Below are 57671 nucleotides of genomic sequence, written 5' to 3'. Positions count from 1 at the left end.
CAACGATCCCAAGGAAATCGCCGAAGCCATCGTGGCTGCACAGGGCGAGAAGGAACGTCCGACCCTCATCATCGGCCATACAGTCATGGGCAAGGGCGTCGTTAAGGCTGACGGCTCTAACTTCGAGGGCCAGTGCTCAACCCACGGACAGCCTCTGAGCGCTTCGGGCGCGGACTATGCCGCAACAATGAAGAACCTCGGCGCAGATCCCGAGAATCCTTGGGTGATTTTCGACGACGTGAAGGCGCTCTACGACGCACGCCGTGCAGAGCTTCGCGAAATCGTCAAGGCAAAGCGTGCCGAGCAGGCCGCTTGGGAAGCCGCAAACCCCGAACTCGCCAAGGAACTCCACACATTCCTCAACAACGAGCTTCCTGAAATCGACTGGAAGGCCATCCCCCACAAGCCCAACATCGCATCGCGTCAGGCTTCGGCCGATGTCCTCGGTGTGCTTGCCGAGAAGGTCAACAACATGATTGTTTCTTCAGCCGACCTTGCAAACTCCGACAAGACCGACGCATTCCTCAAGAAGACCCATCCGTTTACCAACGGTGACTTCTCAGGCGCATTCCTCCACGCAGGCGTTTCAGAGCTCACTATGGCAGCCGTGATGAACGGTATCGCCCTCCACGGCGGTGTCATTGGTGCATGCGGCACATTCTTCGTGTTCAGCGACTACATGAAGCCCGCAGTACGTATGGCAGCCCTCATGGAACTCCCCGTGAAGTATATCTGGACTCACGACGCATTCCGTGTCGGCGAGGACGGCCCGACCCATGAACCCGTCGAGCAGGAAGCCCAACTCCGCCTCATGGAAGAGCTCCGCAACTTTAACGGCGAGCCTTCTATGCTCGTGCTTCGTCCAGCCGATGCCGCCGAGACTTCTGTGGCATGGGCGATGGCTATGGAGAACTTCAAGACTCCTTCGGCTCTCGTGCTCTCGCGCCAGAATCTCCCCGACCTTCCCGCCGCTTCAGGCGACCGCTTTGCCGAGGCAAACGCAGGATGCCGCAAGGGTGGCTACACCGTTGTCGAGGCTGAGAATCCCGATGTGATCCTCGTTGCAAACGGCTCGGAAGTGTCGCTTCTCTGCGAGGTTGCCGAAAAGCTCGCTGCCGAAGGCAAGAAAGCCCGCGTGGTTTCAGTTCCCTCGCTCGGCCTCTTCTTCCTTCAGGATGCCGACTACCGCAAATCGGTCATGACTCCCGGCGTTCCCGCTTTCGGTCTCACCGCAGGCCTTCCCTCGACACTCCGCGAAATCGTGGGAGCCGACGGCATGGTGTTCGGTCTCGACCACTTCGGCGCTTCCGCTCCCTACAAGGTGCTTGACGAGAAGTTCGGTTTCACCACCGAGCATGTCAAGGGTCTTGTCGACAAGTTCCTCGGAGCTTAAAAAATCATAGCGATAAGCGTCGGTTGCTTGCATGACAACGGAAATTGTCATAACTTTGCAACCAATCTAACGATAGTTCTTATATTATATCAATGCCTGCGACCCCAAAAGGGACCGCAGGCTTTTTTATTGCTCCGTGAGTCAATCAGCTCAGGCGGTTTCCGCCTCTATCTGACGAGCGGGATATATGCGCCATAGCCTTCGGCCTCCATCCTGTCGAGCGGGATGAAGCGGAGCGACGCGCTGTTGATGCAATATCGCATTCCTCCGCGCTCTTTAGGCCCATCGGGGAACACATGGCCGAGATGCGCGTCGCCGACACGGCTTCTGACTTCCGTGCGGTCCATTCCGTGGCTGAGGTCTCTCGTCTCGACTATCACATCGTCGCTTATAGGACGCGAGAAGCTCGGCCATCCGCAGCCGGAGTCAAACTTGTCGGTCGACACGAAGAGTGGCTCGCCGGTGGTGACATCGACGTAGATTCCTTTCTCATGATTGTCGAAATACTCGTTGCGGAATGGCGGCTCTGTGGCGCTTTCCTGAGTGACGGCATACTGCACGGCTGTCAGCCGCGAGCGCAGCTGAGTGTTGTCGGGGCGGCTGTAGGCCGAAGGGTCGACATCGGCCTGCCGCGGTTTCGACGCGCGCCGTGCCACTTCAAACAATCGCGGGTCTATGTGGCAATACCCTCCCGGATTCTTGTCGAGATAGTCCTGATGATATTCTTCGGCCGGATAGAAGTTCTGAAGTTTCTTCACCTCGACGGCTATCGGGAGGCGGTGGAGCTGCGCCTCCTTTGCGATTTCGGCGAGCGCCGTGTGCTGCTGCCTGTCATTGGTGTAGTAGATGCCCGTGCGATACTGTGTCCCCCGGTCGTTGCCCTGACGGTTGACCGACGTGGGGTCGATGGTCATGAAATAGAGCTGTATCAGCGCAGGGAGGCTGACGCGCGAGCTGTCATACTCCACCTTTACGCCTTCGGCCGCCATCGTGCGTCCGGAGCATACTTCCTTGTAGGTAGGGTCGGGGACAATGCTGTTGGCATAGCCCACCTCCGTGCCGACCACTCCGTCGATTTGCTTGAAGAAGTGTTCCGTGCCCCAGAAGCATCCGCCTGCGAAATAGATTGTCTTTACGTTGTCTGTCGTATTATTTCCGTTGTCCATAGTCTGTAGGTGTTTGTCTGTTATGCCTGCGCACGATGCTGTCACGACCGTTGCTGCAAGCGCGGCTGATATTATTTTCATGTTGGTAAAACGCATGCATACGCCGTCGGGTTTTCCGGAGATATGATTGGGGCTGTTAAAAAATTAACAATAAATTTTTTACACACTCTTAACCGTCAGCCTTCCGTGTAGGTTATTTTAACTAAACGACGCAGGATGAAATAACTGAAAAATGTTATTTCATCCTGCGTTGTTTAGATATTTTTTTATCCTCCGGTTTATTCCGGCAGGAGTTTAGCGTGCCATGATTTTGCGGACGGTTGTTCCGGCTTTGACGATATAGATGCCGGGGGTCGGGACTGACAGATGTCCGTTTCCGTTGCCACGTGCGATAAGCTGGCCGGTGACGCTGTAGATTTCAGCCACGGCTGCACCCTCTACGTAGACATCGAGACCGTTGACGCTGATGGTTGCGGCGTTGCTGTCGGCTGTAATGTCGGTGATGCCTGAGCTTGCGACTTCCATTCTGATTTCATCGGGCGAGCCTGCGGGGACTACGAGATATGCCTTGTTGCGAGGCAGGTTGACTTCAGTGCTTTTCACGAAGCCGATCGAGCCGTCGGAGAGTCTACCGAGCACTCGCATAGTCTCGGGATCATTTGGAGTGAGATTCTTGTGAAGAAGGCTGGTGTTGTTGAAGTAGACACCTTTGAGCTTGTTTGAGCTGACGGGGGCAGCCTCGCCACCGAGACTGAGCTTGTTGCCGGCAGTGAAGGGCGACGAGCACTTGACGATGACCGGTGTTCCCTTGGCCACTGTGCCTTCGATAGGATAGATATATGCGACTCCGTCGGCATATGATGTCACGTAATATACGGTCATTCCCTCTGAATGGCATGAGAAGGGGAAGTCGGCATAGAGCGAGGCATAGAAGTCGTTGCCGTCATTGAACTCGGGAAGGATGCCGAAATAGTTGTCTTCGTCTGTGGTGACGGGGTGGAAATACCAGCGGAAATAATCGCCGTTGCCCATCGAGGTGACATATCCGCGCTCGGAGTCCGACTCGGTGGCGTCGCCGATGTAGCGTGTCATGCCGCTGTTGCGTCCGAAGACCATGTAAGTGCCGAGCTTGGCATTGGCAAGGCGGATGCTGACGGGGTAGTCGATGATTGTTTTCACTCCGGTCCCCTGTGTCTGGAGGTCAAAATCCTGATTTTTGCCGTTGAGGTCCTTTACATAGATGATTGTCGATGGGTCTGAGATGGTATTTTCATAGTTCTTATAGAGCTGGAGTGCTCCGAGTTCGGCTGTCGTTGCCTGAAAGTTGAGTTCGCCTTTGTCGTCAAGTACGTAGATGTAACGTCCGGTCTTGTAGTTCTGGACGCGGTAGTATCCGTCACCTTCAATCTTAGCCGAGGCGGAGAGAGCTATAGCTGTGGCGACGAATGTTGTGATGAGTTTCTTCATTTCTAAATCGGAGATGGGTAAATTAAAAAAATGTCAAAGAATATTTTTTTTCGAGTTGCAAAATTACGACAAAAAATACTAAACCGAAAGAAATCTATGTTAAAAATCGGGGCTGTGCCATTTTCGGCACAGCCCCGATACAGAGGGTTTTATGTGTGTCTGAATCGTGGATTATTCAACGATGCAGATTGCAACACGGTTCTGGGCGGGAGTTGAGTAGGGCTGGTCCTCTACTTCACCCATGCTCTTGACTGTGATGCGGTCAGAAGCGATGCCATGTTCCTTGATAAGAGCGTTGGCAACTGCTTCGGCGCGCTGAGCCGAGAGACGGAGGTTGAGCTTCATTGAGCCTGTGCCCTTGTCGGCATAACCGGTAACGGTTACCTTGGTCGAGGGGTTGGCCTTCATGTAGCGGGCAACTTCAGCCACCTTATACATTTCGTCCTTTGTAATCTTGATGGTAGAGATCTTGAAGAATACGTCGCGGGTGAGGGGTGCGGGCACTTCCTTGATCACTTCCTTGACTACGATCTTCTCTACGGGAACTTCCACGATCTTTTCGATGATCTTGGGTTCGGCTGTAGCTGCGCAGCACTTTTTGCGTTTCTGCTTGTTGAAGGTTGTTCCGAAAGCATACTTCACGCCTACGAGGCCGTTGAAATACCAGTCGGCGTTGCCTGCCTTCTTTGAGTTGTAGCCGTCGGGGAGGACGTTGGCCTGAAGTTCGAGGCCGAGTTTGATGTTGCTGGTGAGGTTGTAGTCAGCATATACGCCGAACTGACCTACGAAGCGAGCCTTTGTGCCGGTCCAGATGTTGCGGAGCACATTGGGGCGGGCAGCAGCGTCGAGATCGCCATAGACGCTTGCCTTGAGGGCGTTGTTTACGTCGTTGGCTTCGCCGTTGCGGGCTGCGATGTTAGCGCCGATACCGGCGAAGATGCCGGCATTGACGGGACGCTCGGGGTTGAAACCGCCGATGAGGTTAACGAGGTCAACAGTGGCGTTGACGGTGGGAGCTACGTAGTTCCACTTCCAGTCAGAACGCTTGCCGTCAACTTCGATTGAACCCTTAGAGGTCCAGCCGTTGAAGATGAGGCGTGCGCCGAGTACGGGGTTGAAGCGGTAGCCTACACCAACCTGTGCGTTGAACGATGCGAGTTTGCCGAAGCTGGTTTCTCCCAAGGTCTCCTGCATACCAACCTGTCCTTGGACATACCAGTGGGGCTGGAAGACATATTCTGTCTCCTCCTGCGCCTCCTGTGCGTTAGCCGTGAAGGCTGCACAGAGGGCGAGTGAGGCTGTTAGAAATAACTTATTAATTTTCATGTTTTTAGTTTTCTAAAGATTTGAGCCTTGACGATTCGATTAGCGGATTACCTGTACGTAGCACTTAACAGTTGAAGTGTGACCGGTGAAGTCCATTGCCTGATAAGCGATTTCGTAGGTGAAGACACCACCCTTGGCGCCGCGAACGTCGAGAGCCACGCGGTTTACGCGACCGTCGAGAACCTTAGCCATGCTTGCGTTAGCAGCATTCTTGAGGTCAGTTCTTTCATTGCCGTTCTTGTCAGTAACCTTGACAACGCCGACAATCTTCTTGAATGCGGGGCAGACAGTCTCGAAGTTGTAGGTAGTGGCCCAAAGCTCGATAGCTTCGCCGTTACCCTTGAACTGTGAGGGCTGCTTAGAGTCGGTGCTGAGGAAACCGAGGTTGCCGTCGGCCTTGCGGAGGAACATTACGCTCTGGAGATAGTGGTTGGGATCGTCGAGCATCTTGTTGATGCGGTTAGCAACAGAGTTGTACTTGTCGATGAGCTTGTTGACCTTGTTGATGTAGTCGTTGTTGATGTCGTCAACGAGGTTGTCGAGCTTATCCTGAATGCTGCCCATCATGTCGTTAACCTGATTTTCGATGCTTGCGATAAGACCGTCAGGACCGTTGAATGCTGCGTCGACAGCTGCTTCGATCTGCTGCTGGAGCTTTTCGTTGAGGCTGGGTTCGCCAACCTTGCCTTCGAACCATTCGTTAACAGAAGCCTGAAGTTTGTCGACAATCTGCTGAAGGTCTTTAGTGATATTTACCTTTTCAGTAGTATATTCAGTAGCTTCACCGGTAATAGGATCGAACTTAGAAGGAACTTTGACTTCGATGATAGTTTCACCAACTTCGTCAAATTCAATCTTGCCGAGGTCGAGTTCTACGTCAAGTGATACATTGCCGATTTCGAAGGGCTTGAGGTTGAGGTCAACGAGTGACTTGTCGATTTCAATAGGCGAAATAGTGGGGAGGTGACGGAACGATTCGCCCTTGAGGGTAGCGAACGAGAGGGGCTTGAAGGCAGTTGCAGCAAGACCGTAGTTAGAATAAACCTTCTGCTCAACCTTGGTGTAGCCTTGTTCGTTCTTGCCGGTAACAGCTTCGTAAGTGTAGCGGAGTGCGTTAGCGTCGCATACGTTCTGGAGCTGGCTGTAGATAGCCTTGAGAAGGTGAGCCATGTCGGCTGCAGTGTGGTTCTTGACAGCGTCTTTGAGTGACTGTGCGAGACCTGATTCGATGTTGACCTTGATAGCGTCGAGGTCGTCGAGGGCTACGGTAGCTTCAGCGCGGTAGAGACCATTGCCGTTGCCTGCTGCACGAGAGTTTGAGTTAACACCGAACTTGATGAGAGTTTCGTCGTCCTTAGTGATGTCAACGAGGTTTACTTTTGAAACTTCTTCACGGCTGTTGACGAGTGCGAAACCGGCCTTGTCGAGATGGTTGACAGTTCCGGGGTTTACAGTAAACCAGAGGTTACCGAGAGTAGCCTGACCGTTGTTGACAGTATAGGCGAGAACTGTTGAATTCAGGTCATACTTGTCAGATGTGATTGAAGACCAGTCGATGTTTGAGTCAGAGTAGCATTCTGCACCCATATCCTTGGCAGTCGAAACAGGGAATGATTCAGCCTGAGTAGCGAGGTGACCGAAGTTGGCCATGAGCACCATTGAGTTGATGCCGAAGGGTGTGTTGAATGTACCGTAGAGGTGGTTTGATGCAGACTGGAGGATGAGGCTTGTTACCAAGTCGTTGAGACGGTTGAAGATAGCGTCAACATCGTTCTGAAGTTCAGCGATGGCAGCAGAGTTGTTCTTGATGTTCTGCATAACCTCTGCGTAGTTCCACCATCCGTCGGCAGGAGCTTCAGCACCATTCCAGATTGTATTGTACATCTCTTGGATGCCTGCGAGGTCAGCATAGACTTCATTAAGAGCCTTGAGAGCGTTCTCGTTAAGAGTTCCTTCGTTCTGGAGTCTTACAAGAGTTTCAAGGGCAGTCTTATTATTGAAGATAAATTCACCTTGCTTTACGTAAGTCTGGAATTCTTCAACTGTAAGACCGATATTTTCAAACCATTTTGCAAGACCGTCGACAGTAGAGATGAGGCCGGGATTAGTTCCGTCGCCGTTGAGAATCTTTTCAAGATTGGCGATTTCAGTCGAAAGGTTTGCTATAGTTCCGTTTTCACCTACTAATGCTTTGAGCTGGTTAGCGATAGCGATAAGATCGGTAAGAGTTGCAACATCTTCAGGCTTGAACTGGTCGTTTCCTCCGGGTTCTTTACCTTCAAGAGCTGCAACACGATTGGCAAGCTGTGTTAGAGCATCCTGAGTTGCATACTGATTGGTGAGCTCAGTAATCCAACCCTTAATCTCAGATTCTGTGTAATGAGGCTTGCCATTGATAAGTGCTTCAAGACGCTGGATTTCGCTCTGGCAGTTTGAACTGCAGTTGGTAAGTTTGTCCTTCAGGGCATCGAGAGCAGCCTGAAGGCTAACCTGCTCACCGCGAAGGTTGGTATACAGATCTTCGTCTGTATCCTTACATGAAGTAAACGTGCTGAATCCTCCGGCAGTAAGCGCCAAAAGAAGCAGACCTGGGATGAATTTTTTCTTCATTACAGTTTGTTTAATTTAAATATGTATTAGTCGTTATAAATTATTGAATCCGTGTGTATGTCTTTCCCGGCAATTATGTGCTTGTGGGGTAGCACTTTTACCGTTGGTAGTATTATATAATAACCTTAGAAATATATAATATCCTGCTGCAACGTCAGTGATCTATTCTATTGGTGGTTTAAGTTGAAAGTGAAAATTCGGTTGTCGTCATAGCTTGAGTTAGAGTAAATGTTGAATTCCACGTTGATAATCTTATCAGGTGGCAAAGGTAGTAAAAATATGCGAAACGCAACAAGTTTTAACGGAAAAAATGTTTCGCTGTTTAAATTTTCGGAAATTTGGAAGAATTTTGTAACTTTGCACGACGAATTTGTCAACAAATGCAATCAAAGCATACATAAATATTAAGAAATAAAACCATCACATATCAGCATGACACACAGCACAAAGGGAGTTGTCCGCAGGATTACTGCCGTAATTACCGGATTGTTTTTAGTGAGCGCGATTCATGCGCAGGTGAGCGACCGTGAGGCCCAGATGTCGTTCGGAGCGAAGGAGCGCAATGTGTTCCGCCATCTTGATGTCGGAGTCTCCGTCGGTTCGACCGGTCTTGGACTTGACCTTTCGACCCATGTGACAGACTATGTCCGCGTCAGGGCCGGTGTCGACTTCACGCCCCATATCGCATTCCCGATGTCGTTCAGCCTTCAGAGCTATTCCGACGGCGCCGGGGTGACAGCCAATAATTTCGAGAAGCTTCAGAACTATATGCACCGTCTGACAGGCATCGATGTCGATGACCGCGTGGAGCTCGACGGCAAGCCGACCATGACCAATTTCAAGATGCTCTTCGACATCTATCCTTGGAAGACAAAGGGCTGGAGAGCTACGGTGGGTTTCTATGCCGGATCGCGCAAGGTGGCCAAGGCGCTCAACACTATGGGCGAGATGCCGTCGCTCGTGGCTGTCAATATCTACAATAACTTCTATGACTTCATCATGAGCGACGATGCAATCGACAAACCTATTTTCGGCGACACGTATCTCGACCCGTTCCTTGTCGACGATCTCCGCGCCGACCTCGAGACCGAGGGTCACATGGGTATCCATGTCGGCGACTTCAAGGACGGAAAGCCCTATATGATGCAGCCCGACACCGACGGCATGGTCAAGGTTTCGGCTTTTGTCAACGCATTCAAGCCCTACGTGGGGCTGGGCTACACCGGCGACCTCGGCAAGTCGAAGCGGTTTACGCTCGATGTGGACTGCGGCATGATGATCTGGGGCGGTTCGCCTTCGCTCATCACCCACGACGGCACTAATCTGACAAAGGATGTGGTCAATATCAAGGGTAAGCCGGGCGACTATGTCGACCTGATGACAACTTTCAAGGTCTATCCGGTTGTCAGCGTAAGATTCGCGTATAAGTTGTTTTAAATATTTTTAACACTAAAACACTACGCCTACGTTGCAATAACTCAATTATAGTTTTATCTTTGCGGTGTGAAACTACCATGATAGTTTTGCACCGCAGATTTTTTAACGATATAACAGAATAATCATAACATTAAAATCCATCAATTTATGAAACCAGGAAGAAAACCACAGATGCTCACAGAAAAGGAATTGGTCATCATGCAGATGCTTTGGGAGCGCGGTCCTCTCTTTGTGCGTGAAATGGTCAACATCCACGAAGAGCCCAAACCCCACTTCAACACCCTTTCGACCATCGTCAGAATTCTCGAAGAGAAGGGTCATGTGAGCCACGAAGTTTTTGGCCCGACCTACCGCTACTATGCCATCGCCAAGAAGGAGGATTTCATGAAGCGTTCGTTGGCCCGTCTGGTGAAGGATTATTTCAACAACTCCTACAAGAACGCCGTGTCGGCTCTGGTCGAGGAAGAGAAGATGTCGGACGATGAACTCCGCGAAGTCATGGAACTCATCGAAAGCAAGAACGCAAAGAAATAATAGCGAAAACGCAATATCAGGGATATTAATCAAGATTCCAACCTGAGATTAAGGCGTCCGGCGACCATCCCTCCGCCGGACGTCCTTCTATCCGGCCACCTTAAATCGACGCGTCCACCCGGAGCGCTCTCTACGTAGCCAGTGCTTAACTATTTTAAACCTAATCTCTCATGGGCACAGTACTATCATATTCTCTCTACAGCTCAATCCTCCTTTCGCTGCTCTATCTCACCTACAAATGGGTGATGGCCGGCGAAAACCAACACCGTTACAACCGTGTGGCCCTATGGCTAATCTATATAGTGGCGCTCACTGCGCTGCCGGCGATTGAGTGGGCGCGCGGACTCATGGCCGATGCACCGGCGCCTGTGCCTATGGCCGAAATCGACTTTGAAGATATTATGGTCAGTGTCGTTGACCAAGGAGAATTTGTCGCTCCGTCGCAGCCGTTGTGGACCACGGTGTTGCTGTGGGTCTATATCACGGGTGTCGCCGCGACGCTTTTCCAGACCGTATGGGTCGGGCTCAGACTCAGGCGCATAATATCGCGCGCCGAAGAAGTCGGACGCTATGACGGAAAGATTGTGGTCGTGACCGACGAGAAGGGGATTGCACCGTTCAGCTGGTGCAGATATGTGGTGATGAGCCGCAAGGACTGGGAGGAGGACGGCAGCATGATTCTCGTCCACGAGCTCCAGCATCTGCGCCTTCGCCACTGGATCGACCTTCTGGTGGCACAGGCCGTCGGGGTGTTCCAATGGTATAATCCTGCTGCGTGGCTCATGCGCGAGGAGCTTAAGACTGTCCATGAATATCAGGCCGACGGTGCTGTGCTCGAATCGGGTGTCGGGGCTCGCCAATATCAGATGCTGCTGATTAAAAAGGCTGTGGGCCATCGTTTCACCTCTCTTGCCAACAGCCTGAACCACAGTAAGCTGAAAAAACGTGTCACGATGATGTATAACACCGACAAATCCCCGTCGCGCCGTCTGCGCGGTCTGGCGCTCATCCCTGCGCTTGCGGTGGCTGTCGGTATGGCCAATCTCGATGTTGTCGCCTCGGTCATCGACGACACGGCTCTTGCGTCGTTGGGCGTGGAGAGTGGTGGTGACGACATCGCGCCGGAGTCGGCATCGGTAACTTTGGCGGAAAATGAGCCGGCAATGCTTCCGGCCGAAAATGTCGCGGAGGCGGATGTCCGTGAAATTCAGCCGGAGTCGGCCACGGATGTCGCCGGGGCTGTGGCTTCGGATGCAATGGCCGCCGGAGATGTGGCGCAGCCGGTGAATGAGACTGCTCCACGGAGCGAGGCCACGGAGGCCGCCCCCTATGAGGGTGAGACCGCCGCGCCTGCCGTCGCTCCCGAAGCACGCGCGACAGCTCCTGCCGCCACTGAGCGCCAAGAGGCCAAGGAGCAGCCCGACGATGCGAAAGTTTACACCGTGGTTGAGAGAAAACCGCAGTTCCCCGGCGGTGAGAAAGCGCTTCTCGAATATGTGGCCGCCAATATCAGATATCCGCATGATGCTTATAAGAATGAAGTGCAGGGTCGGGTAGTGGTCCGATTCGTTGTCAGAAAGGATGGTTCGATAGGTGATGTGACGGTTCTCCGCCGATTGGACCAGTCGCTCGACAATGAGGCTATACGTGTCATCAAGAGTCTCCCGGCTTTCACACCGGGCATGATGAATGGTGAGGCTGTCAATGTCTGGTATGCACTTCCCGTGACATTCAAGATTAAGAAAGATGAGGAACTGCCGGCACAGACCTCACAGACTGCCGAGGTTAAACTGCCTAAGTATTTCCTGAAAGATTTGGTTGGCAACGTGTCGGTGCATAAGGGCAATGAAAGCTGGGTTCTTTCTTCAGAACAGTTAACGGAGATTTCTCCGGCATCCATCGACTCGATAAATGTCAGAAAAGATGGAATCAGGCCGGAGGTGAGTATCTATCTGAAAAGCGTCTGACGGCCTGTCGGCCGATGAGGTCGGAAAAGTGATTGCCTGACACATTCTAAAACATTTTAGGATATTTAGAGTGGCGTACAAATGTATGACCCTCTTAAAAACGGCAGCCGGAAAACTCTTTTCCGGCTGCCGTTTTAGGCTATTACAAAATGAATGGTTAACTTTGTATGTGAAATATAAAACAACAGACGCAGTAAGAATAAGTTAATATGGCATTTTTTAGTTTTCTTTCTAGAAAGAATGAGCCGGTGAAATTTCCGTTCACAACCGACATACATTGTCATATCCTTCCGGGTGTCGACGACGGTTCGCCCGACGTGGAGACATCGGTTGAACTTGTGAAGCATATGCGTAACTGGGGGCTTGAACGCATCATCGCCACTCCCCACATCACGGAGGCGACTTTTCCGAACACTCCCGATGTGCTCGACCCTGCATTGCATGAGCTGGATGAGGCTCTGAAGAAGGCGGGCGTAGACGTGGAGCTGTCGCGTGCGTCGGAAAACCGTATCGACGACTTTTTCCGCGCGGAGCTTGCCGCAGGCCAGATCACCACTTTTCCGAACAGGTATATTCTCGTGGAAAATTCGTTCATTCAGGAGCCGTGGCAGCTTGACCAGTTTCTGTTTGACCTGAAAATTCAGGGCTACAACCCGATAATGGCTCATCCCGAACGGTTTCACTATTATTTCGAGGAAAACCCCGAACGTTACGACCAGCTCCACAGGGCAGGCGTGTTGTTTCAGGTCAATGTGTTGTCGCTCGCAGGCGGATATACCAAAAAGGAAAAGCGGGTGGCCGAGAAACTGATTGAAAAGGGCTATGTGGATTTTTTAGGCACTGACCTCCACAATTTCAGGCATGCCGATGTGATTGATGCCTATCTTTCGACCAAGGATGCGCGCCGCCATTTCGAGGCGCTCGAAAACCGTCTGCTCAACGACAAGGCTTTCATTTAAATATCATCATTTAAATATCATCCTCAATCTCAATTATCTGCCGTTGCTGTCAAGGAAAGCTTTCAGTTTCGGCAGCATTGCGGTCGCGGTGTCACGTCCCATCCCGTAGACAAGCCGCATTTTGGCGGGGTTCATCTCGATGCGTCCGATTGGCAGAGGGGCTGACGGGGCGATGATGAAGGTGTTGCCAGTCAGGGCTTGTGAGTGGATGTAGTCGAGCTGCGCGTTATACATCTCGTGTCTTTTTGCCATCGCCTCGACAATTTTTGGATAGCGGCGCATGAAAAGCCGGAACACCCATTTGCGCGCCGGACTTTTGCGGTAGTCAAGCGGCTGTGTTAGGACCACGACGTTGCGCCCGAAGCCCTGTGACTGGAAATAGGCCAGAGGAATTGAGTCGCTGATGCCTCCGTCGAGCAGCAGATGTCCGTCGGCCACGCATACTGGCCGGGTGACAACCGGCATGGAGGCCGATGCGCGCAGCCATTCGAGAGAGTCGTAGTCGACACGGTCCATGCGGTAGTAGACGGGGCTGCCGGTGGTCACGTCGGTGCAGACCAGATGAAATTCCATCGGGTTGCTCTCGAAAGTCGGAATGTCGAAAATGTCGAGTTCGAGCGGGAGTGTGTGGTAGGCGAATTCAGCGCCGACAAGGTCGCCTGTGGCGAGAAGCGAGCGCAGTCCCATGTAGCGCGGGTCTTTGCAGAACCTCAGATTGTAGCGGAGCACGCGTCCCGGCTGACGCGACTTGAAGTTGCAGCCGAAACTCGATCCGGCAGAGACCCCGACGAGACCGTCGAAGTCAATCCCGTTTTCCATCATCACATCTATGACACCGGCGGTGAAAAGTCCGCGCATTGCCCCTCCTTCGAGCACCAGTCCTTTACGCATACGATAATAATTTGGAATTCTGCGTAAAGTTACAGAATTCCTGACAATCGTCATTGCATCTCGGTGAGATATTTCCAGAATCTGACAGGCATGTCCTGACGTTGCTTGCGCGGGTTGGTGCGTTCGGTGATGGCTGTATATCTGACATAGTTGCGCCACAGTTGCTGATAGAGCCGTTCGTCGGGGTCCATCAGTTCGTCAGACAGGCGGCCGGTCGATAGGTGATAGCTGTCAGACCGGAGTGTGATGCGTTTTGTCTCTTTCCCGTCGTAGTGATAGCCGTAGTCACGGATGCGGTCGTAGATGATGAACGGCTGGTCGGAAAAACGGTCGGCGAAATGTTTTATGGCAAACGGCAGCACATCGAACAGGGGCTCTACCATTGAAAAATAAGTTCCGTCGACCGCTTTCTGGAACCTGACGAACTGGAGCAGCCGGTGGGCTTCGCCTCTGACGCGCCGCCCTTCCTTGACGACGGCAAGGACTGCCGGGTCGGAAAAATCATTCTCGATAGACGGTGTAGTGGTGACAGCACGGCTGATGAAACGCAGTGCCAGAAGCGGAAATCCGGCATTGTCGGTGAGGAAGGCCGTCATGAGTGCGGTGCGTGCGCCTGACGAAATTGACGCGGAGAGTTTTTTCCAGACGCGGGTGCTCTTTTCAAGGTCGGTGTCGACTTCGTGGAGTGTGTCGTAGAACAATGGCATGTCGCCGTCGGGCGGAAGGAGTGCGTCGGGGCGCTCCTTGCGCGCAAACGAGTCGAAAACCGCCGTGAGCAGTCCGTCGAAACTTCCGTCAAAACGATAGATGACCATTGTGGTGTGGATTGTTAGGAAATTTTATGAGAAATCTAACGACAGTTGCAGCGGGCTTTCACCTTTGAGCTTGCGCGGCGCAGTCAGAATCCTGCGCACATATTCCGGCGACGTGTCGGCAATCGTTCCTGCGGTCAGTTCTCCGCAGGTGATGAAATATTTCGCACGCTTCATGACGACACCTATTTTTGACAGGTGTGACGAATTGAGATGACGGTAGCGGCGTGCGTTGACGATGAGTGTGGCGGATTTCACACCGATTCCGGGCACGCGCAATATCATTTCGTAAGGTGCGCGGTTGATATCTACCGGGAATGCTTCGGGGTGGCGCAGCGCCCATCCGAGTTTGGGATCGACCTCAAGGTCGAGGTTGGGGTTGGTGTCGTCGGCAATCTCTTCGGCCTTGAATTGGTAGAAGCGCATCAGCCAGTCGGCCTGATAGAGTCGGTTTTCGCGCACGAGCGGTGGCTGTTTGAGTGCCGGCAGCCGGGAATCGTAGGTGTTGACGGAGACGTAGCCTGAATAGTAGACGCGCCGCATTGTCGGCATTGAGTAGAGCGACGATGAGGCCATGAGGATATCGCGGTCGGTGTCGGGGGTAGCGCCGACAATCATCTGTGTGCTCTGTCCGGCCGGAACGAAGCGCGGGACGTGGCGCATTGTTTTCCTGTCTTCCTGACATTGCAGCACACCCTGCCTGATATATCCCATCGGCTCGAAAATGCTCTGATGGTTCTTTTCAGGTGCAAGGTATCTGAGCGATTCCTCGCGTGGGATTTCGATATTGACGCTCATTCGGTCGGCATAGCGTCCGGCTTCGTTGACGAGTTCCTGAGATGCGCCGGGAATGCTTTTAAGATGTATGTAGCCGTTGAACCGATGGATGGTGCGGAGGTCTTTGGCTATGCGTGCGATGCGTTCCATCGTATAGTCGGCGTTGCGCACCACACCCGAACTCAGGAACAGCCCTTCGATGTAGTTGCGGCGGTAGAACTCCATCGTTATGTCGACAACTTCGGAGACCGAGAGCGTGGCTCGCGGGATGTCGTTTGACCGTCGGTTCACGCAATAAGCGCAGTCATACTTACAGTAGTTTGTAAGCATGATTTTCAATAGCGCTATGCAACGTCCGTCGGCTGCGAAGCTATGACAGATGCCCACACCGCCGACTGTGTTTCCCACGCCTTTGCCGTCGTTGCGCCGCACAGTCCCGCTCGACGAGCACGACACGTCATATTTGGCTGCTGCCGCCAGTATTTTCAGTTTTTCGAGTGTGGCTTCTGTCATAATGATGCAAAAGTAGGAAACCTGAGTGCTTAAATTTTGCTCATTGGAGTTAAATAAGGTTAACCGTGGCTGAATTGAAAAAAATAATCAGGCGGTTAAAATTTCCGATTGGATTTTTAACCGCCTGAAAGTTTTTGGCATTATCTTGTATCAAGTATTATTTATCCTTGGGGACGGGCAACTTTCCCGAAGGTTTCTGAGAGATGCCGTCGCGCTGGAGAAGTGCGTCGATTGAGGCGTCTTTGCCACGGAAACGGCGATAGAGTTCGTCGGGTTTTTCTGTGCCGCCGCGTGAAAGGATGTTCTGACGGAATGATTCGGCAGTAGCGCGGTCGAAGATTCCGTTTTCCTTGAAATGAGCGAAGGCGTCCGCATCGAGAACTTCGGCCCACTTATAGCTGTAGTATCCGGCGGCATATCCGCCTGCAAAGATGTGGGAGAATGTGCTGCCGGTCATGCTGCCTTCAATCGGGTCGAACATTGCCACGGATGCACCTGCTTTCTGCTCGAATTTTTCCGGGTCGTCGACCGGAGCGGTGATGCTGTGCCATGCCATGTCGAGGAGTCCGAAATTGAGCTGGCGGAGACATGCGTAGGCCGCGCCGAACTGCGATGAGCTTATGATCTGGCCGACGAGTTCCGAGGGAATGGCCTCGCCTGTCTCGTAGTGGCGTGCGAATCCGTCAAGGAATTCTTTTTCGGTGAGATAGTTTTCATTGAATTGCGAAGGAAGCTCGACGAAGTCGCGGAGCACGTTTGTGCCCGACAACGATGCGTATTTTGTGTTTGCAAGAAGTCCGTGGAGACCGTGGCCGAATTCGTGGAGGAATGTCTCGACCTCATAGGGTGTCAGGAGCGAGGGTTTAGAGCCGGTTGGTTTGGTGAAATTCATCACAATAGACACGTGTGGGCGTATCACTTTTCCGTCGGGAGTGATTTCCTCGCTCTTGAACTCTGTCATCCATGCACCGGGACGCTTGCTCTCGCGGGGGAAGAAGTCGGTGTAGATGACTCCGAGAAACGAACCGTCGTTGTCGATGACATCAAATGCTGTCACGTCGGGGTGATAGACAGGAATATCGGGATTCTTCTTGAATGTCACGCCATAGAGACGTGTCGCGAGGCCGAACACTCCGTCGATGACATTGTTGAGCTCGAAATACGGACGGAGCTTTTCCTCGTCGTAGGCATACTTGGCGTTCTTGAGCTTGTTGGCATAATAGCTGTAGTCCCACGGCTTAAGTTCTATGGTCTTACCCTCGATTGACGAAGCATAGTCGGCAAGCTCCTTGAATTCGGCTTTCTGTGCCGGGAGATATGCGTCGCGCAGGGAGTTGAGCAGCTCGTAGACTTTGTCGGGGGTCTTCGCCATAGTCTTTTCGAGAGCATAGTGCGCATATGTCGGATAGCCGAGAAGATTGGCGATTTTCATTCGTGTCTCGGCGATTTCCTTCATTATCGGGAGATTGTTGTATTCGCCCTTGATGTTTCGGCCTGTGTAGAGGCGATACATCTTTTCGCGGAGGTCACGACGGTCGCTGTATTTCATAAAAGCCATGTAGACCGGCTGGGCGAGAGTGAAGAGATATTCTCCTTCGCGGCCCTTTTCGCGTGCGGCCAGAGCTGCAGCCTCGACAGAACTTTCGGGAAGACCGGCGAGGTCGTTTGCTCCGAGCCAGATTTCATAGGTGTTCATTTCCTTTAGCACGTTCTGGCCGAAAAGTGTGGTCAGCTCGCTCAGACGGCTCGAAAGTTTTGAATATGTCTCGCGGTCCTTTCCTTCGAGGAGTGCGCCGTTGCGCACAAACGAGTCGTAGGTGCGTTTGAGCAGCATGCTGTCCTCTTTGGCGAGATTATAGTCGCCACGGCTGTCATAGACGGCCTTTACTCTTTTCCACAGACCTTCATTGAGCGAGATTGAAGTGGAGTAGTCCGACAGACGGGGTGTGATTTTCATCGACAGCTCCATCATGTTGTCGTCGCTGAGAGCCGAGAGCAGCGGGTCGAACACCATAAGCACACGGTTGAGGTCGGTGTCGGCGTGTTCGAGCGCCACGATTGTGTTTTCAAATGTCGGGGCTTCAGGATTGTTGACGATAGCGTCGACGGCTTCAAGGCCGAGGCGGATACCGCGGTCGATGGCCGGTTCGTAGTCGGCGAATGTTATTTTGTCGAAGGGGGCCGCTCCGTGGGGGGCGGTGTTGAATTCTTGGAAAAACGGATTTTGAGCTTGTATCATAATGCTTGCGGCGGCAAATGCCGATAATAGGATTTTACGCATGTAAAAATTTTGAAGATATGACAGTGAATGGTTAATTAATGTACGGTTTTCTTCAGACCTTGTGACCGAGAGCCGACGAGCGTTTGATTGCCTCGTCGAGAATCAGGCCGAGTGTCAGCGGGTCGATAGCCGACATGGATTTGTAGGTCTCCATGTCTGATTTGAAAGTCCTGACGAAATTTCCAGTGTCGAAATTATCAGCGGCTATTGCCTCGGCGTAGAGTCTCACTCCATTGTCGAGGTTTCCGCTGAGGATTTCGATGTGTCCTGCGTGCATGTAGTCCGATGCCGAAGGTGTGCGCGAGAGCAGCGCGTCGGAATATCGACGGGCCTTATCAAGATTGTTTTCCAACAGTGCGCATCTGACAAGCGGACGCGACGAGCGGTCTGATTCGCCCTGCAGGAACTCAACTTTGTAGAGCAGCTGCATAGCTTCGGATGTCTGTCCGTTTTCGAGATGGCACAGAGCCAGATTGAGCGCCACGTTTGCGTCGTCGGGATTTGCTGCCGCAAGGCGTGAGTAGTATTCGACGGCCTTTCCCCAGTTGCGGGAGTTGCGGTGGCAGATGGCGAGTCGCTTGATGGTCCAGAGACTTTCGGCGTTGAGCAGCTCGCTCTGTTCATAATATCTGACGGCTGTGTCTATCGCCCCGAGCATCTGCATGCAGTAGCCCATTTTCTGATAGAGCTGTGCCGATGGCGGGATTTTGTCTGACAGACGTTCGAACACATCGAAAGCGTCGGCGAAATGCTTGTGTTTGAAATAGAATTCTCCGACGAGGAGCAGAGTGTCGGCATCGTCGAATATGTCGGACAGCAGCGGGACTGTCACAAGGTTGAGCGTAGTGGCGAAGGGATCGTTGAATTCGCCCTTGCGTCTGAACAGGCGGAAGAAACGGTAGATGTCCTGCACGTATTTTCCTGCAAGGCGTTCGCGCCCTTTCTGCGACGAGTCGATGTCGCCGAAACTCATCGCCGCCATCTGTGCCGAATGGGCTTTGAGCTGCGATGACATCATCTGTTTCTGGGCTTCCGGCACTTGTGCGAGCGAGAGGATGATTGAATATTTGTCGCTGTTGCAGAACATCGGAGCGCTTTCCATTATGTCGGCAAGCATACGGACTGACGCGTCGTTGCTCCCGGCGATGGATGAGTGTGATGTGTGGAAGGGGAGAAACCAGTTGGAGATGTCGTTGAAAAACGGGAAGGTCTTGAGCTTGCTGAAGGTGACCATCATCACGTCGCCTCCGTCTTCCTGTATTTCCTGAAGCTCTTTAAGCTTGTCGGTTATTCCTGATTTATCGAGCAGTTCGGCCCATTCAGGATTCTCTTCAATTGATTCCGGATCGAGCGGTTTGCGTCCGAGTTTCTCAAGCTCCGGCTGGAGCTTCATCATCTCAGGAATCACTTCGTCGGTCAGTTTACGGCCGATTCGCTCCGTGTCGCGTGCGCGGATGAATTGCAGGAGTGCCATCCTCACGTCAGCACCCCAGCGGCTGTCCTCGCGTAGTGAGTCGAAGCGGCGGGAGAGAGATGGCGAAAACGGTCTGTCGCGCTGAACCGACATGACGATAAGCATCGAACACAGCGCGCGCACTGATATTTCCGCGTTGTCCGAGAGATAGGCATCCATGAGCAGACGCATGCGTTTCTCGTCGGGATATTCGAGCTGACCTAACATCAGGGCTGACACACACAGTTGCTTGAAGTGTCCGGCGAGCGATATGTCGCTCAGGAGATTGCCTATGGCTGCGGCATCGTCGACCGTGAGCGGATATGTAATCCAGATGAGGTTGAATATTCTTTTTTCGAGATCTTCGGCACGCATGGAAAATTCTTTCCCGGCCTTTTCGACATCTTCAGTGAGCATCGCCATCTGCAAGCGCCGGTTGACACGGCGGTATTCGTCGAGCAATGTGGCAATGCTTATGTCGGGGCGCATGTTCTGATAGCGCAGGGTGTTGAAATATAGGGTAGGGGCATCGTCGAGGCGCGAACGGCGGTGAAGTTCGTCGGCAAGCGCCCGGATGTCAGCTATTATCCCGGCATATAGCTCGGGGCGTGCCGGGTCGGGCATGCCCTGCAGTGCGTAGTGGGTCATCAGCTCGTAGCTTTCGCGAAGACGCGATGTGGCCGAGCGCAGTTCCGGGACAGCCCCTAATGTGGCCGATGCGTTGTCAATCAGGTCAAGCGCGTCATTGACACGCCTTTGGCCGATGAGACGTTCAAGATCCTTGGATATATCAATTTGGTGGTTCATAGATAACTTATATATGCAAAATTACTCAAAAATCCGCAAAAACCGTGCCAAAGTGAGGATTTTTGCGTATTTTTGCAGTTCTTAAACATGCTCTTTATAGATTTATCCACTCATGCCACATAACATAGCAATCCTCGGCTCGACGGGGTCGATAGGAACGCAGACTCTTGATGTGATTTCGCGCTTCCCTGAGCGCTTCAAGGCTACCGTGCTTGCCGCCGGTTCTAATGTAGAGCAGCTTATCGAACAGGCTGTCAAATTCCGTCCCTCTCTGGCTATAATCGCCGACGAATCAAAATATGCCCGTCTGCGCGAGGCTCTTTCTCCTCTTGGCATCGAGACAGCAGCCGGCAGCGCAGCTATGGCTGACGCGATGGAGCGTCCTGATTTCGATACGGTGGTCACTGCGACTGTCGGCTACAGCGGTTTGCTTCCGACTGTCCGTGCGATTCGTGCGGGTAAGCAGATTGCACTCGCCAACAAGGAGACTCTCGTGGTGGCCGGCGAGCTGATCACAAGCCTTCTCCGTGAATCGCCTGTCAGGGTGATTCCGGTCGATTCCGAACATTCGGCCATCTACCAGTGTCTGGTGGGTGAAGATCCGGCGACTGTCGAAAAACTTATCATCACTGCCTCCGGAGGTCCGTTCAGGTCGTTCTCACGCGAACAGATTGAAGGTGTCACCCCTTCGCAGGCTCTGCGTCATCCGCGCTGGAACATGGGAGCTAAAATCACCATTGATTCGGCTACTATGCTCAACAAGGCTTTCGAAATCATCGAGGCCCGCTGGCTTTTTGATGTGAAGCCCGACAGGATTGAGGCCGTTGTCCATCCTCAGTCAATCGTCCACTCAATGGTCGAGTTTATCGACGGAGCAGTGAAAGCACAGCTCGGAATCCCCGACATGCGTCTGCCCATACGCTATGCGCTTGGCGATGCTACGCGTCTCCCGTCGTCGGAGCGTCCGCTCTCGCTCACTGACTACGCGCAACTCACTTTCGAGAAGCCCGACCCTGAAAAATTCCCCTGTCTGACCCTCGCTCCCTATGCGCTCAATCGCGGAGGCAACGCCGCATGTATCATCAACGCGGCCAACGAAGTGGCCGTGCGCGCTTTCCTCGATGAAAAAATATCGTTCCCGGAAATATACGGCACTATCACGCGCACTCTCGATGCGATTCCATTCATTCAGTCGCCGACGCTTGATGACTATGTGGAGACCCACAGGGCTGCCATCACTTTTGCCGAGGAACTCACAGGCTGCAAGATTCCTCTGCGCTGACCGTGACAGACGCGGGACACGCACAAAGTTAAAACATACATCTGATTTAAATTTTAATGGAAACATTTCTCATAAAAGCGTTACAGCTTATTGTCGCTCTGGCCTTTCTTGTAATCATACATGAATTCGGTCATTTCATATTCTCACGCATATTCGGAATAAAGGTCGAGAAGTTCTACATGTTCTTCGACCCTTATTTCTCACTCTTCAAATGGAAACCGAAGCCAAAACCCGGTGCTGACCCGAATAAAAGTTCGTGGCGCGACACCGAATATGGCATAGGCTGGCTTCCGCTCGGCGGATATTGCAAGATTGCCGGTATGATTGACGAGTCGATGGATACCGAGCAGATGAAACAAGAACCAAAACCGTGGGAGTTCCGCACGAAACCGGCCTGGCAGCGTCTGCTCGTCATGCTCGGCGGCGTGATGTTCAACTTCATTCTTGCGATTCTTATCTATGCCGGCATAGCGATGCTCTGGGGTTCGCAATACATCCCGTTTGATGCTGCAACCGAGGGCTTCGACTTCACACCGGCAGCCCAGAAGGTGGGTTTCCGTAACGGCGACATCCCTTACATGGCCGATGGAGAGCTGCTTGACGCTTCGAAGGGTGACTATCCTTATAAGATGGCCGATGCGAAGGTGGTCACTGTCATCCGCAACCACAAGGACACGGTCAACATCGCCATTCCCGATGATTTCCTGTTCCGTCTGAACGACGACAAAGGTTTCCTTGCCTACCGTCTGCCTGTCTACATCGATCGTATCGTGCCCGGCGAGGCTGCGGCCAAGGCAGGATTGAAAGAGGGCGACCATATCATTGCGGTCGACACCATCCCGACTCCGTCATATTCAGAGCTGACTGCGGCACTCCGCAGCTATGCCGACAAAAAAGTCCCTGTCACGGTTGAGCGCGACGGAAAGACTCTGAAGATTGAAATGACGCCCAATTCCCATGGCAAACTCGGTTTCCAGCTCCGTCCGCTGACCGCTGTCTACGAGCCTGTCACCATCAGCTACAACTTCTTTGAGTCATTCCCCAAGGGGTGGGAAATCGGTACGAGCACACTTTCGAATTATGTAAGTTCGATGCGTCATGTCTTCTCGCAGGAAGGTGCTGAGAGCATTGGTGGATTCGGTGCGATCGGCAACATGTTCCCTGAACGATGGAACTGGCTAAGCTTCTGGGAAATCACCGCTTTCCTCTCGGTCGCTCTCGCGTTCATGAATATTATTCCCATTCCGGGACTCGACGGTGGACACGTGATGTTCCTCCTTTGGGAAATCATCACCGGCAAGCAAGCTCCCGAAAAAGTCCTCATTGCCGCGCAGTATGTCGGCATGGCGTTCCTGCTCCTGCTCCTGCTTTATGCCAACGGCAACGACATCTTCCGGGCATTCTTTAAATAACACAGCAAATTACTGTATTGATATATGTCATCACAACTTAAAACCATCACACTCAAACGTGGAAAAGAGGAGTCGCTCCTGCGTTTCCACCCGTGGGTATTTTCCGGTGCGATTTCACACCTCCCCGAAGGACTTGAAGAGGGCGAGACTGTGCGTGTCGAAGCAGCCGACGGCCGTTCACTCGGTGTAGGTCACTATGAGATAGGTTCGATAGCCGTCCGTATGCTCGATTCTTCAGAGCGGATGATTGATTCGTCGTTCTATGCCGAACGTTTGTCGCAGGCATGGGAACTGCGCAGGAAACTCGGTCTCATACGCCCCGACAATTCGACTTTCCGCCTTGTTCATGGCGAAGGTGATTTCCTTCCGGGATGCGTTGTGGATATTTATGGAAATACAGCTGTGCTTCAGGCTCATAGCCCGGGCATGCACTTCGCACGCGACATTATCGCCCGTGAGCTTACCCGTTTGCCCGACGCCGGCATCAGGAATGTGTATTACAAGTCTGAGACCACACTGCCTTTCAAAGCGCGCCTTGATCCTGTCAATGATTATATAATAGGTGGCTTTGATACGAATATCGCGGTTGAAAACGGTCTTAAGTTCAACATCGACTGGCTTAAGGGGCAGAAGACCGGATTTTTCGTGGATCAGCGCGACAACCGTTCGCTCCTTCAGAAATACAGCGAGGGGGCAAAGGTGCTCAACATGTTCTGCTACACTGGCGGATTTTCTGTCTATGCCATGCGTGGAGGTGCTGAACTCGTCCATTCGGTCGATTCATCAGCTAAGGCAATCACACTTACGGATGCCAATATAGAGTTGAACTTCCCGGGCGACGAACGTCATAAGTCATATGCCGAGGATGCTTTCAAGTTCCTTGGCCGTATGGAAAAGGGGGCATATGACCTGATTGTCCTCGACCCCCCGGCGTTTGCCAAACACCGCAGCGCAATACGCAATGCGATGATCGGCTATCGCCGTCTGAATGCTGCTGCTTTCGAGAAGATTGCGCCCGGTGGAATTCTTTTCACATTCTCCTGCTCGCAGGCCATCAGCAAGGAGCAGTTCCGTCTTGCCGTCTTCACCGCAGCTGCCATGTCGGGTCGCAGGGTGCGCATTCTCCATCAGCTCACCCAGCCGGCCGACCATCCCGTCAACATCTATCATCCGGAAGGCGAATATCTCAAAGGCCTCGTCCTCTACGTAGAATAAATACAAGTGTGTAGTAACTTCCTCCTTAACACTTAATATTTAATACTTCATCCTTAATACTTAATACACGTGTCACTAACCAAATTCATTTTTCCCGCTATGGCAGCATTAGCCATAACGTCGTGTGCGTCAAAAGCAACCGACCAAGTCAAGGCTGACGATTTTGACTATACAGTCGATCGTTTTGCCGACATTGAAGTGCTTCGTTATAAAGTGCCTGATTTTGAGAATCTGACTCCTCAGCAGCGCATACTCATCTACTATCTGACCGAAGCAGCCCTCACTGGCCGTGATATGCTCTGGGATCAGAACGGCAAATACAATCTTGCGATACGCGACCTTATCGAGAATGTCTACAAGTCTTATGACGGCGACCGTGACAGCAAGGATTTCAAGGCGCTTGAAACTTATCTCAAACAGATTGAGTTTGCCAACGGTATCCACCACCACTACTCGATGGACAAGTTTACACCTGCGTTCTCTCGCGAGTTCCTTGCTGAGAATGTTGCAAAGCTTCCCGCCGACAAGCAACCTGAAAACATCGACACGCTCTATGAGGTGATTTTCAATCCTAACGTAATGGCTAAGCGTGTGAATCAGGCCGAAGGTCAGGACCTGATCGCTACATCTGCCAACAATCTCTATGACGGCGTGACTCAGGCCGAGGTCGAGAAGTTTTATAATGCTCTCAAGGACACAACTGACGCCACTCCCGTGTCATGGGGTCTGAACACCCGTGTCATCAAGGAAAACGGCAAAGTTGTCGAGCAGACCTACAAGGTAGGCGGTCTGTATTCCGAAGCCATCACCCGCATTGTCGATCTTCTCGGAAAGGCAGCGCAATATGCCGAGAATGACACGCAGCGTGGTGTCATCAACAAGCTTATCGAATTCTACACCACAGGTAACCTCAAGGCATTCGACGATTATTCGATTGCTTGGGTTGAGGACACCGCATCGAGAGTCGATTTCATCAACGGCTTCATCGAGAGCTACGGTGACCCCCTTGGCATGACCGGTGCTTTTGAATCGATTGTCAACTTTAAGAATGAAGAGGCTTCTCACCGCACAGAGCTTATCTCGGGTAATGCCGAATGGTTCGAGCAGAACTCGCCTGTCGATCCGCGTTTCCGCAAAGACAAGGTGAAAGGTGTGACCGCCAAGGTCATCACGGCTGCAATCCTTGCCGGCGACGCATATCCTGCCACTCCTATCGGCATCAATCTTCCCAATGCCAACTGGATTCGTGCTGCCCACGGTTCGAAATCGGTTACACTTGAAAACATCACTCAGGCCTACGACGAGGCTTCTCACGGCAACGGTTTCAACGAAGAGTTTGTCATCGATAAGGAGACCTCTGATCTCATGGACAAGTATCTCTTCATCACCGACAATCTTCACACCGACCTTCACGAATGTCTTGGTCATGCCTCCGGCCGTCTGCTCCCCGGTGTAGACCCCGATGCGCTCAAGGCCCACGGTTCGACTCTCGAAGAAGCTCGTGCCGACCTCTTTGCCCTCTACTATCTCGCCGATCCTAAGCTCCTCGAACTTGGTCTGCTTGACAATCCTGATGCCTACAAGGCTGAATACTATAAGTTCATCCTCAACGGTCTCATGACTCAGCTCATGCGCATCGAGCCGGGTAAGGATGTCGAGGAAGCCCACATGCGTAACCGCCAGCTTATTTCTGCATGGGTTTATGAAAAGGGTAAAGCAGACAATGTAATTGAAATGGTGAAGCGCGACGGCAAGACCTACATCAAGATTAATGATTACGCCAAACTCCGCGATCTTTTCGGACAGCTCCTTGCCGAAGTGCAGCGAATCAAGAGCGAAGGCGACTATCAGGCCGGACGCGATCTTGTCGAGACTTATGCTGTAAAGGTTGATCCCCAGCTCCACAAAGAGGTGCTTGACCGCTATGCTACTCTCAACATCGCCCCCTACAAGGGATTTGTCAACCCTGTCTACACTCCTGTGACCGACAAGGATGGAAATATAACTGATGTAAATATTACCTACGAGGAGGACTATCTGCCTCAGGTGCTCCGCTACTCTGAGCAGTATCGCACTCTTCCTGCCAACAGCAAGTGATGCTGACGACATGCGTCTTTTAAAGGACGCGTGACACAATGATAAAAACCAAACGGTCCGCATGTCTCGGTAGACATGCGGACCGTTGCTTTTTTAGTCGCTCAGGGATGAAAATGGAGCGGAATTTTCGTTGATAAAGTTCTTATGAACGGCTCGGAATGCGCTTCACCTGACGGTGTCTGATTTTCCAGACCACGGCATCGTGGGGAGGAATCATTGTTCTGAACGGCTTTGTCGCACGTAGCTCCTTGATGTCCTGCTGGCGTGTGATGAGTTCGGTGGCGAACACCTCTCCTTCGGGGATGTTGAGCATGTCGAACGCATGGCGAGGAATATTGATTGCGAGGTCACAAGAATCAGCCGCGAAATTCACCGCGATGATGAGCGTTTCGCCGTCATATGAACGGATAAACGCATACTGGCGGTGGGGATTGAGCGTCGGATTTTGATAGTTGACATACATGAGGTCGAAGAAACGGCCGTTGGAGATTGCACGTTCACGGTTGCAGAGTCCGAGGATAGTGCAGTATTTGGCTCTCAGCCAGCGTTCGCGGGGAGTGAGCTGCGATCCGTCAGGATTGCCGTGGTTGTACCATCGGCGCAGGGTTGCCACACTCCAGTAGTCAAATATTGTCGTGCGTCCGTCATAACCGCTGAATCCTTCCGTGTCGGTCGCCTGTTCGCCGAGTTCCTGTCCTGCATATATCATCATCGGACCGGTTGATATCATCGAGCTGATGACGAGCGACGGGATAACTTTTGCTGGATCTCTGGCATAGAATTTCGAACCGAAGCGCTGTTCGTCGTGATTCTCAAGGAAGTTAAGCATGTGTGCGGAGATTCCCTCGACTGTCTGCCAGCAGTTGGTGATTGTCGCAGCCGAGAAGTTTGAACACTGTATGCCGCGCAGTGTGTCGTAGAGGTTCACTTTGTCATAGAGATAGTCGAAGCCTCCCTTTTCAATGAAGTCGCGGTAGATTTTGACGTCATAGAGCTCGGCTATGAATTTGATTCTCGGATAGCGGTCCTTGACATTTGGGATAACCCACTGCCAGAATTCGAGAGGAATCATGTGGGCCATGTCACATCTGAATGCATCCACGCCTTTCGATGCCCAGAACCGAAGTATGTTGAGCATCTTCATCCATGTGTCAGGAATCGGCTGATAGTGAGTGCTCCAGTTGCCCGGATCGCGTCCGTAGTTGAGTTTCGCTGTCTCATACCAGTTGTTGACTGACGGAAATGCCGAGAAACAGTCATCGCCCGTAGCTTTTGCCGGAAATTCGATGTAGGCTTTCTTGCCTGTGCCGAGGTCGATTGACGGGGCAAAAAGCTGGCGGGTCATATAGTAATAGTTGTTATTGGGGCTGAAAAACATTTCAGTGTTGTCATCTTCCCCGAAATCCTTTACACCGGCGGGTTTGGCGTCGCTGTTGTAGCAGCGTGCTGTGTGGTTGGGCACGAAATCGATTATAACCTCGAGACCAGCGTCATGGGTGCGGGCGACGAGTGCCTCGAATTCGCCCATACGGTCTTCGACATTTTCCGCAAGGTCAGGGTCGATGTCATAATAGTCTTTTATTGCATAAGGCGAACCGGCCTGACCTTTGACCACATAAGGGTTATCGGGTTTGATGCCATACCGGCTATAGTCGGTTTTGGTAGCATGTTCGATTATTCCGGTATACCATACGTGGGTCACCCCAAGTTCCTTGATTCCGGATAGAATGGCATCGGTGATATGGTTCATTTTGCCCGAACCGTTCTGTGAATAAGTGCCGTTGGGCACACAATGAGTGTTTGTATTTGTGAAGAGACGTGGTAAAAGCTGATAGATGACTGGTTTCTGATCCATTATATTTCTTTACTGTATATTGCTGCTGTGTGTTGATAATCAAATGTTCCTATTTCTTTCTGACAGGGCCTCGATAAGTGAAGCCTGCATCAAGCAACGCTGATAGAGTGTTGTCGTAACCCGAGCGGAACACACGCCGGATTTCTTTGAGGTTGAACACCTTATAGGATGCGACATCGTCAATGCTGATGGCAAGGTCGCAGAGTTCCATCTGCGATTGCGAGTTGTTTTTTACGAGAAGGTCATATGTCCGGTGGGCAATGTCCATGATTGATTTGGGCTTGCCTCTGCGGGGGACGGGACTGCAGTTGATGCCGATGACATATTTGCAGCTGTCTCTGAGCGCCCACGCCGGAAGGTTGGCGAGCACACCGCCGTCGACATAGGTCACTCCGTTGATTCTCACTGGCTTGAACACGATGGGTATGCTGCACGATGCTGCTACGCAGTCAACGATACTGCCTTCCGAGAATGCCACAGGCTTGTTGTTGTCGAGGTCGGTCGCGCAGATGAGTGCCGGAATCGGAAGATCCTCGATGCGTTCATATTTAATCTGCTTCTTAAGGAATTTCTTGAAGCCGTCCATTGAGAAAAATCCGTCGCGTGGCACTCCAAGTTCCGCAAGGTTTCCGAAAGACATATTGCTGAATGCGGTCACAATTTCTTCCGGGGCGATTCCCGAGGCATACATTGCTGTCACGACTGAGCCTGCGCTGACACCGGCGATTATGTCGGGTTTGATGCCTACTTCCTCAAGTGCGAGCAATGCCCCTGCATGTGCGAACCCACGTGCTCCCCCTCCGCTGAGGACGAGACCTACCTTGTAAGGTTTTCGTGAAAATTTAAGCATGTCAAGCATAGCCGGTACACAAATTTGATTAGCCGTAAATTAGCGGATGCAAATTTACGCAATTTCCACGAACCCCGAGCCACATCACGGTTAAAATGCTTGCAATTTTCTTGCCCCTATGTTAAAAACAGCGTGGAAATGACACATTTGACCGCTATGGCACGATATAGTCCGTCACCATATAGTCGACTCCGCAGTTTTTGAGTCTCGTATATTCCTCAGGTGTGTTGACTGTCCACACGTTGACTTTTACGCCTGCGTCATGGTAGCGTTTCACACAGTCGGCATCGACGAGGTCGGCGCGTATCTGCACGTCGAGTTTGCGTGAGCACGACCATTCGAAACGCTCCTGCCACTTTGCATCGGCCTGAAACTGGAGTCTGATTTCCGGATGGTTGGCTCTCAGATAGTCGATATAGTCCGGTTCGGAGGTGAGTATGACGCATTTGTCGGCAACACCTTTCTCTGTGATAAGCCTTGCGAGAGGTGAAAGATGTCCGCAATCTTTCGTGTCCTTTGAAAATGTTTTCAGATGGAGCAATGGTGCGACTCCGTTTTCTTTGCAGATGTCGAGAAATTCACCGACAGTGCATATTCCCGACCCTTCATAGGTGGCGCTGTCGCGTGTCTGTGTGTAGCGTTCGGTGCGAAGTTCGGCTATTGTCGAGTTCGCAATTTTCATTTTTCCTCCCAGACGGTCGGTCTTGCCGTCGTGTGATGTGACAAACACCGAGTCGGCTGTTGCGCGCACATGTGCTTCCATCATCCTGAAGCCACGCCGTGCGCCTTCTCTGTAGGCTTCGGCTGTGTTCTCTATGGCATATCCGCAACCGCGTCGGCCGATGAGTGTCGGTTCGGAGGCTTGTATAAAAATGGCGCTGCCAATGACAGCCGGTAGTAACAGTTTGAATCGTTTCATGGTCGTGAGGTATCTGATTTTTAGTTATGAACAGGTTGAGTTATGAACAGGTTGTTTTAAACTTTGATGAGTTCGAGCAAAATGGAGTTTGATGTCAGCCATTGGCTTTCAGGGATTACATATCGGTTGTCGGGAGTGAGAATCAGCCGTCCGTCTTCCACCATTGGCGAGGATTCTTTTTGGAACGATTCGGCCATTTTCAAGCCGAACTTTCCGCTGATTTCATCGAGGCTGATTCCGCGCGCTGTCCGCAGACGGGTGATGAGCATGTCGTTGAACAGATTTTCAACCGTTTCATCTTCCGTCTCGTTTACGCCTGAGCCGTTTCCGTCGATATATTTTTTGAGATTGCATGGATTTGCCGACCGCTTTGTGCCGTCCCAAGAATGCGCACCCGGCCCGAGCCCTATGTATGGCGAACCGTCCCAGTATGACGAGTTGTGGATTGCTTCCTTTCCCGGCAGGGCGAAATTTGAGATTTCATAGTGGCGGTAACCCTCCTTTGCTGTGGCTTCGCATAGAAGTGCATACATTGTTTCGACGACTTCGTCGGGCGTTTCCGTGATTTTGCCTTGGTCAAGCATGACCGAAAGGCGCGTGCCGGGTTCATATGACAGCAGATAGGCCGAGATGTGTTCGGGCCTGAGACCGGTTAGCGTTGAAAGCGACCGTTCCCACGACTTCATGTCCTGTCCGGGCAATCCATAGATGAGGTCGCAGCTGATATTGGCGATTCCTTCAGCGCGCAGGGTCTCGACTGCTTCGATGGCACGGGAGGCGGTGTGCCGTCGGCCTACAGTATGCAGTTCCGAGTCGTCAAACGACTGGATTCCCATGCTGACACGTCGCAAAGGTGTCTCATTGACGATAAACCTCACCCAATCCGCACTCACGTCCTCCGGGTTAGCCTCGACTGTTGCCTCACGGAGTAGCCGTGGGTCAAGGTCGAGTGCGTCGATTATTCGCTTGAACAGCTGAGGTGGTAGCGACGACGGTGTCCCTCCACCGAAATATAGAGTGTCGACAGCCTCTTCAAGAGTTTCGGAGCGGACATGCCATTCATTTATGAGCGCGTCGGTGTAAGCTTCCATCCATTCCTTTCGGGGTGTTGAGTAGAAGTCGCAATAGGCGCATTTCGAGTGGCAGAAGGGGACGTGTATGTAGAGTTTCATCGTCTGTGTCGCGGAAATCTCAGATGGCTTCTGATAATTTTATTTATAAATAAGGTATATCGCTCAGTGTTTCCGGCAGATTGGCTTGAATCCGCAGAACTTGCATGCGGAATCATCCACGGCCTGTGTGAACGGGACATTCGGGTCGAACATTTCTGTGAGAGTGGCGTTGAAGCGTCCGATGAACTCCTCGTTGATTGTGCGGTAGTCCGTGAAATCGTCTTTCTGATATTTCAGAGCTTGCAGGCCGGTGGTCGACATGGTTTTGAACGAGTAGATTTGCGGCATTATAGGTCCGTCAAAGCCGATTTTTCCGGCATATGCGTTGCAGTAGAACATCAGCTGCAGGATAGCCTTGCGCCTGTGGTCGGTCTCGGGATTGAAAAGGTCGTCGATGTCGTTGAAATCTGTCTTGTCAGAGCCTGTCTTGTAGTCGACGATTCTCAGCAGTCCGAGCCCTTCGCCGTAACGTCCGCCGGGATATATGCGGTCGATTCGGTCGATATATTGGAGTATGTTGATTGTCAGCTCGTCTGAAATCTTCATTGTCGCCTCGACCTTGTGCTCGCCGTCGATGAAGTCAAATGGTGCGATTTCCTTCTCGCGACGGAACATGAGGATGAGGAAGTGTTTCATCACCTTCCCGAGCACGAGACTTTCGCCGACGAGCGGAGTGCGGTCTCCTTTGGGCAGACGGTTGTAATTTTCGTTGATAAGCTCTGTGATAATCGTGTCGAGCCTCACCTCGTCTTTGATGAAACTGTCGAGAATCTCTGACGTGACCTTGACTTCATCGCGGTCGCCGCGCAGCTCTTTGTAGAGCCGTTCGGCCACTTCGTGCAGAATGTTGCCGTATGTCCCTGAGTCCATATAGTCCATCACATCTTCGTCAAGGTCGAGATGGCAGATGCGTTTGAGATAGAAGGCGAGCGGACAGTTGATATAGTCGTTTATGGCTGTTGCCGAGAGAGTGCGTTTGCCGCCTTCGGGTGTGAATTCACGCATTTTTTTCATTATCCCCTCATTCTTTTCGACCGAGATTGTCTCCTCGTCGAGCGGATGAGTGGTGAACGATGCAAGGTCGTGGTCGATTTTGCATTCAGGGAAGAGGTAGAGCAATTGGGCTATGTAGCGGGAGATTTCGCTGTTCTTTCCGCTCAGTGTTCGGGCATCGTAAAAGAGTCTGACCTGCGACGCACGCGAGATGAGACGATAGAACGAGTAGGCGAATATGGATTCCTGAAGTTCTGTGGTGGCCATGCCGTAGCTCTTCCTCAGTGTGTCGGGAATGAACGAGCGGGTGTATTGCTTGTGGGGGAACACATGTTCGTTCATCGAGAGCATGATGAGCTTATCGAAATCGAGCGCTCGGGTTTCGAGCACACCCATCACCTGAAGTCCTGCAAGGGGTTCGCCGGTGAAACGTACGCTGACCGACGAGATGGTCCGCTGGAGCAGTTCGATGAAGGTCTTGTCGCGCATGGTGATGTTCCATCGTGAACATGCCGCACGGAGGTTTTCAAGCTCTACGAGATAAGTGTCGAGGAAATAGTTTTCGATTTTCAGCTCCTTGTGGCCGAGTGTGTATGCGCGAAGTCCTTCGATAAGTTGGAAAAAATAAGAGTGGACCTCATTGACTCCGTTTGTGTCGCGCACGGGGCTGAACACGAATGCGAGCGCCGGGGCGGTCTCGGTGATTTTCGACACCGGGACCATGTAGAGCCTTCGGTCGAGCATCAGTCTGAGCAGTGCGTTGCATCCGTCAGGGTCGATTGCCTGCAGGAGAGGGTGGGTGAGCACTGACCGCAGGTCCTCGTAGAAGAAACTCCATTCTTCGCGTGAGCGCGAAGCCCGCAGGTGAAGTGCGACAATGGCCGACATGAGCGATGAGATTGAGGTGCTTTTCAGCGGAAAGCCCATTGTGACGTTGAGGGCGGTGATGGCTGTCGGGACAGCGTGGATCATCGGGATGAAAAGCGATTCGTCGGGCAGCACCACTGCCGTGTCGATGGCATTGCCGGGATTTGCGACCGTTCCGTCGTCAATCCATTGTTTCAGCTGGATTCCGGCGGCTTTTGTCTGTCCGAATGCCGTTGGCACACCTGTGATGTGGATGTAGGGGAATGTCGGCGTTTCGGGATATAGCTCCGCAAGGTTGTAGAGCGATGGGAAACACTCCACATTGCGGCGCATGAAAAAGGCTGCGCGGTTGCCTTCGTCGCTGAAGGCCGGCGATGCCATGTCCCAGTAGAAATCGGCGATGCCTTTGGCCTGAAGTTTCTCGAATATCTTGATTTCAGAGAGTGTGAGCACGTTGAACCCGACGAAGATATATCTTTCAAACGGCAGGCGTGAGTCTCCTCCCCGGCTCAGATAGTTGACGGCATTGCGGGCAAACATTCCCCGGGTGGCCATGCCGTTGTCGAGCAGACGTTTTTTGAAACGTTCGAAGAGTGTGTCAAGCACCTCCCACAGTTTCAGAAACTTGCTTTCGAGCGAGGTCGGCTGGTGGTGGATGTGGGTCCAGAATTCGTCGGGGCTGGTGTGGACGAATCTTTCGCCCCAGTAACGGTTGATGATTTCAACCTGTTCCTCGGTCAGATAGTTGGAACTGACTTCGCGGAAGCGTTTCAGGTTGACGAATAGTTTATGCGGGTCGACAAGATAGAGGTCGACGTCGTTGAAATCGTTGAGCAGCATCTCGCCCCAGAAAATGAACTGGTCGAAGTCGACCACATCGTCGCTCAGTTCACGGTATTCATTATATAATATGAACAGCTGGTCGAGGCGTGGAGCTTCGGTCAGAGCCGAGAAGCGGTTTGTCACTTCCGCGATAGTGCCGATTTCCGGCATGATGAACGGACGGCCTTTTGCTTCGAGTGACAGGTAGTGGCGGAAGAACACACCGCTGCGTTTGTTGGGGAAGACGAAGCAATAGTCTGCGAGCCGTGGAAGTTCGTTGTTGATATATACCGAGGCTACCTGCTGGAGAAATGGTGTCATAGTGTGTGTCGCTGGAGAGGTATCAGAAATTCTTGATGAGGATGATCATCTTTATTGCGAAGTCAAAATTGACAATCTTTCCGTTGGCGTTGCCCGCAATGTCGGTGATTGCGCGGTCCATTTCAGAGATGATTTTTTCGGCGTTGTTCTCTGTGATGAAGCGGGCGAAATTTTTGCTGAAGCCTGCTTCCTCGCGGTTGAGGTAGAGGAGGTCGGGCACATGGAAGTTATACACGAAGTTCTCACGTATGAGCCGCTGGGCATAGTCGTAGAATTTGATTTCCTGCTCCCGGCCGAGCGCGGCAAGGTCGGAGCTCCATTCTTTAAGGGCTTTGACATCGCGCTGATAGGCCAGACGCATCAGTCTGACGAAATAGTCGAAGAACATGCGGCTGACACTTGTCGCATCCATCGCGCGGAGGGCACTGTTGATATCGCCTGCGGCTATGTGGGCCATGGCGAGAGCGTCCTGCGGGTCGATGGCAAGACGCGATGTCAGATAGGATGCGATTGTCTCGTCGCTCAGACGTTTCATTTCGATCGGACGGCATCGTGAATATATGGTCGGCAGGATTGCCTTGACGTTGTCGGAAACGAGCAGGAAGATTGTGTCGGAGAATGGTTCTTCAATCAGTTTCAACAGCTTGTTGGCCGTCTGTTCGTTCATCTTTTCGGGTAGCCAGATGATGACGGTCTTGTATTTCGACACTGTCGTCGTGACCGAAAGCCGTTGTTCGAGCGCTTCGCTTTCGCTGACATAGATGACCGGCTGGGCGTTTTTCTTTTCGAAATATCCTGTCCAGCGCTCGAAATCCATAAACGGGTTTGCTCCGACAAACTCCTTGAATTCGGTCATGTAGTCGTCGGAAACAGGTGCTTTCAGTTTGTCGGTCTTGACGACAGGAAACACGTATAGGCTGTCGACATGGTTGAACGATTCGTGCTGACGGCACGCAGGGCATTCTCCACACGGCTCTCCTTCGGGCAGCGGTGACTGGCAGTGGAGATATTGAGAGAAAGTGCGTGCTATCAGAAATTTACCTATACCTGCCGGTCCGTGGAGCAGCAGGGCGTGGGGGATGCGATGGTCGGCGACCATGTCGCGCAACTGTCGCTTTACATTCTCGTGGTCTGGAATCTGGCTGAACTTCATGGTTAGGCAAAGTTAGGCAATTACTGCGATAAATGGAAATCTTTGCCTGAGATATGGACATATATTGCTACTGATTCAGCCTGTCCGTGTCATAGCGACAGATGGAGTATGGGGAACGGCCGGCCGGCATCGTCGGTCGCATCCCGGCTGACGGTTCTGAATCCTTTGGATTCGTAAAATCCGAGTGCTGCGGGATTCTGTTCGTTGACATCGACGAGCTTAGCGCCTTTCCCGATGGCGAAATCAAGCAGTGCTGTCCCGTAGCCTTTGCCCTGACAGACGGAGTCGATAAAGAGCATCTCGATTTTGTCTCCGGCCACACCGATGAAGCCGGCCGGGATTCCGTTGACATCCGTAATGTGGATGTCAACGGCCGGAAAATATTCTGAGGCAAGTTTTGATTTTATTTCACTGATGTCATCCTCGCTTAGAAAGGCATGTGTCGCGCGCACCGACCGTTCCCACAGGTCAACGAGTGCGGAATAATCAGCCTCACGGCATTCACGGATGATATATGCGGTCTCAGTGTGGTTGATGTCCGGTGTGTCGGTATGAGAATTTGTCATAGAAACTTTATTAAAGTGCAAAGATGGCAATTATTTGTGATAAACGCTCAACCTTTGATGGAATTCATGTCGCGGAAGAGCTTTATGTATTTTCATATTAAGTTCGTTTTGCAATGTTAGGTGCTATTTTACTCGGAAAAGTTTCTATTGCCGGATATGAACTTTTTGCGTCGGCTTAGGGTATAATAGATGTATTCTAAAATTTTTTACAATGGATTTCAAACTTCATTTCGATCATTACAATATCAATGTAGCTGACCGTGACCGTTCGATGGAATTCTATCAGAAGGCATTGGGGCTTAAGGAGGTCGGACATATCGACGGCCCGGACGGAGCTTTTACAATCACCTATATGGGCGACGGCACTACCGGCTTTCGCCTTGAGCTGACTTGTATGCGCGACCATCCGCAGGCCTATGACCTTGGAGAGAACGAAACACATCTTGCGCTCCGTCTTGATGCCGGGCAGGACTATGAAAGTCTCCATGAGTTTCACAAGCAGATGGGTGTGGTGTGTTATGAGAATCCTGCTATGGGGATATATTTCATTGAAGACCCCGACGGTTACTGGATTGAGCTCCTGCGTCCTGCAAAGTCTTGACGTATAAGCTGAAGGGATATTTGGAATGAAATTTCAGTCATGACCAATCCCTTTTCATAATAAGATTGTTAAATCTACGTGCAGACATCTACTCCTACATCCCCGGTCTCCCGCCGCAGCCGATTTGAAATTGTCGGGCGCGTGCTCAAGGTCATCCTGCCGTTGGCTGTTTCGGCAGGGCTTATCTTATGGCTGTTTCATAAGGTAAACATCCATCAGATCGAGTCGATAATAAAACAGGGTGTCGATTATCGCTATATCATAGCAATGATGGCACTGACAGTTTTGTCACACATCATACGTGGCATCCGCTGGGGAATCCAGTTGCGTGCGGCCGGCATACCTCGTATCCCGGTTGTCGCAGAGAGTGTGTCGATTTTCGGGGCATATGCGTTGAATCTCGTGTTTCCGTTTCTTGGTGAGGCATGGCGTTGTGTCTACATCAGCCGTCGTGAGGGGTGTAAACTGTCGACAGTTGTCGGCACGGACCTTGGCGACAGGGCGTCGGACGGCATAATGATATTTCTTATAATCATTCTGACCCTTTTTGTGGCACATCCTGCTATGGACAGGTTTCTTGACCGTTATCCGATCGGCGAAGATATACATAGAGTGATGACCGATGGTGTCATGTGGGTTGTGGTTATCGCTGTGATAGCTCTTTTGGTCGTATGTGACCGAATTTTCCGTAACACCTCGTTTGTCAAGGGTATCAATGCAAGTATTGTAAGGATATGGGACGGTTTCAAGGTGTTGTTCCACATGAAAGGTACAGGGCTCTATCTCATTCTGACCCTCGGGATATGGATTTGTTATTTCTTCGAGGCCTATGTGTGTTTCTTTGCCTTCCCGTTTACGCGTGAGCTTGTCACTCATTCGGCCTACCCTCTGGGACTTGTGCCGGGACTGGTAGTGTTTGTCTTCGGGTCGTGTAGCATGGCCGTTCCCTCAAACGGCGGTCTCGGGCCGTGGAACATCGCTGTAATGTTCGCATTGAGTCTGTTTGGAATCAGCGACAGCGACGGTGCGGCATATTCGATTGTCTGCTGGAGTTTTCAGGCTATAATCCTCGTGGCTACCGGCATATTCAGTGCTTTTTACATCATGGCGAGCCGCAGGAACGTGAAACGTCAGCTTGCCCGGAGTCGGAATCATCAGTAGGCGAATATCTTATAATATGCGATACATGCGTCTTGTGGTAGAGTAATGGTCTCGGTTTGTCTGGAAATTGAATTGATTATTAAGATAAAAGCGAATCGCTTTTTCATTGTTAAGTGCGTCAACGGTTATAAATTGGCATCCGGCCTGACTGTAGTTTGAAAATGTATCGGCTACAAGGTCTATTATCGCAGAGCCTATACCACATCTTTGGTGATAAGTTGATATTCCGAGATGTCCGATATTGATGGCCGGATATGATGATTGACGTTTGAAAAAGTCAACGATATCATTACTGTATCAAACCTCATATCGTCAATAAAATCTTCTTTTTCCACTTGTCCGGCAATCATAAGAGCGTCATTCATTAAAGTGAAAACAGCTACAATTTCCCCTGAATTAAGGAATGCACAGTATGCAGAAAGATAATGGTGGTCAACGCATTCCTTTACCTCGTGATGAAAAAAATTGTCCAAATTTTCAACACCGCATGAAAATACAGCCATATTCGCATAGTCTGCATCTGTCATGAGTCTGATTTGGAAATCAATATCCAAGCAAGGGGTTCTTTCCTCCACAATTAGAAATGATTCGTTTGGCGTTTGCTTTTGTTCGAGCCTGACGTGCTTCAATCCGATGTTTTTCTTCCGCACTGAAGTCTCCCCGGAGATGCTTCTCCAGAGTGTCACGGAAGCGAGCGATATCGGCTCTGTCCATAGGTGGATTGGGTATTGAATGTATCATGACTTCAAATGTTTATGTCACAAATTTAAGGCTTTATCTCATAATTAGCAAACTTTCAGAGTGAAAAATTCCTGATTATCGGTTACATTCATTATGATTTGAATTATGCTCGAAATTAACGTCAGCTTGCCCGGAGTCGGAATAATTTGTAATTTTGCAAGGAAAGCAAAATCATAAAAGGAACGATGATAATAATGATAACCGGGGGGCAGCGTTCAGGCAAGAGTTTGTTTGCCGAACGTCTTGCCATGTCTCTTTCGGGCAATCCTTTCTATATAGCCACAGCTCAGGTCTTTGATGAGGATTTTCGTCATCGCGTCGATGTCCACAAGCAGCGTCGCGGTCAGCAGTGGACCACCTTTGAAGAGCCGCTTCATGTCGATGGCATCAGGCTGACTCCTGAGAATGTGGTGGTGTTTGACTGTGTTACTCTCTGGGCGACCAATTGGTTTTTTGAATGTGGAGAGGATGGCACGAGAGCGCTTGATGAGATGAAAAAGGCATTTGATGTGCTTGTCTCGTCGGGTGCGATCCTTATAATGGTTACAAATGAAATCGGGCTCGGCGGAGTTGCTGAAAACGCCATGCAGCGACGGTTTACAGATTTGCAAGGTTCAATCAATCAGCACATCGCCTCGATTGCCGACGAAGTCCATTTCATCGTCTCCGGCATAGACCTTAAAATAAAATAACAGTAATCTACCAATCATAATGACATTTTCAATACCACCGGTCGACACAGCTATCGAGGCCAGTGTCATAGACAAGATTGACAATCTTACAAAGCCGAAAGGATCGCTCGGACGCCTTGAAGAGCTCGCTGCACGTATATGTATGATTCAGCAGACCCTCACACCCGAACTCCGTCAACCTCACAATGTGCTTTTTGCCGCGGATCATGGTGTGATAGCCGAAGGTGTAAGCGTCTCACCGAAAGAAGTCACATGGCAGCAGCTCGGACATTTCTCAAAGGGTGGGGCAGGCATCAACTTCCTTTGTGACCAGCACGGTTTCCGCCTTGTGCTCGTTGATGCCGGTGTCGATTATGACATTCCCGCCGGTCACGGCATCATTGACAAAAAAGTCCGTAAATCGACACGCAATTTCCGTCATGAGGCGGCTATGACTGCCGACGAATTTGAGCTTTGCCTTAAGCGTGGCGCTGAGGTAATCGACGAAATCCATGTCACAACTGATTGCAATATCGTAAGTTTCGGTGAGATGGGTAGTGGCAACACATCGTCGTCGTCAATGTGGATGCATCTTTTCACCGGCATACCGTTGGAGCAGTGTATCGGTGCTGGCGCAGGACTTGACTCCGCCGGCATACGCCATAAATATGAAGTGCTGTCCGAATCGCTCGCCCGTTATGACGGCGACGGCTCTGTGGAGTCACGTATGGCTTGGTTCGGAGGATATGAGATGGTGATGGCTGTCGGCGCTATGCTCCGTGCTGCCGAACTCGGCATGGTGATAATAGTCGACGGCTTTATCATGACGAGTTGCATCCTCGCCGCTTCACGTCTTTGTCCCACAGTGCTCGAATATGCCGTCTTCGGCCATCAGGGCGACGAGAGCGGTCACAAACTGATGCTCGAACATCTCGGTGTGCGTGCGCTGCTTCATCTTGACCTGCGTCTCGGCGAAGGATCCGGCGCTGTGTGTGCCTATCCTATCATAGAGTCAGCTGTCAGAATGATCAATCACATGGATTCGTTCAAGGATGTGAATGTGACAAAATATTTCTAATAAACCCTCCTGATATGAAAAAATTTGCGGCGGCGCTCATCCTTTTCACCCGTCTTCCGATCTGGAAATGGGTGAATCCATCGCAGGCCGACTATTCCGATGCGGTGGTCTACTGGCCGCTGACCGGCTGGATTACAGGTGGGCTTACAGCCCTTGCCATGTATTGCTTTTCGTTTGCGATGCCGTGGCCGACGGCTGTCATCCTTGCGCTTGTCGGGCGCTTGTTTCTGACCGGCGCTCTCCATGAGGACGGTCTGGCTGATTTTTGCGATGCGTTCGGATGTGGAGGTGACAAGGACCGAATTCTTTCGATAATGAAAGATTCTCATATCGGGACCTACGGTGTCATCGGACTGATATGCTATATAGCCCTGTGGGTGAGCCTTTTTGCTTCATTTGATCCAGTGGTGGCCGTGTGTACCGTATTTGCCGCCGACCCGTTTGCAAAACTCTGTGCCGGTCAGATTACCAATATTCTGCCCTATGCACGGCCGGAGGGAGCGAAAAACAAGATTTCATATTCGCGTATGCGCTGGTATCAGCTCGTTTTTCAGATGATATGCGGTGTGTTGCCGATGTTTTTCATGCTGATGCTGAATCCTTGGCTGGCATTGTCGACAGTATGTCCGATAGCTATGTGCATGATGCTGTCGCTGCTGATGGCAAAAAAAATCGGCGGTTATACGGGAGACTGCTGCGGTGCGACATGTCTGCTGTGTGAGCTGTCGATGATTCTTGGCATTGCTGTAATCTTACATTGCGGACTATGAAGCTGACCTTGATACGCCATACATCGGTGGCGGTAGCGAAGGGTGTGTGCTACGGACAGTCTGACGTCCCTGTCGCCGATAGCTTTGAAACTGAGGCTGATGAGGTCTGTGAGCGATTGAATGGACTAAAGTTCGATGCTGTCTATTCAAGTCCGCTTTCGCGTTGTGTGAAACTGGCTCGCAGATGTGGATATGTAAATCCTCGGCTTGACCGTCGTCTCATGGAAATGAATTTCGGCGAATGGGAGATGAAGCGTTATGACGAGATTACAGATCCGCGTATTGAATTGTGGTATGCCGATTTTCTTAACGTCCGACCCACCGGAGGCGAATCGTCGATGGAGCAGCGTGAGCGATTCCTTGATTTCATCAGCGACCTGCGTGCTTCGGGCTACGGTTCTGTGGCTATCTTCACACACGGAGGCATCATGATTCACGCCCTTGCCACGCTATGCGGTCTGACCGATGAGGAAGCTTTTGCCCGTCAGCCCGGCTATGGTGAAATCATCGAGATTGAATTGGATTAGACATCCCTCCGCGCCGATATTACCATTATATATTATCAAGGTAAAGCAAATTGGTCGTGTGACTGACTAAAGCAATAGCAGCCGTGTGCCGCCTGCAAGAATCACGGCCATCGTTTCGGCCACGCGGTTGACGCGCAGTGCTGTGTGCATGTCGGCTGAGGTTAGTTCCCGTTCGTTTTCTCCGATGAACGGCTTGTCGACCGTCTCGCCGAAATAGTCGTGAGGGCCTCCGAAGCGGCAGTCGAGTATTCCGGCGAGGGCTGCTTCCGGATAACCGCTGTTGGGGCTTGCATGCCGGCTTCCGAAGCGTCTGACGAAACCGAACAGACTCGGCTGTCCGGCCGCGATTACCATCAGCAGTGCTGTCAGGCGTGCGGGAATAAAGTTGGCCACGTCGTCGATTCGTGCAGCCACACATCCGAAATCCTTATAGCGCGCGTTGCGGTAGCCGATCATAGAGTCGAGCGTATTGACCATCTTATATGCCACCATTCCGGGCACACCGAGCAGGGCATACCAGAACAATGGAGCAATCACACCGTCGCTCAGGTTCTCGGACAGGGTTTCGAGTGCGGCCGTCCTGATTTCAGTAGCGGAAAGCTGTCCAGTGTCGCGGCCGACAATACGCGCCACCTGTCTGCGTCCGGCATCGAGCGAACGGTCAAGAGCCTTGAAGACCATCTTCACTTCGCGTATGAGTGTCGTCCCTGCAAGGCAGTAGAATATCATCATGGTTTCGACGGCTGTTTTTAGCCATATACATGGCGAGAGGAGATGGAGAAGTCCTCGTGTCGCAAGATATACGGACAGGATCAGTACGATGGCCACGCATGCACCTTTAGCCGTCCTGTGCCGACCTTTGTTGAGACGGTGTTCAAAAAACGAGATTGATTTTCCGAATCCGACTATCAGGTGTGGCAGACGTGCGGGATCTCCGAAAATCAGATCGAGACACCATGCGAGGAGCAGGGGAAGCAGGGTTATGATTGCGACATCCATTCTCTTAAAGCTGTTATAAGTAAATCGTTTTCTTCGGGGCGTTGTGAGGCGATGCGGAAATAGCTTTCGTCGAGGCCTTCGAAATTAGAGGCATCGCGGATGAGGATTCCATAGCTGTCGATAAGAAAATCTTTCAGCTGCGAGGCCGTTTTTCCGTGAGGAAGTTTTGCAAGGAAGAAATTACAGTCAGTGTCGGTCGATGTGATTTCCAGTTCTTCCAAGGCTTTTCTGATTCTGTGTGCCTCTGAGTGGAGGCTGCGGGCATCAATCACATAGTCGTCACTGTGGTCGAGTAGAAATCCGGCTGCTTCTATCGCAAGCTGGTTGACCGACCAAGGCATCCGCATTTTCCCGATTTCCGACATCAGATTTTTGCAGCCGACTGCATAGCCTATCCTGAGGCCCGGCACTGCAAATCGCTTGGTGAGCGAGCTTAGAAGCACGAGATTATTGATTCCGGCAGCTTCGGCCGAAGTCAGAAGAGGCTGCAAGGTGTAGTCGCTGTAGGCTTGGTCAACGATAAAAACGGTTGCCGGATTTGCGGCCACCGTGTCAAGTAGCGACTCTCTGTCAATAGTCACACCCGTAGGGTTGTTGGGATTGCATAGCCACACGCAGGTGGTGTCGGCAGGAATTTCGGCGAGCGAGCTGATAAATGTGACCGAATGTCCATAAATCGCGCACGCATCCTGATATTCGCGGAATGTCGGGCTGACGATGGCCGACTTTCCGCCTTGAAACAGATGGGCTGTGAGATAGATGGCCTCGGTCGCTCCATTAGTCACCATGACATTGTCTTTATCAATCCCGAGCTTTCCGGCTATACGTGCTTCGATTGATTCAGGTCGTGGTTCGGGATATGATTTGATGCAGGCAGCTTTTTTCGCCAGAAAGTCAATCAGGGCCGAATGGTCGACATCCGAGCAGATGTTTGTGCTGAAATTATGGCGTATGCGTGTGCCATAACGAAATGAGTCGTCTCCGTGTCCGTCAATCATGGCGCATCATGATTTTATAGAGTGTGTCGATATCAATATGTCTCCGCAGATGTTCGGCAAGCAGGTCATATTGTTTTTCTTTGAAGGCTGCGTAGTCGAAATTTTCGCTTCGTTCCTCTTTCAGATATGGCGAAATCAGATAGCTGACCACAGTCGCATTGTCGAGCAGACCGTGGATGTAGCTGCCGAAACAACGGTTGTCGGCAAAGCAGCCGTCGGCAGTCCCGTCATCGCAGATAGTGTTCAGGGGTGTGGCTGTCTTGTCGGCCTCGGTCCGTCCCATGTGGATTTCGTAGCCGTTGCAGAGATTTTCGTCTCCGAGGAAACGGAAACTGACCTGACGTGTCACCTTCGTCCCGGTAAGCACGGTTTTCACCGGCAGCAAACCGAGTCCGGGAAGGCTGTTGAGCTTGCCTTCGACTCCGTCCGGGTCACAGACCTCGATGCCCATCATCTGATAGCCTCCGCAGATTCCGATGACTGTCTTGCCGTTGTCTCTTGCTCTGACGATTGCTTGGGCAAGCCCGCTGCGACGCAGTTCATAGAGGTCTGAGAGAGTCGATTTGCTTCCGGGCAGGATGATGATGTCGGCCGACGATAGGTCGGCGGGATTGTTTGTATAGAAGAGATTCACGTCGGGATTGCGTTCGAGAACATTGAAATCCGTGAAATTCGAAATGTGTCTGAGCAATACGACTGCGACATTTACCTTGTCGGGGGCGCTTTTTGTGGCCTTCAGACCCAGAGCCACCGAGTCCTCCTCTTCAATATGTATGTCACCGGCATAGGGGACGACACCGAGGACAGGGACTCCGCATATTTCCTCCATCATCCGCTTTCCGCTTTCAAACAATCTCAGGTCGCCACGGAATTTGTTGATGATTATGCCCTTGATGCGTCGCCGGTCCTCTTCGGGCTGTAGCATGATCGAGCCATAGGCGCTTGCAAACACGCCTCCGCGGTCGATGTCGGCCACGAGTATCACGCCGGCGTCGGCATGTCCGGCCATTGACATGTTGACCAGATCGCTGTCTCTGAGATTTATTTCCGAAATGCTTCCCGCACCTTCCATCACTATCGGGTTGAAACGGTGCGACAGACGGTCGAACGCTTCGTGGACAACCTTGCGCAGCTCTTCGCGTCCCTCCTTGCGGAAATAGGAATATGAGTCGCGGTTGCCTGCGGGACGTCCGTTTATGACAATCTGTGAAGTGTGCTCGCCTGATGGCTTAAGCAGAATCGGATTCATATCGGTGCTGCATGCTATCCCTGCAGCCTCGGCCTGAACGGCTTGGGCGCGTCCGATTTCAAGCCCGTCGGGTGTGGCATAGGAGTTGAGAGCCATATTCTGAGCCTTGAAGGGCGCAGGATTATAGCCATCCTGCCTGAAAATACGGCAGAGTCCGGTTGCTATCAGACTTTTGCCGACATCACTGCCTGTCCCGGCAAGCATTATGGGTGACAATTGTTCCATTGGGCGGTATCAGAAATGTTTTTGCGAATTCGGCCGACAAAGTTAGGGATAATAAGCCATAGGGCAAAATAAAAGCAGGTTTCAGGGGGCGAGGTTTTGTATTATCGCACCTTTTTTGGGGTGTGGCGGACATAAATTTGTGAAAACAAATTTAAATCATTTCAGAAAAATATGAAGAAGACAGGAAATACCGTAAACCGGCATAAAGAAACAGCTTCCACCCGTCTGGAAGCTGTCATGAGAGTGTCAAAAAAGTTTTACTCAGGCATCCAAGTCCGTATTGCGGATGCTATAAACGCGGTCGGAGCGTCTGCTGAAGAGCATGCCGAGGCTGTCGGAGCTGTCGACATCTATCTTGGCATGGGGATAGAGCCTTCGCTGAATTCGTTGACCGTGAGACTGATATTCGCTATGTTGAAGCCTGAAATAGACCGTGCGATAGAGCGCTCTTTCAAGGCGCGTGAACGAGCAAGGAAACGAAAGGAAAAATCAGCAGGTGGAAGGAGTGAGGATGCCGAGGGAGAGTCAGAGCATGAGAATGTGGAGGTTCGGAAAGAGGATATCGAGAAGATAATGACAACGGCTCTACGGGAGGTGACAGGCGATGAGGATGTGGCCTTCAGGATGAACCGCCGTCAGCGACGTATGTTTGAGAAGTTGCGCAGGCGTGAGAACAAAAAGTCGTGACACAAGGCGATTTGGCTGGCTGTGAACATATTGAAGGTGATAACCGTTAAACTGAAAAGTATTGTTGGCTTGATGCCTCTGTCGCAGAGTGGAATTTAATAAAATATTAATGGCCTTGATTTGCGTATGACTCATTAATATAATACTTTTGTGGCTTCTTAAAAAATCACTTTTTGACTATGAATCCTAATGCTGACCAACGCCGTGGACTGACACGGCAGCAAGTCGAGGAGAGCCGTCGTCTTCATGGTGCGAATGTGCTCACGCCTCCTAAGGAAGAGTCGCTGTGGCGGCTGTTTTTAGACAAATTCAAAGATCCGCTTATCATTGTGCTTCTTATGGCCGGTGTGTTGTCGGTTCTTATTTCGTGTTATGAATATTTCGCGCTCAATCAGGCCGGTACAGTCTTTTTTGAACCTGTCGGTATATTCATGGCAATATTTCTTGCCACAGGGCTGTCGTTTTATTTCGAGAAGAAGGCTGAGGACGAGTTCAAGATTCTCAATCAGGTCAACGACGATGAGCTTGTGCAGGTGGTCCGCGACGGCAATCCGACAGAAATATCCAAAAAGGATGTGGTTGTCGGCGATATACTTATCCTCAACACCGGTCAGGAGATTCCGGCCGATGCTGTCCTGCTCGAATCCACGCAGCTCAACGTCGATGAGTCGACTCTGACCGGCGAACCGATGGCTGCGAAAACCACCGATCCCGACCATTTTGACCCGGAGGCGACTTTCCCCTCGAATCATGTGATGCGTGGCACACGCGTGATGGAGGGGCATGGTGTGGCCGAGGTCTTTGCCGTTGGCGATTCGACGGAGAACGGAAAGGTCTATGAGGCCGCTCATATCGACGACGGGACAAAGACTCCGCTGACCGAACAGCTCGAACGTCTTGGCGCTCTTGTCACAAAGGGTAGCTATGTCATCGGCGGTGCGGTGATTCTCGGACGAATCGTCATGTATATGCTCTCGAACCCTGATTTCGAATGGCTGTCGTTTATCGCATATTTCCTCCAAAGCATCATGATTGCTGTCACACTTGTCGTCGTGTCAGTCCCCGAAGGATTGCCGATGGCTGTGACTCTTAGCCTTGCCTACAGCATGAGGCGCATGCTGCGCACCAACAATCTTGTCCGCAAGATGCATGCCTGCGAGACAATGGGCGCGACAACCGTAATCTGTACAGACAAGACCGGCACGCTGACGCAAAATCAGATGCGTGTGGCCGAGACTGATTTCTACAGTCTTCCCGGTCAGAAACTCGGCGACGATGCTATGAGCCGTCTGATCGAGACTGCCATCGCTGTCAACTCGACCGCGCAGCTCGATTTGAGTGATGCGGAGCATCCCTCGGTGCTTGGCAATCCGACCGAAGGCGCTTTGCTGCTCTGGTTGCGACAGAACGGAGTGGATTACCGTCCGTTGCGCGAGGAGGCAAAGGTGGTGCGTGAACTTCCTTTCACGACCGAACGCAAGTATATGGCCACGGTGATTGCTACACCCGACGGAGGCGAGCGCCTGTTTGTAAAGGGTGCGCCCGAAATCGTGCTTGCAATGTCTGACAGTGTCAGCGGAGGGGTTGAGCGTGCCAAAATCAACGAGCAGCTTCTCGGTTATCAGGAGAAGGCGATGCGCACGCTTGCGTTTGCGACCTGTATGCTCCCTGCCGGGGTCGACGGAATAGGTGAGGATGGTGTCGATGCCGACGGACTGGAATTTATCGGTGTCGTGGCCATCGCCGATCCGGTGAGAGCCGAAGTCCCCGGTTCGATACGCGAATGTATCAATGCAGGAATAGGCATAAAGATTGTTACCGGCGACACTCCGGCTACCGCACGCGAAATAGGCCGTCAGATTGGCTTGTGGCAGGAGGGCGACGGTGAGCGCAACATAATCACAGGTCCTGAATTCGGAGCACTTACCGACAGTGAGCTTGCAGACCGAGTGGGAGACCTGAAAATCATTGCAAGGGCGCGCCCGATGGACAAGAAGCGGCTCGTAGAGTCGTTGCAGAAGCAGGGACAGGTCGTGGCCGTGACCGGTGACGGCACTAATGATGCGCCTGCGCTGAAGGCAGCCAACGTCGGCCTTTCGATGGGCGACGGAACGTCGGTTGCAAAGGAGGCCAGCGACATCACCATTGTCGACAATTCGTTTGCTTCGATAGGCCGTGCCGTCATGTGGGGACGCTCTCTTTTCCAGAACCTCCAGCGTTTTATCCTTTTCCAGCTGACGGTCAATGTCGTTGCCTGTCTGGTGGTGCTTGTCGGTGCTTTTATGGGCACTGAATCTCCGCTGACAGTGACCCAGATGCTCTGGGTCAACCTGATAATGGATACTTTTGCGTCGATGGCTCTGTCGTCGCTGCCGCCGTCGCGTTCGGTGATGGATGCCGGACCGCGTGACCGCCGGAGTTTTATCATCACCGGTTCAATGTGGCGCTTCATTGGCGGTGTGGGCCTCCTCTTTGCTGCTATTGTGCTTGGAATGGTCTATGTGTTTGAGCATGCGGAGGTCAATTCTCTTGCCGACCTGCTCCATGTCAGCATCGGTGCGCCTCAGGGGCTGAGTCCTTATGAGCTGTCCATAGTATTCACCACCTTTGTGATGCTCCAGTTCTGGAATCTGTTCAGCGCACGTGCTTATGCCACCCACAAGAGCGCTTTCCATCTGAAGGCTTGTGGTGAGTTCCTGCTGATAGCTTTGGTCATATTTATCGGACAGGTTGTGATTGTCACCATCGGCGGAGAGTTTTTCAACGTTGTCCCGCTCAAGATTGAGGACTGGGCGATTATAATCCTCGGGACATCGCTGGTGCTCTGGATTGGCGAGCTTATGCGTATTGTTTCACGCATCGGACGTTAATTTCAGTAATTTATATCATATCGCAGGGGCTGCTTCATCGAGGCAGTCCCTTGTTTATTTTCGGATGTTTTTATGTCGTGTGTAAACCGATTTGACATCATGTTTGTTTATCTGTGACAGAGTGTGATTTAAAACACCAACGTAAATGTTATGTTACCCCAAGTCTAATTACAAAACCATTATCTGACTATGAGAAGTATAACCACATTTGATTTGCAGTACACCCATCGTTTTTATGGCTTCAAAGGCGAGGCCCAGTATCTCCACGGTCATACCGGTACGCTTACAATCGAGGTCGAAGACTCGATTAACAAGGGTGTCAACATGGTGTTCCCGTGTAATGAAATAAAAAAGACAGCGTGGGATGTGCTGAAAAATTTTGACCATGCACTTGTGCTTCGTGAAGATGATCCGTTGCTGCCTGCGATCATAGGAGTCTATGAGCAACAGGGAATCCTTCACGGCCACCCACAGAATACACTTAAAGGCGAGGCTTTCAATACGGAGCTTGCAAAAGCGTATCCGGATGCCCGTCTTGTCGTCACCAAGGAGACAATGACTGTGGAAGGAATGATAAAAATTGTCTATGACTTGCTTAAAGACAAGCTCAATATAGCGAAGATTACATTTACAAGCGGTGAAAATGCTGCTTCGGAAGAGTATACCGACCGAAAGGTGATTGAACGTTGCCCGCTTTGCGGTATCGCCCTTAATGAAGAAGGCGTATGCGTCAAATGCGGTTATAGGAAGTAAAGGTAATTTGGATTTATAAGAGGCAATCCCGGAGTGTCGTTGAAGAATGACAACTCCGGGATTGTTGTATCGTGTGAGATGTATAGCCGGCGCGGATATTCAGTCGTATGGTCTGCCACTGCCTAATCAGGGGTTTTGAGGAGGATTGAGCGCAGGTCGTTGCGTGAGATTACACGGATTTCAGTTGATGTATAGTCGATGAGCCCGCGCATTTTCATGCTGTCGAGTGTGCTGATGAACGACGATCGCTGTACGCCGAAAAGGGTATAGAGGTCGCGTTGCTTGCATGTGAGAACAATGTCATGGGCATCGCGCTGCGTGAGGGCTATGATCCAGAAGGCTATTCGTTCTTCGAGCGAACCGGATGTGAGCGAGAGGACTCCGTCGATGGCTTTCTGGGCGTTTGTCGAGATGTAGTTGAGGTAGTTGAACAGGCAGACTTCGTCAGTGCGAATGATGTTGATGAAATCGTTTTTCTCTATCTGCATTATCGAGACCGTGTCGATGGCTGTGACAGTTGCCGGATATAGGGTGTTGCGTCCGAAGAGGTAGTCGGGCGATATGACCGACGGGGCTTGGAGGGTCTGCGTCACGCCGAAACGGTCGGTTGAGTTTCGCACGGAGAGCCGCACGCATCCGCCGATTACAAACATCATGCGCGTGCACGGGTCGCCGGCCTCCAAGATTGTCTCTCCGGGAAGATATTTGGAGAAAGCGAGGCGTGTGTTGCCCACAATCTCTGAGATGCGGTTGTAGCTCACGCCGTTGAATAGGGGAAGCCCCATGAGGTTTTCATACATGCTGTTGGCTGCCATGACTCATTTTCAGAATTAATGATTGACTGACGGTGCTATATGCGCTGTCTATTTTATACTAACGTAATTGGGAAGTTTTTAGTTTTTTTACGAATGCTCCAATTGTTATTAAACACCCTCTTAATTTGTTTAAGCAACTATGTATGTCTGAGGCTCAGTCGGATTGGCGTGTCTCGCGTCGGGTCTTGAAATATAGCTGCGCTGAATTGATGGTGTTCTGCCATGCCACATAGGCCGCAGGTGCGACTGATGAGACGGGATGGAGGTAGGTTAAGGCCATCCATATTGCGAGCACGGTGTTTTTTTGTCCGAGTCCCTGCGCTCCTGCTATCTTGTCGCCGCATCGCCGTCCGATTTTGCGTCCGATCCAGAACTGGAGACAGCACACGATGCCTGAGAGGATGGCGAGGAGTATCATTTCGGGGACGGCTTCGGAGGGTTCGTCCATGACGAAGCTTACTGCGCGTCCGACGACGATGAAGAGCGACACAGCCCAGATATAGAACGAGATCGCCTGTCGCTCGGCGACGGCGCGGTGGGCCTTGGGTGAGACTTTCATCAGAATGAGGGCAAGGATGAGCGGGAGGATAATCAGAGGCATCACCTTGATTGAGATGGTGGTGAGGGCCTCAAGGAATGGTATATCGGCCTCTGTGCCCATGAGGGTGAAGCAGACCGGGGCAAGGATGGCGACGGTGATGTTGGATATTATCGAGAATGTGGCGAGCCGGGGGACGCTTCCTCCGAGCATTCCGGTGATGACCGGGGCGGCTGTGGCCGTAGGGCAGAAGACGCAGATGAATGTGCCTTGGGCGAGGTCGGTGCTGAACGGCAGGAGTGAGAAGTAGACTGCCATCGCGCCTATGACCTGCACGGAGAGTAGTCCCCACGAGAGGGATGTGACGCGGAATTCACTCGGCTTGACACGGCAGAAGGTGATGAACAGCATGATGAAAATCAGGTAGGGGGCGATGAATTCAATTTTCCCCATGAAGTCATGAAAGACTATTCCGGCCAACATGGCTATCGGCAGCATCCAAGGTTTGAGCCTCTGGCGCAAAAGAGACATTTTCATAATTCAGATTTTAAACTTAAATCCGATTTAAAATTCGGTTCTTTGAAACATACACCGTAGAGGATTGGTTTGTTCTTGACCCGGCTTTAATTTCAGTGTGCAAAATTACTAATTCCTGCCCGGATTACGCACCGTTGTCTGTTTTTAAAAGTAATAAATAAAATCAATTGTCAATTTTGACATGATGAGTGGCTGAGGAAGGAAGTCGGATTTTCGATTGAGATGTAATCACCGGTCATTTCTTTTTGGATTTCGGAAACGGCAGATGTTCCCACAAGGTTTCAATTACCTTCAGGGCTTTATGGCGGTCATTGAAATCAAGAATGTATCCCTCTTTAGCACCTGCGTATGCGCATCCGGTTTCAGCATCTGACATCAAATCAGCAATGCACGGCAGTTTTTTGACAAAAGCCATATTGTCGCAAGCCGTTATCACACATTTTTCATTTACATAAATGATATATTCACCCATCATCTTGCGGGGACGGACCTCGCCCAAAGGTGCAAGGACATCACATATAAACTCTATAAATTCAGAAGTACAAGCCATGATTTTTGTCGTATTGATTATAAATTAACACTACCCATGTCAAAAGACACGATTAATTTACAAAAGTAGGAATATTATTTAAATCTGTTAAGAATAAATCAAGGCATTTATCTTCGATTGTCTCATTGTTTTGACTTTAGCTCAGACTTGTGTCTTTCGACAAGTCTGACTTATTTGTGGCATATGTATTGATAATGACATAAATGGCAGTGATGGTACTCAGGTCAAATTATGCAGGTAGATTGCCGTTTTGATTGATATGGCAGGTAGGTGGTGGATTAAAGGTCTGGTGACAAGTGTTGACATCATTTAAGGTTTATTCTTTGTGGGTTTCGAGGTTTTTTATGAATTTTGCGTAATGGTTGCCCTCAATGATGATTAAACGCTTTTGTATCACACGCATATTATGCCACGATTTCTGCTGATGACATTGTCGATGATTCTGTTGCCTTTCGTGCTCTCCGGGGCTATGAAGAGGGCGGTTGTCGTGGATTCTGTTTCTGGCAGGCCGCTGGCTAAGGCGTCGGTGTTCGGCAGGAGCGGTAAACCTGTAGGAATCAGTTCAGACAATGGGGAATTGCCCGAAAGGATAGCCTTGTCGGACTATCCGCTTACTGTCAGCAGTCTCGGATATGCTCCCGCGACTGTCGAAGTACCTACAGACGGACTGATAAAGCTTCGCGAGATTGCCTATGACCTGCCGGAAGTTGTGGTCGGGCCTAAAAAGCGTCAGGTGCTTTATATGAAAGGGTATGTGAGGGAATATTCGATGCTTACGACATATGCCGACACCGTGTTTCTTTTCCGGGAAAAGATGGTCGATTTCATGATTCCTGCAAGGAGGACAAAGGGCTATGACGGGTGGACGAGTCCGCGTGTGCTTGCCTCGAAGTCATATTATCATTTTTCGAACGACGAGGGTCTTGACAGTGTAAGCAATTATTTCGGTCAGCATTTCTCGTGGTCGGACTGGGTCGGTGTCATTGACCGAGCCGAGCTTCCGGCGCGCCTTCAAGGGTTTGATGAGGCTGCCTGCGATACGGTTGCGGGTAAATATGGCCCTGCGTCGATATGGCGGAAGGATGGCGAGAATGTCAGTCTGGATGTAGATGTGCTTGCCGATACGACCGGTCATGGCTGGGCCAAGAGTCTGGCGGTGTATCTTCGCGGAAAGGTGGATTTTTCGAGATTCACACTGAAATACAGGTTTGCGGAAGTGAACAGCGGTCTTATTCTCGCCGACAACATCGCCGGGCTGGCGATAAACATCGAGTCGAAGGGCAGAGGCCGCGACCTGCCGAGATTCCTGCATGCAGGAGAGGAATTCGATGTGGACACATATGCTGAAATGTATATCACCGACAAAGAGTATATGAGCGTCGGGCAGGCAAAGAAATTCGAGAAGCGCGACAGGCGTGCGGAAGCTGTGGCCATTGTTTCTCCTGACCATGCTCCGGAATTGCAGCCTGCGATTGTCGAGCTTGTCGGGAGGGTCAACAGTATCGACCACGCCCGGCTCCGTGCTGTCGAGAAGCCCGATCAGAGATATGTCGCCACTAAGTTTCCCGGATATGAGAAGCGTAAGGGCTCAGGTTTGAGAAATTTTTTTAAATCGGCGCTGAATCCGAAATACAAGTGACAGAGAAATGGTATTATAACCGAAATAAATAGGAAAAACAGAGATACGTATGGCTGATAATTATCTTGAAAAACGGATGGAGGAATATCGCGCAGGGAAACTTGCGCCAAAAAGCCGGGTGGTGGTCCATGCTGCGGGCGCTAAACGCGAACCGGGCGACTTCACTCTTTCGTTTCCTAAGCTGAATGCGGTGGTGATTGGCGGTCCGACGGAGCTTGCCGGGATGCTTGTCAGGATATTCAGAGGCGTTGATGCCTCAGTGGCGCTCTGCCACTCTGATTCGAAGCGGTGCACGCCGCTGGCTCAGGCTTCGGGATGCCGATACTATCCATTTAATCCGGCTGATGTGTCAAAGCTTGAAAGAGTGATTGATGATGTGACCGCCCGCTGGGGCGGGGCGGATGTCGTGGTGGATTTGCGTGGAGTTGAAGATGAGGCTGAGGGAGACGAGGCGGTCGCTCTGGCTGAACTCGTCATGATTCACGCGCATCCGAAATTCGGTTTCGTGCGGAGAACAGACATAGAGTTTGACGAGTGAAATTTTTTATGTAAATTTGCAGTTCAAACTTGAAATAATAACAATCATATCATCAACAGCATAATATGGCACTTCAATGCGGCATAGTCGGTCTGCCCAATGTCGGCAAATCGACCCTTTTCAACTGTCTCTCCAACGCCAAGGCCCAGTCGGCCAACTTCCCTTTCTGCACAATCGAGCCTAACGTGGGCGTGATTACCGTCCCCGATGCGCGTCTCAACAAGCTCGTCGAGATGTGTCAGCCGCGCAGCATAGTCCCTGCGACCGTCGAGATTGTCGACATTGCCGGTCTTGTACAGGGCGCGAGCAAGGGCGAAGGTCTGGGCAACAAATTCCTTGCCAACATCCGCGAGACAGACGCAATCCTCCACGTGCTCCGCTGTTTTGACGATGACAATGTCACACACGTCCACAACACTGTCGATCCTGTCCGCGATAAGGAAATCATCGACTACGAACTTCAGCTCAAGGACCTTGAAACCGTCGAAAGCCGTATTGCCAAGACTCAGAAGCAGGCGCAGACAGGCGGCGACAAGGTGGCCAAGATGCAGTATGAGGTATTGAAAAAATATCAGGAGGCTCTGGTGCAGGGCAAGCCTGCGCGTACGGTGGAGCTTGAGACTGTCGATGAGCAGAAATTCGCACACGATCTCTTCCTTCTGACCAGCAAGCCGGTGATGTATGTCTGCAATGTGGACGACGCGTCGGCCGTCGACGGCAACAAATATGTCGAGGCTGTCCGCGAGGCCATCAAGGATGAAAACGCGCAGCTTCTGATCGTGGCCGCGCAGACCGAAAGCGAGATTGCCGAGCTCGACACATTTGAAGAGCGTCAGGAGTTCTTGGCCGAAATCGGTCTTGAGGAGTCGGGTGTGGCCCGTCTGATACGTGCGGCCTATGCGCTGCTCAATCTTCAGACATTCTTCACCGCCGGTTCTGACGAGGTGCGTGCGTGGACCTTCATGAAGGGCAGCAAAGCTCCACAGTGTGCCGGAGTGATTCACACGGATTTTGAAAAAGGTTTTATCCGTGCGGAGGTGATAAAGTATGACGACTACGTTACCCTCGGAAGCGAGAGCGCTGTCCGCGATGCAGGCAAGATGGCCATCGAGGGCAAGAACTACGTGGTTGAGGACGGCGACATCATGCACTTCCTTTTCAACGTGTAGGCGTTAATGACAAATATAAAACCGATATGAACATCTAATATGCCCGGCGGACACGGCACGACTAAACAGCGTGGCGGTGTCGCCGGGTTTTGTTTTACACATCTTTTAAACCTATCATGAAAACTACTATTTTTGCAGCAGCGGTCTCGATGGCAGTCGCTGCCCATGGAACGGACAACAGGCCATTGCGTCTGCACTACGACCGTCCGGCAGAGTTTTTCGAAGAAGCCCTCGTCATCGGTAACGGAAATATCGGGGCGATACTCTATGGGGGCATAGGTCAGGACCGTCTGTCGCTCAACGACATCACACTGTGGACCGGTGAGCCTGAGAAGGGGGTGACGACGCCTGACGCCTATAAGGCTATCCCGCAGATACGCGAGGCTCTTGACAGAGGTGACTATCGTGCGGCCGATTCGCTCCAGCGAAAGGTGCAAGGGCATTACAGCGAAAACTACCAGCCTCTCGGGGCGCTGACGATTTCATATTATGCCGGCGACGGAGGAAGCGTGAGCGACTACGTGAGACTTCTTGATATTTCCGACGCTATAGCATTCCGGGGATTTAAGCGTGACGGACAAGGGGAGGGGAGTGTATATTTCGCTTCTGCCCCTGATTCGGTTATCGTGGTCGGGATAAAAAGCGAGCGTCCGCTGACGGCTACGCTTTGTCTTGACTCGCAGTTGCCACACGAAGTGAGCTCGGACAATAGCGGTGAGATGCGTTCGACCGGCCATGCCGCCTATCTTTCATTGCCCGGCTACACATCTTTTGATGAAAAGCTGAAATATGACCCGGAGCGGGGCACGCGTTTCTGTACAATTGTCAAGGCCGTCCCTGCCGACGGAAGTGTTGTGGCTAATCCCGACGGAAGTCTTACTCTCAAGGATGTCAAAGATGCGGTTGTGTACATAACGAATGTCACAAGCTTCAATGGGTTTGACCGTGATCCCGTAAAGGAGGGACGAGACTACATCGGTCTTGCCGAGAGACGCATTGCGCGCGCTGAGTCCAAGGGTTTCGACCGTCTGCTTGCCGACCATCTTGCCGATTATCATAATCTATTCAATCGTGTCACTCTTGAGCTGGGATCGACTCCCGATTCGGTGGCGGCTCTTCCGACCGACGTGCAGCTTAAACGCTACACGGATCTGAAGGAGTCAAATCCTGACCTTGAGGAACTATATTTCCAATATGGGCGCTATCTGCTGATAGCCTGTTCGCGCACACAGGGAGTGCCTGCGAATCTTCAGGGGCTCTGGAATGAATATATCCTTCCGCCGTGGAGCAGCAACTATACCACTAATATAAATGTCGAGGAAAATTATTGGCCTGCTGAGGTGACAGGGCTTGGCGAACTCCACGCCACGGCGTTGTTGCCGTGGATAAAAAATCTGTCGAAGGGCGGAGCGGCTACCGCACGTCATTATTATGGTGTGGACCGCGGATGGTGTCTCGGACATAACTCCGACATCTGGGCGATGACCAATCCTGTCGGGCTTAACGGAGGAGACCCGACTTGGGCTAACTGGAACATGGGTGGAGCATGGCTCGCAAGCCATATCTGGGAACATTATCTTTTTGACGGCGACAGAGCATTTCTAGAAGAGTATTATCCGGTGCTTAAAGGTGCTGCTGATTTTTGCCTCGGCTGGCTTGTCGGCAAGGACGGCTTTTTGATTACTTCGCCTGCGACCTCGCCGGAGAATCAATATGTCACTCCCGACGGATATGTCGGTGCTACCCTCTATGGCGGAGCAGCAGATCTCGCGATGGTGAGGCAGTGCCTGACGGATGCACGCGATGCCGCCTCGGCACTTGGTGTCGACAAAGAGTTCCGCGCAGAGGTCGACAGTGTATTGCCAAAGCTCTATCCATATAAAGTAGGGCAGAAGGGCAATCTTCAGGAATGGTATTACGATTGGGATGATAAAGACCCACAGCATAGACATCAGTCTCATCTATATGGATTGTTCCCGGGAAGGCATATCTCGGTAGAGTCCACTCCTGACCTCGCGCGTGCGTCGGCGCGTACATTAGACATAAAAGGCAACAACACTACCGGGTGGAGCACCGGTTGGCGTGTGAATCTTCTTTCGCGTCTGCGAGACGGGGAGGGGGCCTACAGGATGTATCGCCGTCTGTTGAAATATGTCAGTCCTGATAATTACAAAGGGCCGGACAAAAGGTCGGGCGGAGGTACGTATCCAAATCTTCTTGATGCCCATGCTCCATTCCAGATTGACGGTAATTTTGGTGGGACAGCCGGTGTGGCAGAGATGCTGATGCAGTCGACACCTGAATCAATAACGATTTTTCCGGCTCTGCCTTCGGAATGGCGTGATGGAAAAGTGAGCGGATTGAGGGCGCGTGGAGGTTTCATTGTGGATATGGAATGGAAAAATGGAAAAATTTCACAACTTTTTATTGCATCTCCAAAGGGAGGGACTACGAATATTGTAACACCTTCCGGTGAAATAAAGAATATCGCATTAAAGGCCGGGGAGCGCAAAAAAGTGCTTTAAAAGGGCAAAAATGCCCTAAAAACGCCCTTAAGTGTTAAAATTCTGTTAAAATACCGTGTAAAATTTGGAGGGAATGTAGAAAGTTCCTACCTTTGCACTCGCTTTTGAGAAGC

The 57671-nt window shown here is 51.4% G+C and carries 47 protein-coding genes (1 of these 47 running past the window's edge); 22 read left to right on the top strand and 25 right to left on the bottom strand.

The features are described from left to right. Nucleotides 1-1393, top strand: partial view of a transketolase gene (locus tag QZ311_RS06755; protein ID WP_297065828.1) — the 3' portion only. Its footprint begins 641 nt before the window's first position; 1393 of the gene's 2034 nt are visible here — the last part of the coding sequence; the start codon falls outside the window, past its left edge; its stop codon occupies nt 1391-1393. A 167-nt stretch (nt 1394-1560) separates the two neighbouring features. Here the strand turns inward: QZ311_RS06755 and msrB are convergent, their stop codons facing one another. The 4 genes from msrB to QZ311_RS06735 form a co-directional block, all read right to left on the bottom strand. Beyond that, nucleotides 1561-2559, bottom strand: coding sequence for a peptide-methionine (R)-S-oxide reductase MsrB (gene msrB, locus QZ311_RS06750; protein ID WP_297065871.1), 999 nt, complete (start codon nt 2557-2559; stop codon nt 1561-1563). A gap of 294 nt (nt 2560-2853) precedes the next feature. After that, nucleotides 2854-4026: a hypothetical protein gene (locus QZ311_RS06745; RefSeq protein WP_297065825.1), complete on the bottom strand. Its 1173-nt coding sequence runs from the start codon at nt 4024-4026 to the stop codon at nt 2854-2856. 171 nt (nt 4027-4197) lie between these two features. Then, nucleotides 4198-5352, bottom strand: coding sequence for an OmpA family protein (locus QZ311_RS06740; protein WP_297065822.1), 1155 nt, complete (start codon nt 5350-5352; stop codon nt 4198-4200). Between the two features lie 39 nt (nt 5353-5391). Next, nucleotides 5392-7962, bottom strand: a complete 2571-nt coding sequence (locus QZ311_RS06735; protein ID WP_297065819.1) for a hypothetical protein — start codon at nt 7960-7962, stop codon at nt 5392-5394. A gap of 432 nt (nt 7963-8394) precedes the next feature. Between QZ311_RS06735 and QZ311_RS06730 the strand changes: the two genes are divergently transcribed. The 4 genes from QZ311_RS06730 (at nt 8395) to QZ311_RS06715 (ending at nt 12859) form a co-directional block, all read left to right on the top strand. Then, nucleotides 8395-9399 (top strand): hypothetical protein, encoded by a 1005-nt coding sequence (locus QZ311_RS06730; protein WP_297065815.1) that lies wholly within the window; start codon nt 8395-8397, stop codon nt 9397-9399. A gap of 147 nt (nt 9400-9546) precedes the next feature. Then, nucleotides 9547-9933 (top strand): BlaI/MecI/CopY family transcriptional regulator, encoded by a 387-nt coding sequence (locus QZ311_RS06725; protein ID WP_297065812.1) that lies wholly within the window; start codon nt 9547-9549, stop codon nt 9931-9933. Between the two features lie 170 nt (nt 9934-10103). Further along, a complete protein-coding gene (locus QZ311_RS06720; protein ID WP_297065808.1) occupies nt 10104-11900 on the top strand; it encodes a TonB family protein in 1797 nt (598 codons plus the stop codon). 209 nt (nt 11901-12109) lie between these two features. After that, complete coding sequence (locus tag QZ311_RS06715) at nt 12110-12859, top strand: CpsB/CapC family capsule biosynthesis tyrosine phosphatase (RefSeq protein ID WP_297065806.1); 750 nt, start codon at nt 12110-12112, stop codon at nt 12857-12859. Nucleotides 12860-12892: 33 nt separating this feature from the next. Here the strand turns inward: QZ311_RS06715 and QZ311_RS06710 are convergent, their stop codons facing one another. The 5 genes from QZ311_RS06710 to QZ311_RS06690 all read right to left on the bottom strand — a co-directional run bounded on the left by QZ311_RS06710 (nt 12893) and on the right by QZ311_RS06690 (nt 20393). Beyond that, on the bottom strand, nt 12893-13750 hold the full coding sequence (locus QZ311_RS06710) for a patatin family protein (RefSeq protein WP_297065802.1): 858 nt from the start codon (nt 13748-13750) through the stop codon (nt 12893-12895). A 50-nt stretch (nt 13751-13800) separates the two neighbouring features. Further along, nucleotides 13801-14565: a TIGR03915 family putative DNA repair protein gene (locus tag QZ311_RS06705; RefSeq protein WP_297065800.1), complete on the bottom strand. Its 765-nt coding sequence runs from the start codon at nt 14563-14565 to the stop codon at nt 13801-13803. 24 nt (nt 14566-14589) lie between these two features. Beyond that, nucleotides 14590-15852, bottom strand: coding sequence for a putative DNA modification/repair radical SAM protein (locus tag QZ311_RS06700; protein ID WP_297065797.1), 1263 nt, complete (start codon nt 15850-15852; stop codon nt 14590-14592). Nucleotides 15853-16009: 157 nt separating this feature from the next. Beyond that, on the bottom strand, nt 16010-18091 hold the full coding sequence (locus tag QZ311_RS06695; RefSeq protein WP_297065795.1) for a M3 family metallopeptidase: 2082 nt from the start codon (nt 18089-18091) through the stop codon (nt 16010-16012). Nucleotides 18092-18185: 94 nt separating this feature from the next. After that, a complete protein-coding gene (locus tag QZ311_RS06690; RefSeq protein WP_297065791.1) occupies nt 18186-20393 on the bottom strand; it encodes a tetratricopeptide repeat protein in 2208 nt (735 codons plus the stop codon). Nucleotides 20394-20505: 112 nt separating this feature from the next. On the opposite strand from QZ311_RS06690, the gene QZ311_RS06685 reads away from it, so the two are divergent. From QZ311_RS06685 to QZ311_RS06670, 4 genes are all read left to right on the top strand, one after another. After that, nucleotides 20506-21675 (top strand): 1-deoxy-D-xylulose-5-phosphate reductoisomerase, encoded by a 1170-nt coding sequence (locus QZ311_RS06685; protein WP_297065788.1) that lies wholly within the window; start codon nt 20506-20508, stop codon nt 21673-21675. Nucleotides 21676-21731: 56 nt separating this feature from the next. After that, nucleotides 21732-23087, top strand: coding sequence for an RIP metalloprotease RseP (rseP, locus tag QZ311_RS06680; RefSeq protein ID WP_297065785.1), 1356 nt, complete (start codon nt 21732-21734; stop codon nt 23085-23087). A 24-nt stretch (nt 23088-23111) separates the two neighbouring features. Next, nucleotides 23112-24302, top strand: coding sequence for a class I SAM-dependent rRNA methyltransferase (locus tag QZ311_RS06675; protein ID WP_297065782.1), 1191 nt, complete (start codon nt 23112-23114; stop codon nt 24300-24302). A 99-nt stretch (nt 24303-24401) separates the two neighbouring features. Then, a complete protein-coding gene (locus QZ311_RS06670) occupies nt 24402-26399 on the top strand; it encodes a dihydrofolate reductase (RefSeq protein WP_297065779.1) in 1998 nt (665 codons plus the stop codon). Between the two features lie 142 nt (nt 26400-26541). Here the strand turns inward: QZ311_RS06670 and QZ311_RS06665 are convergent, their stop codons facing one another. From QZ311_RS06665 to QZ311_RS06635, 7 genes are all read right to left on the bottom strand, one after another. Next, a complete protein-coding gene (locus tag QZ311_RS06665; RefSeq protein WP_297065776.1) occupies nt 26542-28254 on the bottom strand; it encodes an alpha-amylase family glycosyl hydrolase in 1713 nt (570 codons plus the stop codon). A gap of 49 nt (nt 28255-28303) precedes the next feature. Further along, entirely contained in the window at nt 28304-29104 is an 801-nt protein-coding gene (locus tag QZ311_RS06660; RefSeq protein WP_297065772.1) for a patatin-like phospholipase family protein, read from the bottom strand. Nucleotides 29105-29258: 154 nt separating this feature from the next. Next, the gene (locus QZ311_RS06655; RefSeq protein ID WP_297065769.1) at nt 29259-30023 is read right to left on the bottom strand and encodes a glycerophosphodiester phosphodiesterase family protein; all 765 of its coding nucleotides are present in this window, start codon (nt 30021-30023) and stop codon (nt 29259-29261) included. 56 nt (nt 30024-30079) lie between these two features. Further along, nucleotides 30080-31195, bottom strand: a complete 1116-nt coding sequence (gene hemW, locus QZ311_RS06650; protein ID WP_297065766.1) for a radical SAM family heme chaperone HemW — start codon at nt 31193-31195, stop codon at nt 30080-30082. Nucleotides 31196-31258: 63 nt separating this feature from the next. Further along, a complete protein-coding gene (locus QZ311_RS06645; protein WP_297065763.1) occupies nt 31259-34198 on the bottom strand; it encodes a PD-(D/E)XK nuclease family protein in 2940 nt (979 codons plus the stop codon). Between the two features lie 22 nt (nt 34199-34220). Continuing rightward, nucleotides 34221-35351, bottom strand: coding sequence for a DNA polymerase III subunit delta' (locus QZ311_RS06640; protein ID WP_297065760.1), 1131 nt, complete (start codon nt 35349-35351; stop codon nt 34221-34223). Nucleotides 35352-35440: 89 nt separating this feature from the next. Beyond that, the gene (locus tag QZ311_RS06635; RefSeq protein WP_297065757.1) at nt 35441-35917 is read right to left on the bottom strand and encodes a GNAT family N-acetyltransferase; all 477 of its coding nucleotides are present in this window, start codon (nt 35915-35917) and stop codon (nt 35441-35443) included. A 211-nt stretch (nt 35918-36128) separates the two neighbouring features. Between QZ311_RS06635 and QZ311_RS06630 the strand changes: the two genes are divergently transcribed. Both QZ311_RS06630 and QZ311_RS06625 read left to right on the top strand, forming a co-directional pair. Continuing rightward, nucleotides 36129-36518, top strand: coding sequence for a VOC family protein (locus QZ311_RS06630; RefSeq protein WP_297065754.1), 390 nt, complete (start codon nt 36129-36131; stop codon nt 36516-36518). Nucleotides 36519-36596: 78 nt separating this feature from the next. Beyond that, complete coding sequence (locus QZ311_RS06625; protein ID WP_297065752.1) at nt 36597-37679, top strand: lysylphosphatidylglycerol synthase transmembrane domain-containing protein; 1083 nt, start codon at nt 36597-36599, stop codon at nt 37677-37679. 9 nt (nt 37680-37688) lie between these two features. Here the strand turns inward: QZ311_RS06625 and QZ311_RS12440 are convergent, their stop codons facing one another. From QZ311_RS12440 to QZ311_RS06615, 3 genes are read right to left on the bottom strand one after another with little or no spacing between them, the layout of a single operon-like run. Beyond that, nucleotides 37689-37877 (bottom strand): hypothetical protein, encoded by a 189-nt coding sequence (locus QZ311_RS12440; protein WP_363323594.1) that lies wholly within the window; start codon nt 37875-37877, stop codon nt 37689-37691. Further along, on the bottom strand, nt 37874-38206 hold the full coding sequence (locus QZ311_RS06620) for a hypothetical protein (RefSeq protein WP_297065749.1): 333 nt from the start codon (nt 38204-38206) through the stop codon (nt 37874-37876). Before QZ311_RS06620 ends, QZ311_RS12440 begins: the two co-directional genes overlap by 4 nt. A 16-nt stretch (nt 38207-38222) precedes the next feature. Next, complete coding sequence (locus QZ311_RS06615; RefSeq protein ID WP_297065747.1) at nt 38223-38420, bottom strand: hypothetical protein; 198 nt, start codon at nt 38418-38420, stop codon at nt 38223-38225. A gap of 185 nt (nt 38421-38605) precedes the next feature. On the opposite strand from QZ311_RS06615, the gene cobU reads away from it, so the two are divergent. Genes cobU through cobC form a run of 4 tightly spaced genes read left to right on the top strand, consistent with a single transcriptional unit; the run spans nt 38606 to nt 41466 of the window. Then, nucleotides 38606-39112, top strand: coding sequence for a bifunctional adenosylcobinamide kinase/adenosylcobinamide-phosphate guanylyltransferase (cobU, locus tag QZ311_RS06610; RefSeq protein ID WP_297065745.1), 507 nt, complete (start codon nt 38606-38608; stop codon nt 39110-39112). A 19-nt stretch (nt 39113-39131) separates the two neighbouring features. Beyond that, nucleotides 39132-40169, top strand: a complete 1038-nt coding sequence (gene cobT / locus QZ311_RS06605) for a nicotinate-nucleotide--dimethylbenzimidazole phosphoribosyltransferase (protein ID WP_297065741.1) — start codon at nt 39132-39134, stop codon at nt 40167-40169. Between the two features lie 14 nt (nt 40170-40183). Beyond that, on the top strand, nt 40184-40939 hold the full coding sequence (cobS, locus tag QZ311_RS06600) for an adenosylcobinamide-GDP ribazoletransferase (protein ID WP_297065739.1): 756 nt from the start codon (nt 40184-40186) through the stop codon (nt 40937-40939). Continuing rightward, the gene (cobC, locus tag QZ311_RS06595) at nt 40936-41466 is read left to right on the top strand and encodes an alpha-ribazole phosphatase (protein ID WP_297065737.1); all 531 of its coding nucleotides are present in this window, start codon (nt 40936-40938) and stop codon (nt 41464-41466) included. The genes cobS and cobC overlap by 4 nt, the downstream gene beginning before the upstream one ends. Nucleotides 41467-41532: 66 nt before the next feature. Here the strand turns inward: cobC and cbiB are convergent, their stop codons facing one another. The 3 genes from cbiB to QZ311_RS06580 are packed head-to-tail and all read right to left on the bottom strand — an operon-like array spanning nt 41533 to nt 44937. Beyond that, complete coding sequence (gene cbiB, locus QZ311_RS06590) at nt 41533-42465, bottom strand: adenosylcobinamide-phosphate synthase CbiB (RefSeq protein WP_297065734.1); 933 nt, start codon at nt 42463-42465, stop codon at nt 41533-41535. Continuing rightward, the gene (locus QZ311_RS06585; RefSeq protein WP_297065732.1) at nt 42447-43463 is read right to left on the bottom strand and encodes an aminotransferase class I/II-fold pyridoxal phosphate-dependent enzyme; all 1017 of its coding nucleotides are present in this window, start codon (nt 43461-43463) and stop codon (nt 42447-42449) included. The genes cbiB and QZ311_RS06585 overlap by 19 nt, the downstream gene beginning before the upstream one ends. Then, a complete protein-coding gene (locus tag QZ311_RS06580; protein WP_297065729.1) occupies nt 43456-44937 on the bottom strand; it encodes a cobyric acid synthase in 1482 nt (493 codons plus the stop codon). The genes QZ311_RS06585 and QZ311_RS06580 overlap by 8 nt, the downstream gene beginning before the upstream one ends. 171 nt (nt 44938-45108) lie before the next feature. On the opposite strand from QZ311_RS06580, the gene QZ311_RS06575 reads away from it, so the two are divergent. From QZ311_RS06575 to QZ311_RS06565, 3 genes are all read left to right on the top strand, one after another. Then, nucleotides 45109-45624 carry a hypothetical protein gene (locus QZ311_RS06575; RefSeq protein ID WP_297065725.1) on the top strand — a complete coding sequence of 172 codons (516 nt, stop codon included), beginning with the start codon at nt 45109-45111 and terminating at the stop codon, nt 45622-45624. 179 nt (nt 45625-45803) lie between these two features. Next, entirely contained in the window at nt 45804-48494 is a 2691-nt protein-coding gene (locus tag QZ311_RS06570; protein WP_297065722.1) for a calcium-translocating P-type ATPase, PMCA-type, read from the top strand. A 189-nt stretch (nt 48495-48683) separates the two neighbouring features. Beyond that, nucleotides 48684-49247, top strand: coding sequence for a 6-carboxytetrahydropterin synthase (locus QZ311_RS06565; RefSeq protein WP_297065719.1), 564 nt, complete (start codon nt 48684-48686; stop codon nt 49245-49247). A gap of 122 nt (nt 49248-49369) precedes the next feature. Here the strand turns inward: QZ311_RS06565 and QZ311_RS06560 are convergent, their stop codons facing one another. The 3 genes from QZ311_RS06560 to QZ311_RS06550 all read right to left on the bottom strand — a co-directional run bounded on the left by QZ311_RS06560 (nt 49370) and on the right by QZ311_RS06550 (nt 51687). Further along, complete coding sequence (locus QZ311_RS06560) at nt 49370-50062, bottom strand: Crp/Fnr family transcriptional regulator (RefSeq protein ID WP_297065716.1); 693 nt, start codon at nt 50060-50062, stop codon at nt 49370-49372. Nucleotides 50063-50216: 154 nt separating this feature from the next. Then, the gene (locus QZ311_RS06555; RefSeq protein ID WP_297065713.1) at nt 50217-51137 is read right to left on the bottom strand and encodes a transporter; all 921 of its coding nucleotides are present in this window, start codon (nt 51135-51137) and stop codon (nt 50217-50219) included. Nucleotides 51138-51372: 235 nt separating this feature from the next. Continuing rightward, the gene (locus tag QZ311_RS06550; protein ID WP_297065710.1) at nt 51373-51687 is read right to left on the bottom strand and encodes a transcriptional regulator; all 315 of its coding nucleotides are present in this window, start codon (nt 51685-51687) and stop codon (nt 51373-51375) included. 406 nt (nt 51688-52093) lie between these two features. Here QZ311_RS06550 and QZ311_RS06545 point away from each other — a divergent pair, with 406 nt between their 5' ends. From QZ311_RS06545 to QZ311_RS06530, 4 genes are all read left to right on the top strand, one after another. Further along, nucleotides 52094-53326: a hypothetical protein gene (locus QZ311_RS06545; RefSeq protein WP_297065707.1), complete on the top strand. Its 1233-nt coding sequence runs from the start codon at nt 52094-52096 to the stop codon at nt 53324-53326. 49 nt (nt 53327-53375) lie between these two features. After that, nucleotides 53376-53864, top strand: a complete 489-nt coding sequence (locus QZ311_RS06540; RefSeq protein WP_297065703.1) for a hypothetical protein — start codon at nt 53376-53378, stop codon at nt 53862-53864. Between the two features lie 65 nt (nt 53865-53929). Further along, nucleotides 53930-55033, top strand: a complete 1104-nt coding sequence (gene ychF / locus QZ311_RS06535) for a redox-regulated ATPase YchF (RefSeq protein ID WP_297065700.1) — start codon at nt 53930-53932, stop codon at nt 55031-55033. A gap of 116 nt (nt 55034-55149) precedes the next feature. Then, on the top strand, nt 55150-57558 hold the full coding sequence (locus QZ311_RS06530; protein ID WP_297065698.1) for a glycoside hydrolase family 95 protein: 2409 nt from the start codon (nt 55150-55152) through the stop codon (nt 57556-57558). Nucleotides 57559-57671: the final 113 nt, after the last annotated feature.

Origin of the sequence: uncultured Duncaniella sp., from assembly GCF_910578445.1 — a bacterium.
Classification (GTDB): domain Bacteria; phylum Bacteroidota; class Bacteroidia; order Bacteroidales; family Muribaculaceae; genus Duncaniella.
This window is presented reverse-complemented; position numbering and strand designations above follow the sequence as displayed.

Excerpts from the sequence above, each read along its gene's own strand:
- QZ311_RS06575 (WP_297065725.1), top strand. The coding sequence starts at position 45,109 with ATGAAGAAGACAGGAAATACCGTAAACCGGCATAAAGAAACAGCTTCC.
- QZ311_RS06570 (WP_297065722.1), top strand. The coding sequence starts at position 45,804 with ATGAATCCTAATGCTGACCAACGCCGTGGACTGACACGGCAGCAAGTC.
- QZ311_RS06550 (WP_297065710.1), bottom strand. The coding sequence starts at position 51,687 with ATGGCTTGTACTTCTGAATTTATAGAGTTTATATGTGATGTCCTTGCA.
- QZ311_RS06585 (WP_297065732.1), bottom strand. The coding sequence starts at position 43,463 with ATGATTGACGGACACGGAGACGACTCATTTCGTTATGGCACACGCATA.
- QZ311_RS06615 (WP_297065747.1), bottom strand. The coding sequence starts at position 38,420 with ATGATACATTCAATACCCAATCCACCTATGGACAGAGCCGATATCGCT.
- QZ311_RS06720 (WP_297065808.1), top strand. The coding sequence starts at position 10,104 with ATGGGCACAGTACTATCATATTCTCTCTACAGCTCAATCCTCCTTTCG.
- QZ311_RS06670 (WP_297065779.1), top strand. The coding sequence starts at position 24,402 with ATGGCAGCATTAGCCATAACGTCGTGTGCGTCAAAAGCAACCGACCAA.
- cobS (WP_297065739.1), top strand. The coding sequence starts at position 40,184 with ATGAAAAAATTTGCGGCGGCGCTCATCCTTTTCACCCGTCTTCCGATC.
- QZ311_RS06705 (WP_297065800.1), bottom strand. The coding sequence starts at position 14,565 with ATGGTCATCTATCGTTTTGACGGAAGTTTCGACGGACTGCTCACGGCG.
- QZ311_RS06645 (WP_297065763.1), bottom strand. The coding sequence starts at position 34,198 with ATGACACCATTTCTCCAGCAGGTAGCCTCGGTATATATCAACAACGAA.
- QZ311_RS06690 (WP_297065791.1), bottom strand. The coding sequence starts at position 20,393 with ATGAACCACCAAATTGATATATCCAAGGATCTTGAACGTCTCATCGGC.
- QZ311_RS06745 (WP_297065825.1), bottom strand. The coding sequence starts at position 4,026 with ATGAAGAAACTCATCACAACATTCGTCGCCACAGCTATAGCTCTCTCC.
- QZ311_RS06640 (WP_297065760.1), bottom strand. The coding sequence starts at position 35,351 with ATGAAGTTCAGCCAGATTCCAGACCACGAGAATGTAAAGCGACAGTTG.
- QZ311_RS06710 (WP_297065802.1), bottom strand. The coding sequence starts at position 13,750 with ATGCGTAAAGGACTGGTGCTCGAAGGAGGGGCAATGCGCGGACTTTTC.
- QZ311_RS06675 (WP_297065782.1), top strand. The coding sequence starts at position 23,112 with ATGTCATCACAACTTAAAACCATCACACTCAAACGTGGAAAAGAGGAG.
- QZ311_RS06715 (WP_297065806.1), top strand. The coding sequence starts at position 12,110 with ATGGCATTTTTTAGTTTTCTTTCTAGAAAGAATGAGCCGGTGAAATTT.
- QZ311_RS06560 (WP_297065716.1), bottom strand. The coding sequence starts at position 50,062 with ATGGCAGCCAACAGCATGTATGAAAACCTCATGGGGCTTCCCCTATTC.
- QZ311_RS06665 (WP_297065776.1), bottom strand. The coding sequence starts at position 28,254 with ATGGATCAGAAACCAGTCATCTATCAGCTTTTACCACGTCTCTTCACA.
- QZ311_RS06635 (WP_297065757.1), bottom strand. The coding sequence starts at position 35,917 with ATGACAAATTCTCATACCGACACACCGGACATCAACCACACTGAGACC.
- QZ311_RS06740 (WP_297065822.1), bottom strand. The coding sequence starts at position 5,352 with ATGAAAATTAATAAGTTATTTCTAACAGCCTCACTCGCCCTCTGTGCA.
- hemW (WP_297065766.1), bottom strand. The coding sequence starts at position 31,195 with ATGAAACTCTACATACACGTCCCCTTCTGCCACTCGAAATGCGCCTAT.
- QZ311_RS06630 (WP_297065754.1), top strand. The coding sequence starts at position 36,129 with ATGGATTTCAAACTTCATTTCGATCATTACAATATCAATGTAGCTGAC.
- QZ311_RS06555 (WP_297065713.1), bottom strand. The coding sequence starts at position 51,137 with ATGAAAATGTCTCTTTTGCGCCAGAGGCTCAAACCTTGGATGCTGCCG.
- QZ311_RS06695 (WP_297065795.1), bottom strand. The coding sequence starts at position 18,091 with ATGATACAAGCTCAAAATCCGTTTTTCCAAGAATTCAACACCGCCCCC.
- QZ311_RS06655 (WP_297065769.1), bottom strand. The coding sequence starts at position 30,023 with ATGAAACGATTCAAACTGTTACTACCGGCTGTCATTGGCAGCGCCATT.
- QZ311_RS06545 (WP_297065707.1), top strand. The coding sequence starts at position 52,094 with ATGCCACGATTTCTGCTGATGACATTGTCGATGATTCTGTTGCCTTTC.
- QZ311_RS06530 (WP_297065698.1), top strand. The coding sequence starts at position 55,150 with ATGAAAACTACTATTTTTGCAGCAGCGGTCTCGATGGCAGTCGCTGCC.
- QZ311_RS06700 (WP_297065797.1), bottom strand. The coding sequence starts at position 15,852 with ATGACAGAAGCCACACTCGAAAAACTGAAAATACTGGCGGCAGCAGCC.
- rseP (WP_297065785.1), top strand. The coding sequence starts at position 21,732 with ATGGAAACATTTCTCATAAAAGCGTTACAGCTTATTGTCGCTCTGGCC.
- QZ311_RS06620 (WP_297065749.1), bottom strand. The coding sequence starts at position 38,206 with ATGACAGATGCAGACTATGCGAATATGGCTGTATTTTCATGCGGTGTT.
- QZ311_RS06730 (WP_297065815.1), top strand. The coding sequence starts at position 8,395 with ATGACACACAGCACAAAGGGAGTTGTCCGCAGGATTACTGCCGTAATT.
- QZ311_RS06725 (WP_297065812.1), top strand. The coding sequence starts at position 9,547 with ATGAAACCAGGAAGAAAACCACAGATGCTCACAGAAAAGGAATTGGTC.
- cobT (WP_297065741.1), top strand. The coding sequence starts at position 39,132 with ATGACATTTTCAATACCACCGGTCGACACAGCTATCGAGGCCAGTGTC.
- QZ311_RS06580 (WP_297065729.1), bottom strand. The coding sequence starts at position 44,937 with ATGGAACAATTGTCACCCATAATGCTTGCCGGGACAGGCAGTGATGTC.
- msrB (WP_297065871.1), bottom strand. The coding sequence starts at position 2,559 with ATGGACAACGGAAATAATACGACAGACAACGTAAAGACAATCTATTTC.
- cobU (WP_297065745.1), top strand. The coding sequence starts at position 38,606 with ATGATAATAATGATAACCGGGGGGCAGCGTTCAGGCAAGAGTTTGTTT.
- cbiB (WP_297065734.1), bottom strand. The coding sequence starts at position 42,465 with ATGGATGTCGCAATCATAACCCTGCTTCCCCTGCTCCTCGCATGGTGT.
- ychF (WP_297065700.1), top strand. The coding sequence starts at position 53,930 with ATGGCACTTCAATGCGGCATAGTCGGTCTGCCCAATGTCGGCAAATCG.
- QZ311_RS06540 (WP_297065703.1), top strand. The coding sequence starts at position 53,376 with ATGGCTGATAATTATCTTGAAAAACGGATGGAGGAATATCGCGCAGGG.
- QZ311_RS06735 (WP_297065819.1), bottom strand. The coding sequence starts at position 7,962 with ATGAAGAAAAAATTCATCCCAGGTCTGCTTCTTTTGGCGCTTACTGCC.
- cobC (WP_297065737.1), top strand. The coding sequence starts at position 40,936 with ATGAAGCTGACCTTGATACGCCATACATCGGTGGCGGTAGCGAAGGGT.
- QZ311_RS06565 (WP_297065719.1), top strand. The coding sequence starts at position 48,684 with ATGAGAAGTATAACCACATTTGATTTGCAGTACACCCATCGTTTTTAT.
- QZ311_RS06660 (WP_297065772.1), bottom strand. The coding sequence starts at position 29,104 with ATGCTTAAATTTTCACGAAAACCTTACAAGGTAGGTCTCGTCCTCAGC.
- QZ311_RS06685 (WP_297065788.1), top strand. The coding sequence starts at position 20,506 with ATGCCACATAACATAGCAATCCTCGGCTCGACGGGGTCGATAGGAACG.